Below are 45,712 nucleotides of genomic sequence, written 5' to 3' on the forward strand. Positions count from 1 at the left end.
GCGGGGGAGGGATCGGGTTTGCCATCGGCGTCTACTGCACCGCCGAGGTTACGTGCACGGAATCGGGGATCGAGATTGATTACACCCGCGAACCGATCCTCCGGCACTTCGTGGAAGCCTTCCGGCAGGTCGTCGGCTACACGGGCGGTTTCAAGATCTCTGCGCGCGACCACCGGTATGAGCACGTCGGGCTCGGTTCGACGAGCACCATCCTGACGGCGGTCGCACACGCCCTCAACACCGCCGTGGGCTCGCCCCTGACCTCTGATGACCTCCGCCTCCTCCTTGGCTGCAACTTCGTCGAGGAGACCGTGGCCGGGAGCGTCGCGTTCGGGTTCGAGACCGGCGTCGGTCCCGCCGCGAGCACCCACGGCGGGATGGCGGTGATGGGGGACGATCTCGCGCTCGTCTACCGGCACGCGTTTGGGGTGGGCAAGCAGGTCTACATCGCCATCCCGGCATCCGATATCTCGTCGGCGGGGGAGAAGGAGTTCGACCTCCTGATGAACAAGGCCCGGACCCTGGACTACCGCGACCGGGCCCTGAAGTCCTATCTCGTCCTGATGGACCTCATCCCGGCGCTTGAGCGGGGCGACCTCCGGAAGGCCGGCGACGTCATCTGGGAGATCGAGTTCCGGGGCTCGAAGCGGGCCGAGGTGGAGCACCACGGGTTTGAGATCTACCGCTACATGGCGGCGCTCCGGGACGCCGGCCTCGAGTTCGTCGGGATGAGCTCGGTCGGGCCGTCGATCGCGGTCGTCACGGACCGGCCCGAGGAGGAGGTGGCGAAGATCCTTGAGAAGGCGGGGCTCAAGATTGCGATTGCGACGGTGGTGGACAACGAGGGGCTGAAGATCCGGGTGGAAGAGAGGGGGTGAAGGGCCGGATAGCGGGCCTCAAAAACCTCATGTTATTTTTCCAGTAACAAAGGTATGTCATCGCGGCATTCGACTATTCGTTTATCTTCCCCCGCGCCTCGCACTGGAAAGAGCGACACCAATCCCGACAATGAAAGTAACCGCCCCGGCTGCTGCCCAGGACGGTGATCCGCCCACGACAGGCTCACAATCCGCGACACAGAGTATCGGCCGCATCTGGATAATTGCCATACCCTGGAGGAACCAGAGCAGGCCAAGCGATGCAATAAAGGCGCCGATGAGCACGCCCACAATTCGTATCGGTTTCATCCCCGATCCGGCTACCGGGGCTTATGTTATATTAAAACCACCGCCTGTACCGCCCCGTGTCCCTTCACCCGGGTAATCCGTATGAGTAGTAGCCGTGTAGCGATTGTTGACCGCAGATGCTTAAAATGAGCGGAAAAATGAAAAGACCGCTTCAGATCTCCCTTCTCAAGCGGCGATCCCTGCGCTGATGCCGAACGCATCGGAGATCTCGTCGAGAACCGCCTTTTCCGACTCACTGACCGCAACGCCATGCTCCTTTGCTGCTTCGGCAACCTTCCGGCCTATCCCCAGCGACCACTGCTTATAAGCCGTTGCCTCGTCAGGAGATACCCTGGACAGGGCTTCCGAAGCGGATTTTGCCGCCCTGACGGTCATATTCCTGTAGCCCGTCTGGTCGCGCTTCATCAGGTCTTGCTGCTCTTTGATCAACTCCTTTCCCTTCGATTGCATCTCGGCCGATACGAGGCCGACCAGAGCACTGCCGCTATCGGCCGCCAGGTGCGTGGGTTCCTGTATCATGGCTTTCATTTCGCCCCACGCACCCAGGACCGATGGTGCTGCGACAATAACCGCCATTGAGATCGCATACGGTAAACTGACGAGGTTCTTCCATTCGTCATCTGTAAATTGCTCCCTCAGTTCCATAGCCATTACCGGAAGCCAGTACTCTGCAAGTATTATAAGAAGATTCCTATAAAAACCGCAATGCCGGGAAAAGGCGGTTTGTCGAGCGGTATGCCCATCCGTCTACCAGGAGGGAGTTTCTAGAAAGGACTTCGATACGGTAAGGGTGGAGAATGCCTCTTATCCTCTACTGTCCCGGACCTATGGGGGTGGTGCTTCTGCGGAACCGCCACCTGCCTCATACACCTGAAACCTACCCCGGATCTGATCCTTTCGTCTTACCTTCTCTCAGAGCCGATGGAGCACGGTCAGATACGATTCTTCCGGTAATCGTACTCCCCGCTCGCGATCCGCTCCATCACGGTCTCGCCTATGACGCCGAGCCGCTCCTCAGAGAAATATCCCGAAGATACGCTCGCCCCCCCGATCGCCGAGAGCAGGTACACCTTCCCCCGGGCAACGCCGAAGATCCGGGCTACCGGGCCTCTCTCGACCCGGACCATCTGGACCTTGTCGTAGTTCATCACGACGGTCTCGCGGTCGACGGCGCCGTTGACGAAGGTGAAGAGATCTCTGCCGGCGTCAAACTTCGTGATCTGGTAAGATACGAGCGTTGCGTAGGAGATCGCGAGGACAGCGAGGGCTGTGGCGAGGGGGAGCACCCAGGGGAGGACGACGCCGGCCGCCCCGGCCAGGGTTGAAGCCGCGTGGTAGACGTAGAGCGACGGCCAGGCCATCGCCAGAACAAGCGCAAACGACGCAATCGCGGCCCGGACCAGGAGCACGCTCCGTGCGCCCGCGGGTTGCCGCTCCGGGTTCCGGTCGTACACGAACTCCGGCACCAGTTCTTCAAGAAGCCTCTGCTGCGCCGCATCGTCTTTCAGGAGACAGAGGACGGGGCGGAGGCTCTCCCCGCTCCCGGACGCGAGCCCCACCACCTCCGCCTCGATGCACGACCGGCCAAGGAGCCGGGCGGCGAGCGTCCGCTTTACCCGGACGGCGTTGATCCTCGATGCGGCAAACGATGTCCTGTACGTCCGGATGAGGCCGTGCTCCAGGTATATTGTCTCGCCCCGGCGGTAGACCCGGTAGTTGTAGTAATGGGCTATCAGCGAGACCGATGGCGCCACCTGGACGACGACGAAGATCAGGAGGGAGACAAGTGCTCCTCCGCCCACTCCCGCGGATGTATACAGCTGGAAGACGGAGCAGGCCAGGAACGCAAAACCGAATACCGTCTGGTAGGTCGAGACGCTGAAGAGGCCGTGGACGATCACGTCCGCCGGGGAGAACGCGACCGTGGGCTCGGCCGGCTCTTCCTCGTCGGAGACGGTCTCGCTGCCGTAGAGCCGCTCCGCCATCCCCGCCCGTATCTCCTCCGCCAGCTCCTCCCCAAACGTCAGGACGGCCTCCGGCACCGTGGCGCCGCTCCCCGAGTTGATGTTGATCTGCAGCCTCGCCGTCCGAAAGACCCGGTTCAGGACGCCGCGGTTGATGTTGACCGACGCCATCTTCGCGTAGGGGAGCGTTTTCTTCGTCTTGAAGAGGGTGTTCCTCTCCACCACCACGTCCGCCTCGTTGAACCGGACGGTCGTCCGGCTCCACTGCCGGTAGTTGAAGAGCACCAGCCCGACGAAGAGGACCGCGAGCAGCGCCGGTAGAACGCCCCCGATCGGGGCCTGCATGACGAGGATGCCCAGCACCACGATTCCCGAGAGCGACCGCTCCACGACGATGCTCGGGTGGCACCGGATCGGCTCGCCATGGCGGGCGGGCGCGCCTGTATCGTCGGTCATGCGCCTGCAGGCCCCGGCACCCTCTCCCGGAGCATCTTCCCGATCAGGTCGTTGAGCCGGTCGGCCACCTTCTCCGCCTCGTCGACCTCCAGGTACCGGATGCTCACCTCGCCTCCCGCCGTGGTTATGGTGACGTCGGCAAGATCGAGGAGGTTGTTTATCGGGCCACGCGCGATCTCCACCTGGTGCACCCGCTCGATCGGCACCAGGATGTGCCGGATCACGAGGACCCCGTAGCGCACGTCGATCCGGTCATCGGTGATCCGGTAGCGGTAGCGGGCGTAGAAGACCGGCGGGGCCACCGCTATGTAGACCAGGGCTATCGCGAGGACGAGCACGAGACCGTACCCGACGGCATCGTGGTAGGGGCCCAGGAACCCCGCCGCGTAGGTCCTCACAGCGAAGTATGCCGCGAGCAGGAGAAGATACCACACGGCGTAGTCGATGTACATCGAGAGCATGCACTTTCGATCAAGCCGCCGATACCCGTCCGTGCCCGCTCCGGGAGAGAACATGGTTATCCGTTGCCGTTTCGTTCACGTTAACTTATTCTTCGGGACGGCCTTGCGTCTCCGCGCCGCCGGGCAATTTTTGCCGGAAAAAAGGTCTCGACCGACTTAGAAGTCGGTCATGACCCGGAACTACCCTGTAGATTTTCGGTCATTAGAACCTCGCTGACGGCAGCCCACTTGCGTGCCGGGTCGTCTTCATCGGCGTCGGGTGAACCCAGTAGCGCCCACACCTGCAACGCGACCACCAGCACGGAGAGTGCCACAGCCCCGCGCGTGCCGCCCGATGGTTTCGAGGGTCCGGGCTACTTGAGAGGACCTGGCACCGCTGTAGATCGATCTCTGTGAGAAATACGCTCTTAAAAAGTGATATTTTCACCAGAGCAAAGAGAGCGTACTCTGGGCAATAAGGTCATATTTAAATAAACTTGGACACGATTTTCATGGTATGAAACCAGTTGTCGTATTACTAGCGCTGCTAGTTGGCTTTCTGTTGGTCTGTGGGTGTACTCTAAATTTCGATACCGTCAGTACCCCTGAAACCCCCCAGCCGACGGTGCAACAGCCCACTGCAGTTTCACAACCATCATCGGTAAATGCGCCGAAATACCGAGCAGGGGATATCATCGATGATGCTCCAACAGACGACGGCCCTTGCTGGCTGGTTCTCGCATATGATCCAGAAATAGACATGTATGAGACGGCTGTTATTTTTATGCACGAAGACGGGTCGTGGGGATATCTGCTGGACGAAGATACCGATTGGGATGAAAGAGAGTTCATCGACACAGAGTACCCTACGTATATCGCTTACGTCGAACTGTCTGATGTAAGAATCGGCTCCTCCGCATGATCCAGGACGGATGATTACGAAAAATCTGTTATTTTTAAGCTAATCATATTTTTTCTGCCGCCTGCCGATGCGCCGGGGTTCAGAAAGACGATTGAGCGTCGTCCTGCCCCTCTCCAGGTTCGCGGCCTGTATCAACCCCGCGTCCGTGGTCCCACCCCCGGAGGTTGAACGTCGTCAGACCGTGATACCCCGCAGCTGGTGGATGGGCTGCCGGGAGTAGTCAGACGACTGGAGGGCGCTGATGGCCTGGAGCATATCGTGGTGGTGCACGCCTGCTCGTGCAGGGCCTGGACGCCCCGGTTGGTCAGGTGATACCTGTCTTTCATCCCGTCCGGGGAGCCGCCGTCCTGAGAGATGTATGTGAGGAGGAGATCTCCTTTCTGCCGGGATAGGTTGCCCTCTCTGGGATGCTGTCGAAGATATGACTCATGAGGGCAAAATGGTTCATACACGAAAAATTGGGTTGAGGATGTAGAGTTGTGATGACCGACTTAGAAGTCGGTCATGATCCGGAACTGGTCGATCTCTTCGGTGTTCAGTTCCTGGAGGAACTCTTCGGCCGCGTTCTGGATGTTCTTGCTCGCGGTGATCGCCCGGCCGACGACCAGGATGTCCGCGCCCGCCTTGAGCGCGTCCTTCACGACGGGCTGCCGGATGCCGCCCGCCGTTGCGACGAGCAGCCTCTTGCCGCCGGCCTTCTTGATCGCCGGGATGTCGCCCCAGGCATACGCGGTATCCTCGACGTCGATGCCCCGGTGGAGTTCCACGACGTCCGGCTTGACCTTCAGGTCCTTGATGACGGCGACGGGGTTCTCGACGTTGAGCATGTCGACGACCGTGTAGATGCCGGTCTTGCGGGTGTCCTCGATCGCCTTCTCGATCGTCGAGAGGGGTGCAAGCCCGGATATCACAACGGCATCGGCGCCGGCGTCGGCGGTCATCCGGGCCTCGAGGTTGCCCGTGTCGAGGGTTTTGAGGTCCGCCACGATGAACGCATTCGGCCGGATCTCACGGATCTCGGAGATGATCGAGAGCCCGAACTTCTTGATCAGGGGCGTGCCCGCCTCGATGATCAGGTGGTCGTTCTGGGGCAGCGACTCAAGGACCTTCCTCATGTGGTTCCTGTCGACGAGGTCCATGGCGACCTGGAGGTAGGGCGGGTTCCAGAGGCGCTGGACCTTGAACCCCATGACCGCGTGGGCGGCCCGGTCCTTCTCGTGCAGGAGCGTCTCGACGTCGGGGAACCGGTCGAGAGCCCGGCGGAGCGCGAGTTTCACCGCGCCGTAGTTGAACCGATAGATCTTGTTGTAGTCCTCCGCGGCGGTGTTGAGGTAGACGCTCGCCAGGATGACGGTGTCCTCGATGTCGATCCCCTCGAAGACGCCTTCCTCGACCGAGTCCGCGACGGCCTTCGCCACCGCCGCCTGGACGGGCCCGAACATCTGGTTCACCTGGTACCCCTTCTTCATGGTGACCTTCGGGATGATGAGCGTCGAGGGCTTCGTCGGCAGGTTCGGCCGGATGACCGCGAGGAGCGGGGTGTGGCCCTTGGAGAGCTGCGAGAGAGAGTTCGCGAACGCCTGCCCTACGGCGCCCTCTTTGTTTCCTATTAACAGATCGATGTGCGCGAGTTCCGCGCCATCTCCAACCAATGCTTCACCGATAAGATACATATGGATGCCCTCAGATTGTGCAGAAATATTGGTGAGGCAGCTATTAAAGACCTCCCGGTTGGCTGCCCCGGCGCCGCCCGGCAAGCAGGTATTTCTGCGATGAAGAGCGGAAATGAGAAACTTTGCGCCCCGGATAAGGCCGATCGGGTACAGATGCGTACGCACTGCCGGGCACACCGCCGGGATCATTCGGGCCCTCCCGCCGGGTAACGAAAGTATAATCCATTCCCGTTCTCTCACGCCCACCATCTCGGACCTCTTCATCCTCCAGACGCCGCTTCCTGAACTCATCCTCCGGGCGGCCGTGATCTACTTCTTCCTCCTGCTTGTGATGCGGTTCATCGGGCGGCACGAGTTCGGGCAACTGACCCCGTTCAATCTCGTCCTGCTCCTGATCATATCCGAGAGCATCTCCCAGGCAATTAACGCAGGCGACAACTCGCTCCTTGCGGGACTTGATCAGCGCGTCGACACTCCTCGGTTTAAACGTGCTCCTCACTATCGGGCAGTACAAGAACCCGCAGATCCGCAAGTTCATCTCTCCGGAGGCCCTGAAGGTGATCGAGGACGGTAAGATCATCGAGAAGAGTCTCCAGCGGGAACTGATGACCCGCGACGAACTCATCGAGTGGCTCGCACTCTCCGAGTGCTCGAGCTCCGGACGTCCCGTCCATCGCACTCAGTGCACGGGGTATCGGTGGCATCGAGGGGTGCGGGTCGCCTACATCGAGAGCGACGGCGACATATCGGCGCTGACCTACCGCGAGACCGACCGGCACCGGGCGGCCGCGGCCGAAGAAGCGGAGAAAGCGGAAGGATAAGCAGCGGAGGAACGAACCCGTGGAGCGGGCCACGATGCGGATACCCTGCGGTAGCCGGTGAGAATCATAAGAATGTGGGGTCGGTGAGATTTGAACTCACGATCGACGGGTCTCTCCGACATGCATCAGTGCTCCAACGGGTCATCATCCATCTGTCAGGAGACCCATTGTTCATCACGTGCAAAGACCGCTGGAGCCCGTCGCCATTCCGGACTAGGCCACGACCCCTTCAACCCTCTATATCGTTAACGTCATATGCTATAAGGGTTGCGCTGGAAAAGACCAGAAATCATATATCCGCACCAGCACCGATTAATATAGAATGGTCGAGGGCAGTTACGCGTGTGGCAACTCGCAAAAATCCCTGCTCGGCATCACCATCGGTGAAATGCTGAACCGAATCGCAGCGGCGCATCCGGATAGCGACGCACTCGTCTCCGTCCACCAGGACGTCCGGTGGACCTACGCGGAGTTTCTTGAGCGCGCCAACACCCTGGCACGCGCCCTCATGGCGCTCGACGTGGAGCGCGGGGACCGGGTCGCCATATGGGCGCTGAACTATGCGGAATGGGTGCTCACCCAGTTCGCCACCGCAAAGATCGGCGCCATCATGGTGAACATCAACCCGGCCTACCGGACCTATGAGTTCGAGTACGCCATGAAGCAGTCGGAGGTCCAGACGCTCCTCATCCAGGGGCGGTTCAAGACTTCCGACTACGTCGGGATGTTCTACGAGTCCTGTCCCGAGGCGTTCGAGGCGAAGCCCGGCCGGATAAACAGCGACAAGTTCCCGTTCTTGAAGAACGTCGTCTTCCTCGGCGATATCCCCTACAACGGTATGTACACCTGGGACGACCTCATGGCGAAGGCCGACCTCATCAGCCCCGACGAGCTCCGGGAGCGGGAGGCGTCGCTCGACTTCGACGACGCGGTCAACATCCAGTACACCAGCGGGACCACCGGGTTCCCGAAAGGCGTCGTCCTGACCCACCACAACGTCTTGAACAACGGCTACATCATCGGCGAGGGGATGAAGTTCACCCATAAGGACCGGCTCTGCATCCCGGTGCCGTTCTACCACTGCTTCGGCATGGTCCTCTCGAACATGGCCGCCGTCACCCACGGCACCGCGATGGTGCTCCCCGCGCCGGTCTTCAGCGCCGAATCGGTCCTCAAGACCGTGCAGGACGAGAAGTGCACGGCGCTCCATGGGGTGCCGACGATGTTCATCGCCGAGCTCGCCCACCCGGACTTCTCGAAGTACCGGCTTGACTCGCTCCGCACCGGGATCATGGCCGGGTCGCCCTGCCCGACCGAGGTGATGCGGGAGGTCAACAAGAAGATGAACATGTCCGAGATCGTGATCGTCTACGGGCAGACGGAGACCTCGCCCGGCGTCACGATGACCACGACCGACGACCCCCTGGAGCGGCGGGTCTCGACGGTGGGAAAACCCTTCCCCCACACCGAGATCAAGATCATCGACCCGCACACGAAGAAGATCGTCCCCCGCGGGGAGACCGGCGAGATCTGCGCCCGGGGTTACTGCGTGATGCGGTGCTACTACAACAACCCGAACGCCACCCGGGCGACGATCGACGAGAGCCACTGGAACCACACCGGTGACCTCGGGACGATGGACGAAGAGGATTACGTCAAGATCGTCGGCCGCCTGAAGGATATGGTGATCCGCGGCGGGGAGAACATCTACCCCCGCGAGATCGAGGAATTCCTCCATACCCACCCGAAGATCGCCGACGCCTACGTGATCGGTGTCCCGGACCGGAAGTACGGCGAGGAACTGATGGCCTGGATCAAGCTCGACAACGGCGCGGTCCTCACCGAAGACGAGGTGAAGGAGTACTGCCGCGGGAAGATCGCGCACTTCAAGATCCCCCGCTACGTCAAGTTCGTCAACGACTTCCCGATGACGGTCTCGGGCAAGATCATGAAGTTCCAGATGCGCGAAGAGTCGATCGCGGAGCTCGGTCTCGAGTGCGACTCGAATATCGAGACCGCATAACCCCTTTTTTTTCCGGCCCTGCAACCCTGCCTGACGTATCTGCAGGCATTTTATGCTGCCCTTTTTATAGCAGTGTCGTCATTTAATTCCCCTATGAAACAGGGATTCCTGTATCTCGTATGCATCCTCGTGGTAGCGCTGCCGATCGGCGCGAGCGGGGCGCCGGTCGGCGAGACCGGTGCGGGTGCCCCGGTGCAGGTGACGACGGACCAGAATGACCAGATCGCCGCCGCCATCGACGGCGATCGGATGGTATGGGTCGACGGGCGGCACGGCGGCGCCGATATCTACCTCTACGACGTCGCCGGCGGGACGGAGACCCGGATCACCAACGGAACGGCGGTCCCGTTCTGGCCGGAGGTCTCCGGGGACCGGATCGTCTGGCAGGATAACCGGTCAGGGACGGCGGAGGTCTGGCTCTTCGAGATCGCCGCCGGCACCGAGACCCGTATCGGCGCCGGGACGGTCCCGGCCATCGACGACGATACGGTCGTCTGGTTCGACGAGCAGGCCGGCATCTCCGCCATGAACCTGACGACCGGCACGACCGTCCGGGTCTCCGGGCCGGTGCAGGGGGACCCGCTGGTCGTCTCGCCCGACGTCTCGGGTGAGACGATCGTCTGGGCGGACGGGAGCGGCGGGAACTACACCGTCTCTGTCAGCCAGGGAGGCGGCGAACCCGTGCCGCTTGCGGACGGCAGCGCCAGGCAGGGCTTCCCTGCAATCTCCGGCAACCGGGTCGTCTGGTCGGAGACCCGGAACGGTTCGTCATCGCTCGTCGTCCGTGACCTTGCCACTGGCGAGGAGGAACGGATCTCCGGGGGATCGCCGGGGATGCCCGTCTACCCCGACATATCGGGAGACCGGGTCGTCTGGCAGAACGCTACGGGCCTGGATACCGATGATATCTACCGGTTCGACCTTGCCACCGGAAAGACCGTGCAGGTCACCAGCGACGACGCGTGGCAGTTCCTGCCGAGGGTATCGGGCAACCGGATCGCCTGGACGGACAACAGGTCGGGGAACCTGGACGTCTATCTCCTCACCCTCGGTGCGGCGGCCGCGGCCGGGAGCCCGTACGCCTTCGGCGCGGAGCAGAACGGGAGGAACGTCACGGTTCCGGTGGAGAGCGAGGTCCTCGTCAGCCTTGCGGAGAGCCCGTCCACCGGCTACTCCTGGAATGCCACAGTTTCGCCCGGGCTCACCATCGCCGACGACCGCTACGAACAGAACGCGAACCCGGAGGGGATGGTCGGCGTCGGGGGGATCCGGACCTGGACGCTCGTGCCGGAGCACGCGGGGGTCTTCACGTTCTCGGCCGTCTACCGGCGGCCCCGGGAGAACGTGACGGGGCTGGAAGACCGGTTCAACCTCACCATAACGGCGGTGATGGATTTGCTGGACGTGCCGTCCGGGTGAAAAAAAGGGGTTGCCTTGAGGTCCCCTCCCCCTCGTGGTACTTCCCACCACCGTCCACTGCACGGGGAATGGGCGGAAAAGGCCTGATCCTGGGTCTCATCCAGCCTACGGCTTTTGTGGTGGATAACCCCCAGGCACCGTCCCCGGCCCCGGGCGGGGTGGGGGTTGTCATGGATGAACGGTGGATCTGCGGCGATATGAAAAATAGGTTGAAAGAATGTGCTGGTCTCAGCCATAACTGAACCCCCCAGGATCAAACGTGCGTTGATACCATTTCACAAACCGATCCATTTGTTCGCCCTGCCAGTCAACCGTCTGCTGGTACCCTGTCAGATGCTGGTCATCTGAGTAATCAGACCCGCGGAGTATCGTGAGTACCGGCATTTCGCCCGCGTATAGAGGCTCTACAACGACGTACAACTCAACGGCCCCTGGCACCTGTACCACGGATCCCCAGCTGGTCACTCCCTGGGCGCTCAACTCCGGGTAATAGGAGAAAACAGAGCCCATCATGTAGTTCGAGTAGTCCCCGGGTCCCATCGTGTAGATGTTCACCGGCGTGGACGAACTTACGGCGACGTATACCTCGTCTCCGGGAAAGAGGAAGAGTGGCGGGGGGAGCATCCCCGGCACGATCATGTCGTTGTAGATCGGCGTGATATAGGCGTGCTGGTACATGAACGGAGAGGGTTGCTGCTGTACCGGTCCGATGGGCTGGTACGCCATCGCACCGGGGATGAGGATTGCGAGGAGGATTAACCCGAGCAGATAGACATTTCTCATCCGGATCATCTCCAGAAATTTCATTTCTCTGCGGCACCCTGCCATATGGTGCACCCCCAGGCATGGGGGGAGGTTATATATTTTTTCATACCGGGATATAGGCCCCATGAGAGCTCCAAAAAAATCCTGGAATGGGGTTTTTTCTCTTGGTGTTCATAAGCAGTTGTCCACCTTTCTCCAATTGCGCCTCTGTCTGTTGCACGAAGATGGGCGCTCCGCGATCTTCGTCGGGTGTGCCCATGGTGGCCCGGATCCCGGTCGGAAGGGGCAGCCGGTGCCGGCGAGAGCCTGGTTATGGTCGTTCCCGCGTGCCAGGGGGGCTGGAGGCCGGTCTGATCTCGCTATAGGGCGATGGGAGGCGGATGTATCTCTCCGGTCCTGCTCGGGCAACCTATATATAGTGAGCTTGTTATTGGGCTGCAGCGTGGGGGTATTGGGTCTGGTTGTGCGCTCTGCAGAGAGCCTTTCCCCTCAGTACCTGCTCTGCTTGCCAGTTTTACCGGGGCGGGGCGCAACGCTCCGCTGGCCGTACCACCGACCTCACCCTCTCTATGCCATAATGGAACACGGATTCATACGCCCTCATGCCAGAACCTCGCCGCAGCACGAGAGCCGGCGAGGTTTGTGTGTTATTGGGAGGTATCTGTATGAAATGGTTCATACGTATAATGGCAGTTGTTCTGGTCATCACCGTTGCGCTTATCGCCGGTGCGGCCTCAGCACAACTCTTTCCGCCGGGGCCGGGATCGACTCCGGCGCCGTCCGGGGCGACCGCGATCACGAGCGGGCCGGGGGATAACCTCTTCCCGGCGATATCCGGGAACAGCATCGTCTGGTACGACAACAGTTCAGCCTCAATCCAGCTCTACGATGTCGCATCAGGGAATGTATCGACCATATCCACTGCAGCGGCGACTCCTATCGGCCTGCCGCATGAACTGGCCATCGCCGGGAACAACGTCGTCTGGACGGGAGGAGACCCGCAGGCAGGAGGGGATATCGTGTTCCTCTACGATATCGCGTCAGGCAGGCTGCAGCCGGTGACGAACGGCTCAGGAGCCCCGAGAAATCCGGGTGTCTCGCAGGACTTCGTCATCTGGATAGACGGGGATGAACTGGGCGATGTCTACTTCTACGAGATTGCGAGCGGGGACATCATGCGGGCGACGGACGATCCGTACGAACAGACCCTGGCCGCCGCCGGTGGCGACACGTTCGTCTGGGTGGATAACGAGACCTCTAAAGGAAACCTCGCCATCGCGGTGACCTCCCTGAATGAGTCGGGGATAAGGCTCATCGGGTATAAACGTGGCGACAACAGTTATCCCGATGTGTCGAGTGACGGCAACCGCATCGCCTGGATCAACACCGACGGGAACCGGACCGCCGTCTACCTCTATGACGTCTCGACACGGAACGCAACGCGGGTGACCGGCGGATCCGCACAACCCGATGCGGTCGCGGTCGACGGGAACTATGTGGTCTACTCAGACTGGCGGAGCGGCAACCTCGACATCTACCTCTACGATATCAGCACCGGAATGGAGACGCCGGTCACCCAGGACCCATATGCCCAGTCTTTCCCGGATATTTCCGGCGGCAGGATTGTCTGGATGGGCCAGGATACCGGCCAGTGGGAGATCTATGAGATGGAGGTGACCGGTGCTTCAGGGTCGGTTACCCAGGTACCGATTACCCAGGTACCGATTACCCAGGTACCGATTACCCAGGTACCGATTACCCAGGTACCGGTTACCCAGGTACCGATTACCCAGGTACCGGTTACCCAGGTACCGATTACCCAGGTACCGATTACCCAGGTACCGATTACCCAGGTACCGATTACCCAGGTACCGATTACCCAGACACCTGTTGATGGTCTTACCATAACAGCCGCCGACATAGCCAATCTTCAGTGGCAGGAAGATCCGGCCATCCCGGGTTGGTCATCAGCCCGGGACCAGGCACGCGGGCTGACATTCTACCAGGACCCGGGTACCCCCGACATCATCCTGATCATGACTGACGGAGGCGAATGGTATGGCTACTCCTCAATGACCGGCCTGGTACCGCTCAACATGTAGGATGCGATCTGATGCGACTCAAATCGTTGCAGATGCGACCCCTGCGCCAGGCCGGGGAAGAGTGAGGCTCGATGCTGCCGGGCAGGCTGAAACCCTGCCTGGCAGAAATCCCTTTTTTTGTGGCAGCGGGTTACCGGGGGACCCCTGGTGGAGGGTCGATCTCAGGCGTCTTCTGCCCGCCCGACGAGCGACCGCGCCGCGGCGGCGGCCTCGCGGACGATCTCCTCTTCTCCCGGGACCTCCCGCTCGTGCATCAGGACTCTCCCCCCGCAGAGGACGGTCATGACCGCGCTGCCGTTGCAGGCGTAAACGAGGTTTGAGTCCGCATGGTAGAGCGGGGTGGTGCAGACCGCCCGGGCGTCGAGGAGGGCGATATCGGCCGGTGCGCCGACGGTCAGGGTGCCGGGGCCGGTGCCGAGCGCCCGGGCGCCCGCCGCGGTCGCCATTGTGACCGCCTCGCCCGCGGGGAGGAGGGTCGGCGAGTTCCAGGCGAACTTCTGGAGGAGGGCGGCGAACTTCATCTCCTCGAGCATGTCCAGGTTGTTGTTCGAGGAGCAGCCGTCGGTCCCGAGGGAGACGTTCGCCCCGGAAGATCTCAGCCAGTGGTAAGGCATCGCCCGGTTGACAGCGAGCTTCATGTTGCTTGCCGGGTTGTGGGAGGCGGAGACCCCGCGCTCGCCGAGGAGCCGGCACTCGGCCTCATCGAGCCAGCAGCAGTGGGCGGCGACCGTCCGGGGGGTGAGGCAGCCGTGCTCGTCGAGGAGGGCTGCCGGGCGTTTGCCGAACTGCGCGACGCAGTCGACGACCTCCTTCTCGGTCTCGGAGAGGTGGGTGTGGATGCCGATCCCCTGCTCTCTCGCGTACTCGGCGCACCAGGAGAGGCCTTCGGGGGAGACGGTGTAGATGGAGTGGGGGCCGACGGCGGCCTGGATCCGCGGGTTTCCCCGTGCCTTGATACCGGAAACGAGGGTTTCGGTCGCCTTGATCTCGGCCTCCCTCTTCTCGGGGATGGAAAGGTCGATGAACCCGTAGGCGAGCGTCGCCCGCATGCCCATCTCGTCGACCGCGTCTGCGGCCCGGTCCATGAAGAAGTACATGTCGTTGAACGCGACGGTGCCGCTCTTGATCATCTCAAGGCAGGCGAGTCTCGTCCCGGCGTAGACATCGTCGCCGGTCAGGTGTGCCTCAAGCGGCCAGATCTTCTGCGAGAGCCAGTCCTGCAGGATCATGTCGTCCGCGTAGCCGCGGAGAAGGCTCATCGCGGCGTGGGTGTGGGTGTTCACCAGGCCCGGGACGGCAAGCCGGTCGGTCCCGTCGATGACGATATCGGCGTCGATGGTCTTCCTCGCGTCCTTCCCGATCCCCGCGATCAGGCCTTTCTCGTCGATCGCGATATCTACAGCCGATCCGTCGATGGTGGCGCCGGCGATCAGGACCGATCCCCGGGCGGTAAAGATTTCGTTCATGCAAGAGTCTCCACAATCTTTTCTAGAATCTTCTCGGTCCGCCGGGCGAATGCCTGCGAGATCGCGAGAATGTGCTCATAGGTCAGGACCTCTTCCCCGAGACCGTTCGCGTAGTTGTCCACGGTGCAGACGGCGGCAAACCGCATCCCGAGCTCCAGGGCGAGCGTCGCCTCGCTTGCGACCGTCATCCCGACGATATCGGCAACCTTCGCAAGCGCCCGGACCTCGGCGACCGTCTCGATCCGCGGCCCGCGGGTCTGGGCGTAGACCCCGCCCATCCGGGCTTCGGGGATGAGACCGCCCAGGGTGCGGACCAGGTCCGCGTCCAGTTCGGGGCAGACGTGGCCGATGGTGCACTCGTGGATGGACGGGATATCGGTGACGCTCAGGTAGTCGGTCGGGATGACGATCGAGCCCGGCGCTATCTCCGGTTTCAGGGAGCCGGTCGAGCCGATGGCGACGATCTCGTCGACCCCGAGGGTGGCGAGCGCCGAGAGGCACGCGCGGTAGTTGATCCGGTGCGGGGGGAGGTTGTGCTGGTGGCGCATCAGGAGCGCGAAGGCTCCGGTATGGACTTCCGCCGGCCCGTAGGGCGTCGCGATGGTCTTCTTCTCAAGCGGGGGGAGGTCGGCGAAGAGGAGGCTCGTGCCCCCGATTATCCCGAGCACCAGGCGCACCCCCGGCCGGCCGTAGCGGCATACGCTCGTCGATGTGGCATTCTCTCTATCGGGTCGACGTTCTATCGGAAAATTCCATCTATCCGGTGCTGCAGGATCGGCCCGGAAGGATTTACTCCTCCCGCGGCGACCTGAATTGCCATGAGCAGGTTTCTGGTCGTCGGCGAGGACGCCATCCGGGACGGGCGGTGTACGGATGTCTATTTTGAGCGGGTTAGCGGCGTCATGGCAAAGGACGGCGTCAACCCGCACGTCACGATGGAGGTGACGGCTGCGGCGCTCCCCGGCCCGTGGGGCGTCTTCTGCGGCCTTAACGATGTCGTCGAGTTACTCGAAGACCTCCCGGTCGACGTGGACGCGATGCCGGAAGGTTCGGTCTTCTCCCGAAACGAGCCGGTCCTCCGGGTCTCGGGCCGCTACCGGGATTTTGCGGTCTACGAGACCGCGATCCTGGGGTTCCTCTGCCACGCATCGGGGGTGGCGTCGGCGGCCGCCCGGATCGTGATCGCCGCAGAGGGCCGGCCGGTCTTCTCCTTCGGCTCGCGCCGGCAGCACCCGGCGCTTGCGGCGATGATCGAGCGGGCGGCCTGGATCGGCGGGGTGGACGGGGCGAGCAACACCTGTGCGCCGGAGGGAATCCCGCTCGCGGGGACGATGCCGCACGCGTTCGTGATGTGCTACCCGCGCGAGGAGGATGCCTGGCGCGCGTTTGACCGCGAGGCGTCCCCGGAGGTGCCGCGGATCATGCTTGCCGACACCTTCTCCGACGAGGCGGACGAGGCGGTCCGGGCGGCTGCCTGCGGGGCGACGGCCGTGCGGCTCGACACACCACGGTCGCGCCGGGGCGACCTGCGGGCGATCATCGAGGAGGTGCGCTGGGAGCTCGACGTCCACGGCTACCCCGACGTGCAGATCTTCCTCTCGGGCGGTCTCACGCTCGAGGACGTCGTCGCCTACCGCGACGTTGCGGATGCCTTCGGCGTCGGGGGGGCGATCGCGAACGCCCCGGTGATCGACTTCGCGATGGACATCGTCGAGATGGAAGGACGGCCCTACGCGAAGCGCGGGAAGCGGAGCGGCGTAAAACAGGTCTATGAGGTGGCCGGCCGGCGGGTCACGCTGCCCCTCGCCGCCCCTGCGCCGGAGGGCGGGACACCGCTCCTCTCCCGGTGCATCGAGGGCGGCGCGGTCGTCGCGCGCCCGACGATGGAGGATGCGCGGGAGCGGGTGCTCTCGCGGCTTTCGGGCCTTGCTCGCGGGGGATAGGGGAGCGGCCCGCCCCAATCCTTATTATGTGATCACGATCAACATTGTAGGGTAACAGGGGCCGATAGATCAGGGGTAGATCGCTTCCTTGGCATGGAAGAGGCCGCGGGTTCAATTCCCGCTCGGTCCATGTTGTTCTTTTGAACGTGTTTGTGAGTTGCATCTTACCGTACCGCAAGGCGTTTCTATCGACCGTTCCAGCACTCCTCCTGCTCAAACGATCGCCTCCGCCCCCGGGGTCGCCTGCCGTCGCGGTCTATTCTCATTCTTCCTGCCCAGGTGCCGCTCGCGTATATGCTGGGATTGAGATGGTGCCGGGACAATAACGAATTCGTTATATAACAGATTTGTTATATACTTGATCTGTCAGGTGTCATACATGCTGCCCGTAGGAAGCCCCGCAACAGGCGACGACTTCGTCGACCGCGAGCGCGAGACCGCGTTCATTCTGAGCACCATCAAGAACGACCACGTCATGCTCGTCGCCCCCCGGCGGTTCGGCAAGACCTCGATCATGCGAAAGATCGAGAGAGACCTCGCGAGCAAGCACCAGTCGTGCGTCTTCCTTGAGGTCGAGAACGTCAACTCACCGGGGGAGTTCATCACCGATCTCGTCACGGCGCTCGTCGAGTGCGAGGGAGCGAGTGTCAAGGCCCGGATCTCCTCGGCGCTCGGTAAGGTGTTTGCCCTGGTACAGGAGAACATCGACGAGATCGAGACCCCGGCCTTCAGGGCAAAACTCCGTAGCCGGCTGCGAGCGGAGTTCTCGGACGACTGGCACGAGAAGGCAAAGAAGGTGGACGAGATCTTTGCAGGGCTCAGCGAGCCGGTCTGCATCATCCTCGACGAGTTTCCGGTCGCCATACAGAACATGGAGGAGGACGAGGCGAGGAAGTTCCTGCTGTGGTTCCGGCGGCTGCGGCAGGTCTCGCCCGGGGCGAGGTTCATCGTCGGGGGCTCGGTCAGCATCGACCACGTCGTCTATCATATCGGCGGGACTCCGGTCATCAACGACTTCCGGAGGGTCGCCATCGGCGGGTTCAGCGAAGATGTCGCACTCTCCGTCGTGGAACGCGTCTTTCAGGGAGAGGGGTGGGAGTATTCTTTGGAGATCGGGCGAGCGGTTCTCGACTGCGTGGGCGAGCCCTACATCCCCTACTTCCTCATGATCGTCCTCTCCGGCTTAAAGGAAGAGGTGGAGATCTCCGGAGGGGTGCCCTCCCCGGCGCTGGTCGAGAGAGTCTACAACAGGAGGATCCTCGGCAGCGAGGGTCGCCACTACTTTGAGCACTACTCGCGCCGTCTCCAGACGACCTACTCCGGGCAGGAGGCGAAGGCTGCCCGCGCCATCTTAAGCAGGGTGAGTCTCGCGGAGTCCCTGCCCGCGGGTATTGCCTACGAGATCTTTCGGCAGAGCACCGCATCAGAGAGCGAAGATGCTTTTTTAGCGCTGCTGGCACAACTGAACCACGACTTCTACGTCACTTCGGAGACCCCCGGCGAGTTGCGGTTCTACTCGAAGATGCTCCGGGACTGGTGGAGGATCTATTATGCCGGCACCTGGTAGGTGTTACCGCTACTTCCCCGCGGCTCTTGAGAAGGAAACGCTCCGGCACCTTCTCGTCGGCCGGCAGGAACTCCTGGAGAGCCTCTTCGACGAAGCGGACCGGGCATTCGCGAGCAGAACACCGCGGTTCTTCCTCCTGGTCGGGTCCCGGGGCGCCGGGAAGTCTCACCTGATGAGCCTGCTCTGCCGGAGGATACGCGACGAACTCTCCGGCCGGGTGATCCCGGTAAACCTCGCAGGGGAGGAGTACTCGATATTCAGGGCGTCCGACTTCTTTCTCCGGGTGCTCGCGGGGATGGGGGTCGAGACCGCCGACGTGGCCGCGCTCGGCGAGGATTCGCTGGTCCGCGAGGCCGCGGTCGAGAAGATCACCGCATCGGCCGGGGAGAGGCAGGTCGTGGTCTTCGTCGAGAACATCCACGAGGTCTTTTCCCAGATGGAGAGGCGCGAGGTCCGGGCGCTACGATCGGTCTTCCAGCGGACGGATAATCTTTCGGTCATTGCGTCGGCACCGTCGCTCTTCCCCGGGGTCCTCGACCATGAGGAACCATTTTACAACTTCTTCCGGGTCTTTCACCTCCGGGAGCTCGACTGCGCCGAATCAAAGGACCTCATGCAGAGGGTCGCGGAGGTCGACGGCGATACCGCCTTCATCGAGAACTTCAGGGACTACGAGCCCGGCATCGAGGCCCTCTGGCACCTCATCGGCGGCAACCCGGGGCTGGTGGTCCGGCTGTACGAGATCCTCTCGCAGTGCGGGGCCGGCAAGGTGGCGGAGGCCTTCTTCAGGCTGGCGGACGAGCAGACGCCCTACTACCGGGAGGTCTTCCGGAAGCTTCCGGGACAGCGGCGGCTCATCCTCGATACGATCCTCGCCGCAGAGACCCCGCTCACGCCCAAGGACGTCGCAGAGCGCGCCCGGCTGAACCTCGCGACGGTGAACGCGCAGCTCCGGAGGCTGGAAGCCGACGGCTACGTCGTCTCCCGCCCGATGAAGAAGAGGACAACCTATGAGGCCCGGGATCGGCTTTTTAGGCTGTGGCGGGCGATGCGGCAGCCGGCCGGCCGTGACCGGGTATTTGCCCTCATCGGATTTCTGGAGGCCTGGCATGAGCATCCAGCGGCCGTCGATACAACGCACCGGGGGGCGCCGGGCGTCATGGAAGGCGAAGCCCTGCTGGACCGGATCGCGGCCGGGAGGCGGGAGGAGGCACTGGCGGCGCTGCAGGAGGCGGAGGGACAAACTGACGACCCGGACCGGTCCGTGCGCCTCGCGCTCGATCTCGCGGGGGAGGAGTTGCTGGCCGGGAACCGGGCGGATGGCCTCTCGTTAATCAGACAGGCATATGCGCACGCGGGCCGCCTGGACCCGGCAACGGCACGGAGGATGACGGCGGGGTTCCTGAAGCGGCTCGCAAGGAAGAGGGAGGTCTCCGCGGTCGGGAGCGCCGTCCGCGAGATCATCGCGTCCGGGGGCGCCGGGTACGAGGGGTTCCTGAAGCCGGTCGCGGATGCCGTGGCGATCGTCGAGGCGAAGGATACGCGGCTGTATTACACGAGGCTGCAGCCGGAGGAGCGGGCGGTCGTTGCCGGGATTGTCCGGGCGATCACGGGGTCGGAGGAGCTGGGGGTGGGGGGTTAGGGTTGTGGTTTGGATGGGGGCGGGGTTTTCGTGCTGGCCTCCGATAGTGACGGCATCCCGGCATATCTGTGAGGGAAGGCCACCGGGATTGACGGTTTAACCCGGTTATACCCCGATGAAAGCAAGCATCTCTGCCGGGATATAGCCCAACGAATTTAAAAATGGAGGATACAAACCCTATCCAGTTCTTAGCAACGCTTTCAATTCATCCAGATTATCCAGAATCTCCCTCTCCAGAGCCTCAATCTTCTCAATAATAATTTCAGGAGCCTCGTACTCGACCTCTTCGTACTCTATCTCCTTGTAGCGGGAGATCGAGAGGTCGTAGTTGTTCTCCCGGATCTCCGCTGTCGGCACAAAGAAGCACTTCGCCTTCCGGTCGGTCGGATCTCTCTCCCTCCGTGCTCTGAACTGCTCGATGATATCCGGGATGTCACCCTTGCCGTCGATGAATGTCCGCTTATCATCGAGCGAATACCCGTCCGCCTCCATGTCGTAGAACCAGACCTTCCCGGTCTTCCCACCTTTCACGAAGATCAGGACGGCGGTCGAGACCCCCGCATACGGCTTGAAGATGCCGGAGGGCATGGAGACGACACCCTCCAGCTGGTTCTCCTCAAGGAGCATCCGGCGGAGTTCCTTATGCGCTCTGGAACTCCCAAAGAGCACGCCGTCGGGCACGATGACGCCGCACTTCCCGCCGATCGTCAGGAGGTGTATCATCCGCTCGACTAAGAGCAGCTCGGTCTTCGTGGTGCCGAGCGAGAGGCTGTCGTTGATGTCGCTCTTGTCGATGCTTCCCTTGAAGGGAGGATTGGCGAGGACGACGGTATAGCGCTCTTCCTCCTCATAGCCCTTGGAGAGGGTATCTTTGATCTCGATGTGGGGCGCTTTGATGCCGTGGAGCATCAGGTTCATGAGCGATATGCGGGTCATCGTCGGGTCGAAGTCGAACCCGTAGAACGTATCGCTCCAGAGCTTCTCCCAGTGCTTCTGGTCGGTGATGTTGTCACCGATGAGATTGTGATACTCACCCTCGCTATCGACCTCCAGGAGGTCGGGACTCGTGTACTTCCGGAGGATGTACTCGTAGGCGTTGATGAGGAAGCCGGCCGTGCCGCAGGCCGGGTCGCAGATACGGTCGGTGATATCGGGGTCGACCAGTTCCACGATCATCCTGATGATATGACGCGGGGTGCGGAACTGCCCGTTCTTCCCGGCGGTCGAGAGCTGGGAGAGGAGGTACTCGTAGATGTCGCCCTGGGTGTCGCGGTTCTGCGCCGTGATGTTCAGATCGTCGATGAGGGCGACCGCTTCCTGGAGGAGGGAGGGCTTCGGGATCATGAAGACGGCGTCCTGCATCTGCCGGGCGAAGAGTGTCTTCTCGCCGTTGTGGAGCGACTTGATAAAGGGAAAGACCAGATCCCGGACGTGTTCGAGCATCTGCTCGGCGGGGTAGTGTTTCCAGCTCGACCACCGGCACTCCTCGTGCCCCGCGAATACCGACGTATACGCCACTCCCCGCGCCCGTGCCCGGTTCTGCTCGACGGTATCCATATCCTCGAGGCGCTTCATGAAGATGAGGTAGGACATCTGCTCGATGGACTGGAGGGGGTTGGACATCCCGCCGCTCCAGAAGCGGTCCCAGAGGGTGTCGATCTTTGATTTGAGGTCGGGGGCGAGTTTCATGCGACTAATTCTCCGGTGAATGCGTTACTCATTAGAGATTCAAACAGCAGAGTGATTCTTTGTCTAGAGTAACTCTGTTTTTGCTTTAGCTCCTCAGCTCTATTTACAAACTCAGAAAATTCATGCTGTAATTCTAAAGGTGGAAGATAAACAGGGAAATTTTTTAGTTGCGTTGAATTTATGCTTGCGATGCCTGTAGTTTGTTTAGCTGATCTAAGAAAATACATTTTACCGTACATGCTTCCGGTAAGCATACTCAAGTATTCAGGGGTCAGAAGGTCTGAATTTACCCTTACCCGGAAGACATGATTCTGGTGGAGGCATAACGTTACTTCACCTTTCCAAACAGCACCCCTGCCTAGTTTATCCCGGTCTCCACCTTCTGTTAAGAGCACATCCCCGGGATGTAACGCATATTTGTCTACATCAGACTCCAACACCTCAATCTCCTTGATCTCAGTTAGATCTAAGTATCCATCCTGTACATTTGCCACACGGAGATAAGGGACCCAAATTGTCGCCTGATCATTAAATTTTCTACCTTTTGTGACGCCCGAAACGATCTTTGAAACTTCTTCCAGTCGTTTAACTTTCCAGCCAAATGGATTCTCTAACGGATTGCCAAACAACTTAATGAACACGTTTTCAATAAGGTTCCACATCAGCGCATCCGCCTCTGCCCGAAGGCGCTGCGTTGCCTCTACCTTCTCAAGAATGGCGACGATTTTGCGCTGGGTTTTGAGAGGGGGGAGGGGTATTTCAATCGACTGTAGTTGCTTTGAGGAAAGATGCTTCACGGTGACGTGTGGAGTTTTGTCTTCAATTTCTTTAAGGATTTTAACTAGTGCTTTGTATAAGAAATAGGGATGCAATTCTTCTGATCTTATAACTAATTTACAAATTCGTTGATTGAGTAAGGCTGATTCTCCTTCCCATCGAATAATATTAAATTCGCCATCCATGCCAATGAGTAAATCATCTTTATATGTGAGGTATTTTTCTTCATATTCTCCATCAAAGAAAGTATCGGTGTAACTCCTTTTTAGATCTCTGATTCTAACTAATGGAGTGCCGACACCTTTATCGTTAAATTGCGTTGAGTCAAACGGAAACCCATAGAAGAAATCGACGTAACTTGACAATTTGACTAATTCCCACTCACGAGGTAACTTCTTTTTCTCCACTTTCACTCACGCCTCCGCAAACAACTCCCGCTCCAGCCCCTGGCAGATGCCGATAAATGCCTTCAGATCACCTTCATCGAACATCGGCACCGGCGCGGTGCTCCCGAAGTTCGTGAACGGAGCCAGGAAGAGATCGTCCATAACTATGTGCTTCTTTCGCATAAAAACGGTCTGAATCGTCCGGATGAAGTGCAGTTGATCGGCAGAATAACTCTTGTTATTCTCGATCATGTAGGTCTGAAACGCTCCTTCGATCATCTTCTTCGGGTCCGGCGCCTCGTAGAGCCCGAAGAGCGACCGAATGAACGCCACGAGCGAGCCATACGGGTGACGCGGCGAGGTCTGCAACATCTCCTCGGTGACGTTCACCCCGGCCTCCGCCAGAGCCTCTTCGAGACCGTGCAGGTCGGCTTCGGTGATCGGCTCGTCCCGAAGGATCTTCTGAATGACCGGATTCTGGTCGGCCAGCTCCGTCACCCTTTTCTCGACTTTCTCCCGGAACGCCACCACGTACTCAGGCGCTTCCTCGTTAAACGTCCAGAGCGTGCGCTGCTCGATGATATCCCCCATGTCGATGACGATAGGTTCGTGCGACTCCTTTGAGAGGTACTGCATCAGCGGGGCAATATCTGCCACAAGCCCGGTAGCATCCTCAAACGAGAGACCCTTCCAGAACGCACGGGAGAGCACCTCGTCCAGCCGCTCCTCCTTCTCCTTCACGATGTTGAGCGTCCGGGGGAGGTGATCGACCATCTCCCCGATCTCCGGGGCCAGCCGCTCGATCTCCTTCTCGTTCCCCTCCAGGACCGCGAGCCCCAGCCGTTCCGCTTTGACCGTGAAGGACGCCTCCTTGAGGTTCACCCCGGTCTGGAAGCGCATGAGGGGCATGATCGTGCCCTTCAGGTACTCCAGCGGGTCGAGCCCGACGTTATCCCAGAGCTTCGGCGAGAGGGCTTTCGCGATCTCCCGCTCGTGCTCCCGGACGCTTACGGAGTCCATCGGGAGCGACCGGATATCCTCCTCCAGCCGCTGCCGGACGACCGTCGCCCGCTCCTCGTCGCCCTGCGCGAGGAGGCGCTCCAGCTGCTTCAGTCGGAGGAAGAAGACCCGGCTCGTGATGGCTTCGGTCGGCTCGTTCTTCACCCCTTCGGGGTTCATGTTCCAGTACTCGAAGTTGTTCCAGAAGTCGAAGACCTTGAAGTACTCCTTACGGCCATCCGGCAACCATTCCCGGTGTTTACACGCGGCATCCGACCGCGTCCCGCGCCCCAGCATCTGCCAGAACTTGATCTTCGAGAAGACCGGCTTTGCAAAGACCAGATTGCAGACCTCCGGCACATCGATGCCAGTATCGAGCATATCCACCGAGATTGCCACGCGGGGGAAGGACTCGTGTTCGAAGTCGTGGATGAGGGCGTCGGCGCGGGGGTCGTCCGAGACGATGATCCGTGCCAGCCGTCCTTTATACTCGGGATACAGGGCGTCGAACGCCTCGTGCAGCCGCCGGGCATGTTTCTTGGAGATCGCGAAGAAGATCGACTTTGCCGGAAGCGTCCCGGCCTGATCCATCTGGCACCCCTCCATGAACTCCCGCACGATCGCCTCAGACGTGCCTTTGATGGCGACCTTCTTCTCCAGCTCCGTCCCTTCGAAGTCGATCTCGTCTGGGTCGATGCCCTGCTCGATCAGCCGGTTGCGCTCGCTCTCCGTCAGGTCAGAGGGGCGGAGACCTTCGATCTGAAAGTGCGTCTGCGCTCCGAGAATACTTTTGCGGAAGTCGACCAGCACGCCATCCTTCACAGCCTCATCGTAGGAGTAGAGCGTGGTCGGCATGTGGTCGTCGCACTGGAAGAACCGGAAGGTGTCCCGGTCGACCAGCTCAGCGGGTGTCGCCGTCAGCCCGATCTGCATGGCGTCCAGGTACGTAAAGACGTCTCGCCACCTGTTGTAGATGCTCCGGTGCGCCTCGTCGGAGAAGATCAGGTCGAACTCCCCTGGAGAGATGAGGTACCGCCCATGCTCGTCCTTCTGTGTGTAGATCTCCTGGAATGTCTGGATCGTGGAGACGAAGAGGCGCTTCTCCTTGTTGTACCTGCCGTGCAGGATCTTGTCCTTCGCTTCGTGAGGGAAGAACTCCAGGAAACCCTTATTCCACGCCTGATCGCGGAGCGCTTTCCGGTCGGCGAGGAAGAGCACCTTCTGCGCCCGGTTCTCCTTGAGGAGGGTGTCGATGATCGCCATTGCCACGCGGGTCTTCCCCGTGCCGGTCGCCATGACGATCAGCCCTTTACGGTGGCCCTTGTGGATATGCTCAAGCACGCGCTTGACGTTCTCGATGCTCTTTGAGCGGTCGACGATGCGGGTATTGACCTCGATTGGTTTCGTGGGATCGATCTTCTGGATCTGGAAACGAAGCCGCTCAAGGTCTTTCTGTGCGTAGAAGCCCTTCACAAGCCGGAGCGGGTAGCGCTCCCGGTCCCAGAACCATATCTCGTAGCCGTTCGAGAGGAAGATGAAGACGTCCCTCCCGGTCTGTTGTTTGATATCATCGGCGTACTGCTCCGCCTGCTTCTGCCCGACGAGCGGGTCTTTCGAGGTGCGTTTGGCTTCGACGATGGCGAGCGGAGCGCCGAGGCTGTCGAGGAGAAGATAGTCGACGTACTTACTCTCCAAGTCGTTCTTCAGCGTCTCGGCTACGGTCTTGTAGGAGTGTGCGAGAAAGTCGGACTGTTTGGTGTCGACTTCGAGAATGACGGAGGCACGGTTCATGACGTCCCAGCCCTGCTCGGCAAGGTAGACGTCTATCTTCTCTTTCCGCGTCCGTAATTCGTTTAAGTCCATATTATTTCTCCACGCCGGGAAGAATAGGGGAATAACCGGCCCTATTCATTAGTTAATAAAAACAGGTGTGTAAATAAGGGTTGTGAAATCTTTGCGGCCGGTTGTGGCCGCAATTGACCTTTGTCAGAGAACAATTATGGTGGAGAAGAGAGTTTTGGCGATGCAATGCAGCGAGGAGAAAAAAAATTACTTCACGATCCACCGTTTTCCTCAGTACTTTGGGGAGCGGTCGATACCATGTCACATAACCGTTCTAGCTCATCAAGCGACTTCATGATGCCCACCTCCACTAAGTATCGATAGAGAAGATAACAATGGAATGCATACAGATCTTGGAGGACTTCTCTAAATTCCTCTAATCTGTATGACTTACTTCCAAAAAACAACATATTCTTTTCCCCATCGTAATAGTAGTCGGCATGAGCAACCTTATTCCGGATAAAAGCGTCCTGCAACACACTGCATCGTCGCTTCTTGAGGAAACTCTGACTGTGGAGGTATTTTATTAAATCAGCCCGGAATATCGTAGAGTCACTTCTGGCCAATCGGGTATACTTTTCGATGAAGGCTCTTGATATCGGGTCACTATCACATTTTATTTCAGCGATTTTTAAGCATATATCTGTTAAAAAACTGAGAGTCAGCTCGTAGCAGGTACCGTATGCCCTTAGTGTTTGATCGACATCATACGCAATGGAGATATTGGTCTTTCTGCCCTGCGTGAAATGTTCTGCAACATTATAAAAATGCCAAATTTGTGGCATGTGCCTCCAAAAGTCATACTTAACCCCTTTTTTGGCTGTTAACGCAAATAATTCAGATAACAATCTATCGATGAAATCCTTACAATCGGCATTTAGTCCCTCCCCCCTCTCTCTAAGAGAAGTCATTAGAGCATCTAATTGCATATAGAGAGCCAAAACTAATGCAGTAAACTCGTTTTGATCTTTTGGGAATATTTCCTCAAACTCTTCTGTTGCGATATCACGCAATCCCCGAGGTATCTCAATATTCGCGCTATGCTCGATCTCAGCAAAAATCTGCTGAATCCTTTCTTCAGCAATAGGCTTGGTCGTTTTAAATACATCAGGGTCTTCTTCCATCCTTATCTCCGCCTATCTGAATACTCACACCCTTCGCTACTCAAGATCTCCAAAATATTCTGGGTCGACTTTTTTAATTACATAACTCGCTGTTTCGGTCACGCCGACATTATAATCGATCATATACTGTGCTAACTGCTCACCGTCGATCAAGACAATTTTCTTCTCGATGATCTTCACGTACTCCTTTGCTTCCTGGCTAAACTGCGACGTTGTGATGAAGACACCCTTCTTTGCCCTCTGTCCTTCCAGACTTCCCGCAAACGCCTGTACGACTGGCCTCCCTACCGATCCTTCCCATCGCTTTGCTTGGATGTATATCACGTCGAGACCTAGTCTATCTTCTTTGATTCTGCCATCTACGCCTCCATCTCCACTACGACCGATGGCTTCACCAGCATCCTCATGGGAGCCTCCATACCCCATTCTGACAAGCAAATCGACGACAATATCCTCAAAAATTGACGGATCGCAAGCCTTCAAACGTTCTAATATTTCTTGAGCCAGTTTTTGTCTTAGTTCAATATTTGCCGCATGCAAGACTTCTTCAGGGGTTAAAGAAGGGGATTTATTGATCTTGTCTTGAGCGTTCTTATTCCCGCCATTCTGACTTGAAGCCCTCTTAAAGACCTCAAATTCAGGAAATTGCATCAAAAACTCGGTATTTATTGTGGGGGGCTTATTCCTGACAATACTGACCCCTCTCTGTGTAATCTTGTATCTCCCTCGTCCAGTAACCTCGACAAGCCCAGCCTTCGTAAGATACGTCCTTGCCCACCCAAACCGATTATCATATGTTCTCGATCTTCCACTTGGCTGCAGAACCCGTCTCTCGTCGTCCGTTAAATGAAAGATTTTGTCTGCCAGAATATCTCTGTCATCTGCCATCAGATGCTCTTTGCCATCCGCTGTGAGTTTGAGAAGAGGAAGCATAATTGATTCATAATCGGGTACAGACATGACCATCACTTAAAAGACCAGTTTAATCTTCACATATATAAAAGAGGATATTCTGTATCCCCCTTTAAGGAAGTAGAGGCATTAAAAGGAAAAGAGGGATTATCTCAAGGGAGCAGATCATCCTAGCCAGTGGCCCTTCACAACAGATCCTCAATCTCCTCTCGCTCTATCCCGGCTTGCTTGAGGATCTCCAGGAGCGTGCCAATTGGGAGGTCCCGCCCGTGTACCGGGACGACGACCCGGCGCTTCGTCTCCGGTTGATAGAAGATGTGGTGGCTCCCCTTCACACGGTCCAGCATGAACCCCTTCTTCTCCAGAATCCTGATAACTTTCTGCGCGGTGAGCGCCGGAAGTTTAGGCATGTGCCTCGACGGTGAGGGTGTATTCCAGGAGCCCTTCCTCGGTAGGAATCTCCTCACCCTTCTCCTGGAGATGCTCAATGTAGAGCTCGATAGCCTCCCGTGCCATCGCTATCGCTTCATCGACAGTCTCCCCGAAGGTGACGCAGCCGGGAAGGGTCGGTACGGTGACGGTGTACCCACCTTCCGGCTCCTTCCGGAGGAGGATACGGTAGTTCAGGTTTCTCATTGCATCGCACCCCACGGATCACGCACATGCAAGGCCTATGTATGACATATGCATGACAATGGTATTACATTACCCCATGATCTATAAAGAGTATCCATAAATACAATCCCTTTTTGAGAAGAACGCTGAAGAACCCTTCCCCTCACGTTCCACTCCCGGACCAGTTGGCTGTAGCACCCTTGAGACCATTCGGTGCTCATATTCCGGTTCTCTGGAGCATCGTGCCTCGAAGACCTGCAGTCTTCTCATGCTCCGCTTGCGCTCGCATGTCGCTCGCACCTCCCACACCTTCACCTGCGCCTCCCGCGAGCGGTAGACCGTCCTCGCCGGCCCCTTCGCCTCCTTAAGGCAGTTATAGTAGAGGTAGAACCCTCCACTGCCTCGTCTCACCGACGATGTCAGTCGCTGGCCGGAAACGCGGGCTCGGGCTCGCCCTTTTCCACCGGTGGGCGATGAAGTCGGCAGGGTTGACTGCAGGCGGAGAATGACAGCCGGTTTCAGCATGTTTATAGCGGCTGCTGTCATCAAACAGCGTTGGGGTTGGGTTATTTTCACCATTTGAACCGCAGTACATGACACTCTCGCCTTGAATGGCAGCAGGACGGGGGGCACAGGCATCCGCCCCGTCACCGAAAGCCTCGCTATCCATACACTCCGTTCTCCCAAAGTCCTCCAACCGGGCCGTAGGGGAGGGAAATCTCTCCCGATGAGTTAGACCGGCCCGCCAGAGAGATAGAGTTATCCAACCGGTCTCAATCCAGTGAATTTTTTAACCACAAACGATCAATCCCCACCTATGACCCACTGGATCGCCTCCTCCAACCGCGACAACGCGAAGATCCTCGATGCGAAGCACATCTGGGGAGTACCAAAGCGGAACAAAACCCTCATGCAGCGGGTGAAGCCCGGCGATACCATCCTCGTCTATGTCAGACAGGAGAAGGAGGGCGATACCATCCTCCCCTCCGCGATCACCGGCGCCTACGAGGTCATCGCTGAGCCCTACGAGGACCCCTCCCGCCTCTTCGTCACCCCGCCGCAGATGGGCGACGAGGTATTCCCATACCGGATGAAGGTCCGGCCAATCAGGGTCTTCGCCGAACCCCTGGAGTTCAAGCCGCTGATTGGGGATCTCAGATTCATCACGAACAAGACGATGTGGTCCGGCCACCTCCGCGTCGCCATGCGTGAGATCCCTGAGGAAGACTACCGGTTCATCCTCAGGCGGGCCGGGGCGGAGGCCTGAACCCATGCCCGGGTGAAGACCCCGGCTTGAAGGCCGGGGATGAATTGCACCCCCAGATCCGTTCACTTTCACCCCGCACGGCCATTCTTTATGCCCGGGAGAGCCCAATATGCCTGTAGAGCCGGTTGGGGCACACCCGGCTCTATGCTTGCGGAGATCAGGACCGCTACACCGCCAACCCTGGCTGTGCACGTCCGGTCAACGAACCAGGAATCCCCCGGGCTAGCCCGGGGAGAGTGTCAAGTAGTGTATTCAGATGTTCGGAGCTCGACTTTGAACAGATCGTCCCGGCTCCGAACATCTATCCCCCATCGGGTGGCGGCCGGGCCGTTGGGAGAAGGCGTTTCTGCCATCCTGATGGATATGGACGAGGAATGCATGAATTATGGATTGCCATAGAAGTTCTGGGGATCACAGAAGAGAAAGCCCGGCGTTCGGCAGGGTCTCCACAATATCGTACGGGTAAGGGCGGAACTATGAGCGGAGATGAGAAGAAACTGATACGGAACAGCACGGTTGAATTTTTGATATTTACCTCGGCAGCCGGTGAAGACTCAATCGAGGTCAGGTACGAGGACGAAACGATCTGGCTAAGCCAGAAGATGATGGCGACGCTCTTCGATGTGACTGTTCCAACAATAAACGTACACCTGAAAAACATCTACGAAAGCGGCGAGTTGACTCGTGATGCAACTATTAGAAAATATCTAACAGTTCAAATCGAGGGTGATCGTGAAGTCTCACGGACCCTTGACTACTACAACCTTGATGCCACAATCTCGGTTGGATACCGCGTCAATTCCCGAAGAGCCACCCAGTTCCGTCAGTGGGCGACTCAGGTGCTAACAGAATTTGCAATTAAAGGATATGTACTTGACAAAAAGCGGATGGAGAACGGTACGTTCCTCGGGGAAGATTACTTCGAGCGGCTGCTGGCAGAAATCCGGGAGATACGGCTGAGTGAGAGACGATTCTACCAGAAGATCACCGACATATATGCTACAAGCCTCGACTACAGCAGGAATGCACCAACAACACGTGAGTTTTTCGCAAACGTTCAGAACAAATTACATTTCGCGATACATGGAAATACTGCGGCTGAACTGATAATGGCGCGTGCCGACAGCAGAAAGAAGCATATGGGCCTTAGCACCTGGGAAAAAGCCCCTGACGGGAAGATACTCAAAACCGACGTATCGGTTGCGAAAAACTATCTGAACGCAACAGAACTTGAATCGCTCGGAAGAATCGTCAACGCCTGGCTTGACCTTGCCGAAGAGCGTGCCAAAAGAAAGATCCCGATGACTATGGAGGATTGGGCAAAACGCCTTGACCGGTTCCTTGAGTTCGATGACCGTAAGCTGCTCGAAGACCGTGGAAAGGTCACAAAAGAGATGGCAAAAGAGTTCGCAGAGAGTGAATTTGAGAAGTACCGGGTTGTTCAGGACAGATTTTTTGAGAGCGATTTCGACCGGATGCTAAAGGAGACCGCCCCGCCCGAGGAAGAGGATCGGGATAACAAAAACAGACTACTGGAGACCTGAAATAAATCATCTCCCGTGGTGGGCGGCACCAGACAGGAGGAATACTTGATGGGCTGTATCCGGAGTGCCTGCTCTCGGAAATTAATGTCCGCAATATTGCCGGCGATCTGCTTATACCCCGTTATCTGCCGGCGTTTCCGTACTTGATGGGTACTTGATCCCCGCCCCTGAGATCCCCTGCATTCCGGTTACGCCGGGGAGGCGACGATCAGGCGGATCGTCATATCGGAAGATCCGTTCGCGTTCTTCGAGACCTTCGACGACGCGGTCTTCTCACCCTCATCTCGCCCATCATCGACCCTGCACTCGCGTCGCCGCCCGAGGTCAGGAACATCGTCGGCATGGACGACTTCCAGACCGAGATCTCGCTCTCGCGGCTCGTCGTCGCGCTCAAGATGGAGCGGGTTGAGTACGAGCCCGAGCAGTTCCCGGGCCTGATCTACCGGGGCGGTGCGGGGACCGCCCTCGTCTTCTCATCGGGGAAGGTGATCCTCGCCGGGTTCAAAGACCCGGGCTCGATGGAGGCGTTCGCATCCGGGCTGAAGGCGAAGATCAAGAACGCTGCGTAGTTCCTGCGAAGAGGACATCCACCGCCCATATGCGCAGCCTCTCGCCGGAACTCACGGGATTCTGCCGGACGGCGCGGCACCACTCTTGCTCTACACCACTCGCGCTCTACGTAATGTATCCAAATGTTCGGAGTTCCGCGATCAAATGTTCGGAGTTCCCCGGCAAATGTTCGGAGCTCGCGACCAAATATTCGGACCTCGACTTCGAACAAATCGTCCCAGCTCCGAACATTTCATCCCTCATCGGGCGGCGTGCCCGGCCCGGTGCGGTCACCCGGAGCCTTCAGCGAGCAGGGCATGATACCCGGCCTGGACAAAATGGCGGTCTGCGGTCAGGGCATCGGAGATCTCCCGCTCCTTCATGACCGCAAGGGAGATGCAATCCGTGAGACTCCACGCTTTATCGAGCCTTTGCTCGTAAATATCCCATCCCCTCAACCACAGGGCGGGATCGACAAACACGATCTCCACCCGGGGTGACGATTCAAGGCGGCGGCGGAATGCGATAACGGACGGTTTGAATGCGGGGTTTGCGAGAGCGTTGAACGTCTCGGTGAGCACGGAAGAGGTGGTGACGAGAGAGGATCCGGATTCCATCCGGCGCGCCTAGAGCGTATCGGCGGTTTTGTGGAGGTGGTCACGCTTGTTCAGCAGCGCAATCCAGCATCCCGTATCAACAAAACAGCGATCATTGCCCATGAGTATCCCGCTTTGGCGTTCCATACAGGTAGTGATCGTGCTCTGCTGCGAGGTCGCTGATATGGGTGTCTACGGCAAGCGACGCTATATCGAAGGCCGGATCGGTGGTTGCTTCGGAGTTCTCCGGGGAGAGTTGTATGGTAATTGTATATTTCTTCCCTGCCTCAAGGTCGACAGGCCCGGAAGGTCGGAAGACCGTTCCATCAAAGAGAACTTTCAGCGTCTTTGTCATCCGGAAAACCACCCCTGAATTCGATGACCATCATGGTCTTTGTGAAATAATAATGATTGCGGGTGCGTCTGCACCGGATCGCCCCTGCCAGGCTCGACAGCGGCATAAGCGAGAAGGCCCCTCCGCAGGGATGAGCGGCGCCCACCTCCATCTTCGCGGATCCGAGAGGTGGGATATCGTCCTGGTAGTCGAGGGTGCCACGCGGGGCCGTCATACGTAGATAACCTCGTTTGAGATACGGCGACCAATATGGGGCTTGAGCGCGCTCTTTTCGACAAGATCAACCCATCTATCGAGAATCTCGGACAGGTACCGCTCAAGCCTGAGAAACCCGAAGATCCCCGGCACCTCGGAGAATTCGACCAGGATATCCACATCGCTTCCCTCGTGCTCCTCACCACGCCGGCACGAGCCGAAGATGCCGATGGACCCGACGTGATAGGCCTCCGCCAGGTACGCCTTGTTCCTCCGGAGAATGCCGATGATTCTCGCGCACTCCCCGCCGGGCTCGCAGGTGACGGTATCCATTCCTGATCGGGATATGCGCCTTCCCCTCTAGTATAGATATCCCCGGGTACGCCGGTTCATGGGGCGGGGTTCGGGCGTTCACCCCGGGACTTCGACGGTGAACCTGTATTGTGCAACATTGTAAATACAACAAACACTTACAATACTGTCATGGCTGCAACCAAGAGGATTCCCGTCTCGGAGGGGGTATGGGCGGAGATCTCCGAGCTGAAACGTCCCGGCCAGACCTTCGACGACCTCCTCTCACAGATGGCCGAGCAGGAGAAAAAGCGCCGGTTCATCGAGGATATGGACCGCATCGAAGCGGAGGGGGATTTCGTGGAGTTGGATTTTGACGTTCCGGATACTGATTAACCGCAAGGCCCTTGAGAGTATCCGGAGCCTCAACGAAAAGAGCCGGCGGATAGTCATGGAGAACCTGAAAACCCTTCAGGAGGACCCGTTCCCCGGCAGCGGAAGCGACAAGGAGCGCCTGCATGTGCACGGGCGCGAAGATACCTATAGACTTCATATCGGCCGGACGTTCACCGCCTTCTACCGCATTCATGAACCCGAAAAGGAAGTTCATGTCCTTGCCGTGATGACAATCGGGCAGGCGCACAAGCGGTATGGATGGTTCTGATGGTCTCTGAGCAGGTACCGTTTCATCTCCGGTCTCGCTCGTCCCGCAGGTTCCTGGCCCGGCACGAATCATCTTTTTTCCGGCAGTTTCCCAGATCCAATACAGCACCCGGGTGATCATATGGCACATTGTGGCAAATGTGCACAAGTATAAATATCACGCAGACCGAGAATACAGGTATGTCTTCCAGCTCGAGTGGCAATCAAACCAAGCGTATTCCCGTGAAAGAGCCCACCTGGAGGGACCTGCACAACCTCAAGGAAGCCGGGCAGAGTTACGATGAACTACTTAGCCAGATGATCCGGCGCGAGCAGGATTACCGCGACTGGCGGATGATCGCCGAGATTGATGAGACCGGCGAGTTCGTAGCCTTCGACCCGGACGATATCCTGCAGGACGACTGACGCGCCGGGGAGCAGGAGAGCGTGTTCACTATTGTCATCGAGCGGAGAGCACGGGAGTTCGTAAAGGGGCTCCCCCCAAAAACCCGGCGCATCATCGTCGAAAAGATCCTGGAACTCAAGGAAGACCCGTTTCCGGGAGGAAACAAGGCAAAACTCGAGTACCCCCACCCTCCTGCAGTCTATCGCCTGCATATCGGCAGGTCCTTCACAGTATTTTATGTCATCGAGGATAAGGAGAAGATCGTCAAGATCGAGAAGATCGTGACGATCGAGAAGGCCCATAAAGAGTATTCCCACAGGTAAAGAGGGCGAACCATGCAGATGCATAAGGAGATCCTCGCCGCCTTCCCCGGCCTCTCGGTTGCGGAGGGTGATATCGGACCGCTCTCGATTCAGGAGAGGACCCCGCCCCTGGAGGCCTTGAGAGACGAGATCGTCCGCTCGGTACGAGAACAGTATACGCTTGAGCAGGTCAAAGATGAACCTCTCTTCAGGGCGTACAGGGACTTCTTCTGGAGGGTGGGCGTCGATCCGACCAAAACGCGGCCCGCCTCGGAAGCGCTGGTGAGAAGGATCCTGGCCGGGAAGATGCTCCCGACGATCAACACCGCGGTGGATGCCTACAACCTGGCCTCGGTCCGGACAGGCATACCCATTGCTGCTTTCGATGCCGATACCCTGGGCGGTGATCTCTCTATGCGGTTTGCAGAGGAGGGTGAAGCGTTCCTCGGCATCGGGATGGCGAAACCCGCCCTGCTCCAGAAGAACCAGGTTATCCTGACCGATGAAGACGCGATCGTCGCTGTCTATCCCTACCGGGACTCCGATGCGACAAAGATCACCCTCACCACAACGATGGTACACATTGTGGCGTGCGGCGTGCCGGGGGTTGAACGAGAGAAGGTGTACTCGACATACGAACTGGCTGCCGCATACCTGCAGGAATACGCTTCAGGTATTCGGTGAATCTTCGACCACCATCCATTACCCGGCAACCAGGATAACTAAAGAAGCGGCCGGAGGTCGACGTGCAGAAGCCAAACCGGAATAGCGCGGGCGGTGCTCCCCCCTCACCACGCCCGGCCGCAGTGCGGGCAGCGGTCCCGGTGAACGGAGAGGATAGATCCGCAGTGCGGGCATCTCCAGCGGACCTCCTCCTGCTCGACGAACGCCGCGACTCCCCGCTCCCGGATATCGCGGAGGTTCTCCAGCATGCTCATCCGATATTTTGTCGTGTAGCGCCTGTCCAGGCGTTTCAGCCGCGTGCAGGGATATCCGGCGCAGTCGTAGCAGTAGTCTCCCGTGCGGTCCTCGCAGTTCCTGATCCTGCATTGAGCACAGGACCGGGGCAGTCTGCCGGCATCCTCCGTCCGGCAGCCGGGACAACGGTTCTTCTCCCGGAGATAGCCGATGCAGAGCCCGCAGTTCATTCCGCAGGGGGCGATCAAGCCGGGGGAGAGGGGGGTCATGATCTCCCGTATGATCGCGGCAGGGCAAGAAGGTTCTCGTTTTGGTCCGTCGCAGGGCGAAACGGACGCGACGCGAGCTGTGTGCATACTCTGCCGCACTCTGGGATCTTAATACTATCTAACAGTTACAAACTAACCGGTAGTTATAATATAACCATAGGATATACCCTCTGGTGAGACTACCTTCAGGCAACCGGGAGTCTCCCGGCCGGGGGAGGGATGGATCGGATGAAGACTCAACGGAGAGAATGGGAATCCCATGGGAACATGTATGGAAGGGAAAAACTCGGGACCACGGGAATCGGGGGCTATCATGGACCATAAAGCAAGATTTGCAGTCGGCTGCCTGCACAAGCAGTACCCGGAACCGGACCGGCTCCCGGAGGACGCATGCCTGGTCTTCGTCCGCGACGGCGGAGTCTGCGTCAGGAAAGGCAGCACGCCGACCATCTATCAAGAGGCGCCCCCGGACCTGCCGGAAGGGCTGAAGAGGGATGCCCGGTATCTCGGTCACCGGGGGCTCACTCCCTGCTATGCCGTCGAGGCTCCCGGCGACCTCTCCCTGCCAGAAGGCCTGGTATATTCCGGCGTGCGCGAACTTGCCGGCCTCATCCCGGACCAGGAACTTGCCGTTGCCGCGCTTGCCGGCCAGATCATCGATTACGGCAGGAATACCCGGTTCTGCGGGCGGTGCGGCACACCAACAGAGCCTGCACGGACCGAGCGGGCCCAGGTCTGTCCGTCCTGCCACCGGATCGTATATCCCCGGCTCTCCCCGGCGATCATCGCATTGGTGAGAAAGGACGACTCTATCCTCATGGTCCGCGGGATCAGGGCGCCACCCGGCAGGTACAGCCTCGTCGCCGGCTTTGTCGAGCCCGGCGAAACCATCGAGGATGCCGTTCGCCGCGAAGTCTGTGAAGAGACGGGGATCGCTATCAGAAATATCCGGTACTGTGCAAGCGAACCGTGGCCGTTCCCTGATTCGCTCATGCTCGGGTTCGTCGCCGACTACGAGAGCGGAGAGGCTGCCCCGGATGGCGTCGAGGTTGAGAGCGCTGCGTGGTTTGACCGGGAGCATCTCCCGGTTCTTCCGCCAGGACTCAGCCTGACCCGTGCGCTCATCGACGACTGGGTGGCGTCGCAAGGTCAGGAACAGGAATAAACCGAAATGAAGGCGGTGAAAGCGATGAAGAGACTGAAAGTCGTTGCATTCAATGGCAGCCCCCGGAAAGACGGCAACACGTCCATCCTGATCCGGCATATCCTTGACGAACTTGAGAACGAAGGCATCGGTACGGAGTTTGTCCAGGTCGGCGGGCAGATGATCCGGGGATGCACCGATTGCCGGAAGTGCTTTGAGAACCGGGACCTGCGGTGCGTTCTTGACGGCGACATCGTGAACGACTGCATCGAGAAGATGGTCGAGGCCGACGGGATCATCCTCGCCTCCCCGGTCTACTTCCTCGATGTCACGTCCGAGATGAAGGCCCTGATCGACCGGGCAGGCGTGGTGGCGAGGGCAAACGACGGGCCCTTCCGACGCAAGGTGGCGACCGCCGCGGCAGCGGTGCGGCGGTCCGGGGCAAACCATACCGTCGATACCCTGCTGCACTTCATGCTCTACAGCGGGATGATCGTCCCGGGAGTCCCGGTGATCGGTATCGGCCGGGATATCGGGGACGTCCGGAGGGACGAAGAGGGGATGGCAAGGGCAAAAGAGGTCGGGAAGAACATGGCCTGGCTGCTGAAGACGATTGCATCCGCAGGTCAGATGGAGGAGACCTTATGAAGATAGAATCGCTGAAACTGGTATATTTCTCACCAACGGGAAGATCGAAGACTGTTATCCAGGGTATTGCGCGCGGAATCAACCACGGCACGGTGGAACTCATCGACATCACCACGCCGGACGCGAGAAAGGATCCGCTGGAGACGTCGGAGAATGAACTCCTCATCGTTGCGGTCCCCGTGTACATGGGAAGGGTGCCGGCCCTCCTGACGGAGTGGCTGCAGGCGATCAGGGCCCATGATACGCCTGCGGTAAGTGTCGTCGTCTACGGAAACCGGGTGTATGACGATGCGCTCATCGAGCTGAACGATATCCTGGCCCAGCGCGGGTGCAGGCCGATCGCCGCTGGAGCATTCATCGGAGAGCATTCGTTCTCGAGCCCCGAGGCCCCGACGGCCAGCGGTCGCCCGGATGCAGCCGACCTGCACCGGGCAGAAGCGTTCGGGCAAAAAATACGGGAGAAACTCGACGCCGTTCCATTGGCCGACCGGATCCCTGGCGTAACGATACCCGGCTGCCGTCCCTACCGGGGGGACCCGACGCTCTGGACGGTAGACTTCATCGCGGTCAGCGATGCGTGCACCCGGTGCGGGACCTGTGCGGAGGAGTGCCCCACGGGCGCGATCGATCCGGACGAAGGCTACTCAACCGATCCTGCGAGGTGTATCACGTGCTGCGCCTGCATCAAACACTGTCCCGCGCACGCGAGAACGATGAGACCCGGCCCGGTCAGGGACGCTTCGGTGCGGTTGAGCACGTTGTATCGGGAACGCAAGGAGCCCGAGTACTTCCTGTAACGGGATATTCCTGCAGCAAATGGAGAGTTCTAAGAAAGGGGTCAGGTGAAGCGGAACGATGGGAATCACCGATAGAAGACGACGAGAGAAGGAGCAGCGAAGGGCCGAGATCATCGAGGCAGCCGAGCGTCTCTTCTTCTCCCGGAGTTACGAAGACGTCTCCATGGACGATATCGCCCGTGAGGTCGAACTGAACAAGGCCACGATCTATCTCTATTTCAAGAATAAGGAGGCCCTCTTCGCGACGATCGTGCTCCGCGGCATCCAGATCCTCAGGGAGAGATACGAGGAGTGCATTGAAAAAGAGGTTCCCGGAATTGCCAAAGTGATCCTGATGGGCCAGGCCTACTACTGGTTCTCGCAGGAACACCCGGATTATCTCCGGCTCATCCATGTCTACGGTTCCGAGCGTTTTTCAAAGGAGAACCCCTATGCCGCAGAGATAGGAGAGGGATACGGCATCTGCCGCCTGATGCTCCAGGGCGCGATAGCGGAGGGGATCGATGACGGGACAATCCGGGCCGATCTCGATCCATTCCTGACTTCGATGTATCTTATGATATCCTTCATGGGCATCCTCTCCCTGGAGAAGAGATGGAAACTGGCGATTGAGGGGGAAGGGTTCAGTTACGAGCAGTTCGCGAGCGAGTTCTTCCGGTTCATCACGCCGGCAATCGCTCCCGACGGGAGAACCCACAACGCGGATCTCAGGGATTTTGGACCATCGGGGTTCTTTCTGACCGAACCTCTGGCGCTCAAGAAGGAGAAGAGGAGACAAACTTAATTTTAGCGTCTCACCCGGCCGACCGGCACGCTTTCACTCAGGCGCCATCGGTATCTTCGTCACATTCGAGGATGAACGCTCCCTGATACCCGCACTGCCGGCAGTGATAGAGCGTTGCGTACAGGCCACGGGCGTCCCAGTAGATGTCGGTGCTCCGGCATACCGGGCAGCGGAGAACCTTCCGGGCTGTCTCGCTCATACAGTTCTCCTGGGAGCCTCCATGATTTGATGGTATCGCATCTCCCCCGGTCGGGTATGGCGCCGCACCTGATGGTGAGACCCGGTGCTTCGACTGTTGCCGGTGCACTGATCGTTTGAGCATGAGAACTCCGCCCGGATTCGGGCTGACCGGTTGCCGAAACATATATCCAGCCATTCTGATATTGACGACCATGAAGATCATCCTGACCACAGTGTTTGTAAACGATCAGGACCGGGCACTGAAGTTCTACACCGAGACGTTGGGCTTTCTGAAGAAGAGCGATGTTTCTGCTGGAGAGTACCGGTGGCTTACCGTCGTCTCTCCCGAAGATCCAGACGGGACCGAGCTTCTGCTTGAGCCAAACAACAACCCGGTAACACAGGCATACCAGAAAGGACTATTCGAACAGGATATCCCCGCCGCGTCCTTTGGCGTCGAGGACACACGTGCAGAATATGAACGACTGAAAGCACGGGGTGTGAAGTTCACGCTGGAGCCGACAGACGTTGTCGACCAGGTGACCATAGCGGTCTTCAACGACACCTGCGGCAATCTCATCCAGATCCAGACGATGCAAGGATAATCCATCATATTAGAAGCGACCGGTGGTCATGAAAGGGCGAACCCCTGCAGGAGCCGTCGGCCCTGTATATTGCCAGGAGACGAAACGATACGCTGGCGGCGCTCCAGGAGCACCCAGGAAGTATTCCAACAAACCATATGCCTCGACCTCCTGGCCGGCCGTTGGCCTACCCGTTTCCTGCAGAACTGGTTAAGTCGCATTCGGATCCACCATGACTATGGATTTCTTCGATACGGTCTACCGGGGCACCCCGCCCTGGGACATCGGCCGGCCCCAGAAGGCGTTCGTCGACCTCGCCGCGGCGGGGGAGGTCACGGGCTCCGTCCTGGACGTGGGGTGCGGCACGGGGGAGCACGCCCTCTTCTTCGCAGGGGAAGGGCACGAGGCGGTCGGGATCGACACCTCGCCTCTTGCGATCCGCAAGGCTGAAGAGAAGGCCGCGGCACGGGGACTCCAGGCGCAGTTCCTTGTCTGGAGCGCGCTGGACCTTGCCGGGCTCGAGAGGACGTTTGACACCGTCATCGACTCCGGCTTCTTCCATGTCCTCTCCGACGAAGACCGGCCGGTCTTCGTAAAGAGCCTCGCTGCCGTTCTTGCGCCCGGCGGGAAGTATCTCATGCTCTGTTTTGGCGACCAGAACCCCGGCGACTACCCGCTCCCGAGGAGGATCAGAGAGCGGGAGATACGGGAGACCTTCCTTGATGGGTGGCGGATCAACTTCATCAGGCTGGCGGTCTTCGAGAACGCCATCCAGCCCGAAGGACACCACGCCTGGCTGGCGTCGATATCGAGAGCCGGGCGAGGGTGACGGCGAAATCCCCCATAACGCCACAGATCGCCGGGAAGATTTACGAGCGTTTAAGTACCCTCTTCTGCAATAAAAAGCTGAAAGAGGAGTATCTGAGATGACCGTCAAGAACATCCTGATCGTCGCGATTGTTGCGCTGATCGTCGTTGCCGCAGGGATCATGATTGCATTTGCCCCCGGCGAGACCGAACCGACCCCCGGCACGATCGTGCCGGCGCAGAAGGTGCTCACGCCGGACGAGGCGAAGGCTCTCGCGGCGGAGATCGCAGGGCAGATCGACGGCGACGCGCTTGCCGCGCTCAAGCCTGGAGACGAGAATACGTCGGCCTACACCGCCATCCACGACCGGCTCAACGCGTTCCGGTCTGAACACCCCGATATCGTCTACATCATGACGATGAGGAGGACGGGGGACGCCATCGAGCAGGTCGTTGATGCCGACTACGGCAGCCCGGGCGGATACGCTATCGGTGACGGGCACTACGTCCCGAACCCTGAGGCCCCCTACCTCACCGGCTTTGATAAACCCTTTGCTGAGATCTACTCCGCTGTCTATGGGTATGCTCCGGTGAGGAACGCCGCCGGCGCCGGCGTCGGGGTGGTCTGCCTCAAGCCGGATGGTCCGGTCGGGCAGGAGCGGCTCGAAGCCCTCGCGGTGGAGATTGCAGGAGAGATCGACGGCGACGCCATGGCGGCGCTCAAGCCCGGCGACGAGAGTACTCCGGCGTATATCGCCATCCGCGACCGGCTCGTTGCCTTCCGGACTGCAAACCCTGAGCTCACCTATGTGTATACGATGCGCAAAGCCGGAAACGTCACCGAGCACGTCGTAGATGCGGATTACGGCAACGAGGACGGGGTCGCTATCGGCGAAGGCTATACCCTGACGGACGACGACAACGTCTTCCTTGCCGGCTTCGAGGAGCCCACAGCCGAGATCTACAGCCTTATCTGCGGATATGCCCCGATAACAAACGCCGCCGGCGCAAGCGTCGGGATGGCAGCCATCGAAGCATGGAACCCGGTCACCGAGGAGCGGGTGAAAGCCCTCGCGGTGGAGGCTGCAGGAGAGATCGACGGCACTGCGATGGCGGCGCTCAAACCCGGCGACGAGACGACCCCGGCCTACACCGCCATCCAGGACCGGCTCAGCGCCTTCCGTGACGCGAACCCCGGGGTCATCTACGTCTATACCATGCGTAAGACCGAGAACGCCACCGAGTACGTCGTCGACGCAGACTACGGCAACGGCTATGCGCCCGAGATAGGCTACACCTACGTGCCCACGGAGGAGGACGCCGCGTTCCTCGCCGGATTTGAGGGACCCTCAGCCGAGCCCGGGTTCTACGTCGACGAATGGGGCAACAAGCCCGCCACCGTCCTCTCCGGGTACGCCCCGGTCAGGGACGCGGCCGGCGCCGTCGTCGGGCTCGTCGGCGTCGATGTGGGGTTCGTTCACCAATCGTAAAAGATAAAGATTACCGGGACGGGATGAGCGCACTCCCCGCCCCCGCCCCGGCCGCACAACCTTTTTTTCTGCTCGCCTGTTCCGGAAAGAATAACTCTTCCGGCGGCGAGGACGTAGCATGGACCGCACAACTTCCAGGGCGGACCGGTGCGGCACAGGTTCGCCGGTGCCGAAGGGGGACAGGATGGCCCTCCTCAAGGAGATCGCCGCGTTCACCCGCGAGCACGGGGATATCCTCGCCCGGTACCACCTCAATACCATGGACGACCTCAACCGTATCGAGCAGGAGTGCTGGAGGCTGCACGACGAGGCGTGCAGCAGGGGCGCCTGCGGGAGTGCCGGCGAACTCGTGGAGCTGGAGTACCTCATCGGCCGGGCAAAGGAGATGAGAGCGCGGATGGGGGATGACGAGCGATCCCCGGGCTGATCGGAGGTATCAGGGTTTCATCAGCGCACCTGAACGCCGCCTATAGAAAGTGCCGGGACTGACTCCGATCGTGACCCCGGGCTAACTGATCTTCATCAGGATGGATACCAGGACGAAGAGGAGCAGGCCGTTGATCACGATGATTCCCGCAATGACCATGCCCGGAACCAGGCCCGGCAGGAGCATGCTGATACCGAACGCGATCGAGACGACGTTCAAGACCGTCTGGGTACCGAGAAGCCGTTTGAGGATGGGTGGAAGGGAGGCCGGGTCGGCGTCGGGGTTCCCGGCACCCTGCAGCATCGGGAGGAACCGCTTCGTAAGGAGTATCGCTCCCCCGGCGATGTTTAAGAGCGCAAGAAGCAACTGGATCACGCCGGTCAGGATGCCCGGGACGATGCAGGAGAAGATCCCGAGAGCGGCGAAGACGATCCCGATGACGATCAGCAGCCACGAGCGTCTGTACGAGCCAATCGGGGTCTCTCCCAGGGCCAGCATCTGGATGGCCATGATGACGAGCAGCAGGCCGAGCTGACCGTCCGGGGAGAACGGGATCAATCCCAGGTTCACCGGGATGAGGAGCAGCCCGAGGAGGACCAGGAGAACGCCGACCGGGATGACCAGGGCAATCGAGAGGGGGAGAGAGGCCTCCCCGAACAGGCCGGTGCTGCCGGTTGCAGTGGAACCATTCGCGGTCATTCTGACCCCCCCGGAGGATACATCCGGCCGACCACCTGGATGGACCAGGAGAGGTAGAAGAAGCCGATGCCGTAGATGATGAGGAGGACCGCGGTCACGTAGTCGGTCGTGATACCGGGAAAGAGCGTGACAAGGCCGAGAGCGATCGAGACCACGTAGACAATGATGCAGGCGACCGTCAGGTGCCGGAGGACACCCGGGACCTTCAGCCACAACCGGGCCTTATCTTCGGAGAAGAACAACTGCGCGAGGAGCGCGACTCCCCCAAGAGTGAGGAGCAATCCGACCAGAATACGAACCGGATCTGCGAGCAGTCCGGGGATGAAGCAGGCGACCATCCCGACGGCCGCCGTGGATACCCCGAGCACGATGACCGCCCATGAACGCCGGAGATCGCCGAACGGGGTCTTCCCCATCGTGATGATCTGGAACGAGACGATCACGAGAAAGAGCCCATAGGTGCTGTCCGGGGCATAGGGGAGTTCGCCCGTATGAATCCTGAAGAGAAGCAGGCCGAAGAGGAGCATGAAGACCCCGAAGACGATCAGGATGGCGGCCTCGAGGGAGAGGTCGGACGCTGCTCCGAGAACTGGATTGCTCTTCTCTTCCGGCTGGCTGGCAGATTCCATAATTACATCTCCCCGGTTCTATCCGGCGACAGATGGATACATATTGACAATTGAGTAAATGCTCTGATGTATATCCAGGGTTTATTTATAGGTATGCATCCGCTCCGGTTGAGCCCCGGTCGCGTTGCAGGCGGGGCCCGTTCTCGATCTGCGATTTCTATGCCATATTGTTGCGCAGCATCGATGGTTTTCTATAAATCCGGAAGATTACCTGTTGTTTCACGTATGGCGATACCAAATTGAACCCATTCTAAATCAGATGCAGGAGAGGCAGTATTCATAAAGTATATCTCTTATGAGATGGCATTGAGCGGATTGGAGAACCTTATGTTTCGACCGCAGGACGACTGTACGTATCTGATGCCGGTCCACTTCGGAGGCGGCAAATTCGACCCGGAGACCCTGATCACGCAGAGAGCGACTGGTCTCGTCGTCAGTTACGAGACCGAAAGAGACCTTCTTGAGCGATACATTCCGGAAGGGTTTGAACTCCTGGCCCCTGAAGTGCAGGTTGCGTTCAACAAGTTCACCGAGATCAACTGGATGCACGGCGGTCAGTACAACCTGATCAACGTGGCGGCGCCGGTCCGGTTCCACGGCAAGAAGGACGAACTCGACGGAGCCTACGCGCTGGTGGTCTGGGAGAACAAGACCGCCCCCATCCTCGGGGGGCGGGAACAGACCGGGATCCCGAAGATATACGCTGATATCGAGGACCTGCATATCGTCCGGCCGCACTATGCCACGACCGTCAGCTACGAGGGGAACACCTTTCTCAACATGAACTTCGAGGCCATGGGATCGATCACCGGACAGGATCTCGATGCCCTGAAGGCGCAGCTCCTCTCCATGAACACCCTCGGGTGGCGGTACATCCCGAAGGTCGGGGCTCCGGGAGCGGACCTCTCCCAGTTCGTCCTCTACCCCCAGGGTATGGAGGTGGAGACGGCAGAGCTCGGAAAGGGCAGCCTGAGATGGACCGAGATGACCCCGATGCAGAATCCGGCCCAGTACTACATCGTCAACAGCCTCGCGTCCCTGCCCATAAAACGGGTGACACAGGCGGTAATGGTCACGGGGAGGGCCATCCTTCGCGCGATGGGAGCAAGGGTCATTGAATGAGAGCGAGATGAGGAACATGGTTGATTCGGATTACTATACGGGCAAAGTCTGCATCGTCACCGGCGCAAACTCCGGGATCGGGTATGCGATCAGCGAAGAGCTCCTGAAGCGGGGAGCAATCGTCTACATGGCCGGCCGGAGCAGGGAGAAAGTCGCCGCGGCCGTCGGTCAGCTCTCCGCATACGGTGACCGGGCACGCCCGCTCATCATGGACGTGACGAAACAGGAAGATGTGCAGAAGGGTATCGAGGGTACGGCGGCAGAGGCGGGAAGACTGGATCTCCTCTTCAACAACGCAGGTGTCGGGGGAACCATCCCGTTCGAGATGGCCAC

48 protein-coding genes and 2 tRNA genes are annotated in these 45,712 nt (G+C 59.3%); 28 read left to right on the forward strand and 22 right to left on the reverse strand.

The features are described from left to right. Positions 1 to 878, forward strand: an 878-nt coding sequence (locus V6K60_RS06555; protein WP_332449713.1) for a GHMP family kinase ATP-binding protein, incomplete at its 5' end; no start/stop codon positions are given. A gap of 474 nt (positions 879 to 1,352) precedes the next feature. On the opposite strand, the gene V6K60_RS06560 is transcribed toward V6K60_RS06555, so the two are convergent. The 3 genes from V6K60_RS06560 to V6K60_RS06570 all read right to left on the reverse strand — a co-directional run bounded on the left by V6K60_RS06560 (position 1,353) and on the right by V6K60_RS06570 (position 4,122). Then, positions 1,353 to 1,838 carry a hypothetical protein gene (locus tag V6K60_RS06560; RefSeq protein WP_332449714.1) on the reverse strand — a complete coding sequence of 162 codons (486 nt, stop codon included), beginning with the start codon at positions 1,836 to 1,838 and terminating at the stop codon, positions 1,353 to 1,355. Positions 1,839 to 2,119: 281 nt separating this feature from the next. Then, positions 2,120 to 3,607 carry a PH domain-containing protein gene (locus tag V6K60_RS06565; protein WP_332449715.1) on the reverse strand — a complete coding sequence of 496 codons (1,488 nt, stop codon included), beginning with the start codon at positions 3,605 to 3,607 and terminating at the stop codon, positions 2,120 to 2,122. After that, the gene (locus V6K60_RS06570; RefSeq protein ID WP_332449716.1) at positions 3,604 to 4,122 is read right to left on the reverse strand and encodes a PH domain-containing protein; all 519 of its coding nucleotides are present in this window, start codon (positions 4,120 to 4,122) and stop codon (positions 3,604 to 3,606) included. The genes V6K60_RS06565 and V6K60_RS06570 overlap by 4 nt, the downstream gene beginning before the upstream one ends. 442 nt (positions 4,123 to 4,564) lie before the next feature. Here V6K60_RS06570 and V6K60_RS06575 point away from each other — a divergent pair, with 442 nt between their 5' ends. Next, a complete protein-coding gene (locus V6K60_RS06575) occupies positions 4,565 to 4,969 on the forward strand; it encodes a hypothetical protein (protein ID WP_332449717.1) in 405 nt (134 codons plus the stop codon). 491 nt (positions 4,970 to 5,460) lie between these two features. Here V6K60_RS06575 and V6K60_RS06580 read toward each other — a convergent pair whose 3' ends face one another. Next, positions 5,461 to 6,642: a bifunctional 5,6,7,8-tetrahydromethanopterin hydro-lyase/3-hexulose-6-phosphate synthase gene (locus V6K60_RS06580; protein WP_332449718.1), complete on the reverse strand. Its 1,182-nt coding sequence runs from the start codon at positions 6,640 to 6,642 to the stop codon at positions 5,461 to 5,463. Between the two features lie 488 nt (positions 6,643 to 7,130). On the opposite strand from V6K60_RS06580, the gene V6K60_RS06585 reads away from it, so the two are divergent. Further along, the gene (locus V6K60_RS06585; RefSeq protein WP_332449719.1) at positions 7,131 to 7,463 is read left to right on the forward strand and encodes a hypothetical protein; all 333 of its coding nucleotides are present in this window, start codon (positions 7,131 to 7,133) and stop codon (positions 7,461 to 7,463) included. Positions 7,464 to 7,538: 75 nt separating this feature from the next. Here the strand turns inward: V6K60_RS06585 and V6K60_RS06590 are convergent. Then, positions 7,539 to 7,691: transfer RNA gene (locus tag V6K60_RS06590), tRNA-Trp, on the reverse strand. Between the two features lie 94 nt (positions 7,692 to 7,785). On the opposite strand from V6K60_RS06590, the gene V6K60_RS06595 reads away from it, so the two are divergent. Further along, the gene (locus V6K60_RS06595; RefSeq protein WP_332449720.1) at positions 7,786 to 9,486 is read left to right on the forward strand and encodes an AMP-binding protein; all 1,701 of its coding nucleotides are present in this window, start codon (positions 7,786 to 7,788) and stop codon (positions 9,484 to 9,486) included. 93 nt (positions 9,487 to 9,579) lie between these two features. Then, entirely contained in the window at positions 9,580 to 10,905 is a 1,326-nt protein-coding gene (locus V6K60_RS06600; RefSeq protein ID WP_332449721.1) for a protease inhibitor I42 family protein, read from the forward strand. A 228-nt stretch (positions 10,906 to 11,133) separates the two neighbouring features. Here V6K60_RS06600 and V6K60_RS06605 read toward each other — a convergent pair whose 3' ends face one another. Next, positions 11,134 to 11,712 carry a hypothetical protein gene (locus V6K60_RS06605; protein ID WP_332449722.1) on the reverse strand — a complete coding sequence of 193 codons (579 nt, stop codon included), beginning with the start codon at positions 11,710 to 11,712 and terminating at the stop codon, positions 11,134 to 11,136. Between the two features lie 644 nt (positions 11,713 to 12,356). On the opposite strand from V6K60_RS06605, the gene V6K60_RS06610 reads away from it, so the two are divergent. After that, on the forward strand, positions 12,357 to 13,772 hold the full coding sequence (locus V6K60_RS06610; protein ID WP_332449723.1) for a TolB family protein: 1,416 nt from the start codon (positions 12,357 to 12,359) through the stop codon (positions 13,770 to 13,772). A 161-nt stretch (positions 13,773 to 13,933) separates the two neighbouring features. On the opposite strand, the gene V6K60_RS06615 is transcribed toward V6K60_RS06610, so the two are convergent. Together V6K60_RS06615 and V6K60_RS06620 are read right to left on the reverse strand one after the other, a co-directional pair. Beyond that, complete coding sequence (locus V6K60_RS06615) at positions 13,934 to 15,238, reverse strand: amidohydrolase family protein (protein WP_332449724.1); 1,305 nt, start codon at positions 15,236 to 15,238, stop codon at positions 13,934 to 13,936. After that, a complete protein-coding gene (locus V6K60_RS06620) occupies positions 15,235 to 15,906 on the reverse strand; it encodes an MTAP family purine nucleoside phosphorylase (RefSeq protein ID WP_332449725.1) in 672 nt (223 codons plus the stop codon). The genes V6K60_RS06615 and V6K60_RS06620 overlap by 4 nt, the downstream gene beginning before the upstream one ends. Before the next feature lie 150 nt (positions 15,907 to 16,056). Between V6K60_RS06620 and V6K60_RS06625 the strand changes: the two genes are divergently transcribed. The 4 genes from V6K60_RS06625 to V6K60_RS06640 all read left to right on the forward strand — a co-directional run bounded on the left by V6K60_RS06625 (position 16,057) and on the right by V6K60_RS06640 (position 20,390). After that, positions 16,057 to 17,181, forward strand: coding sequence for a nicotinate phosphoribosyltransferase (locus V6K60_RS06625; RefSeq protein WP_332449726.1), 1,125 nt, complete (start codon positions 16,057 to 16,059; stop codon positions 17,179 to 17,181). A 58-nt stretch (positions 17,182 to 17,239) separates the two neighbouring features. Beyond that, a tRNA-Ala gene (locus V6K60_RS06630) sits at positions 17,240 to 17,311 on the forward strand. 249 nt (positions 17,312 to 17,560) lie between these two features. Further along, positions 17,561 to 18,748 (forward strand): hypothetical protein, encoded by a 1,188-nt coding sequence (locus tag V6K60_RS06635; RefSeq protein WP_332449727.1) that lies wholly within the window; start codon positions 17,561 to 17,563, stop codon positions 18,746 to 18,748. Continuing rightward, positions 18,732 to 20,390 (forward strand): AAA family ATPase, encoded by a 1,659-nt coding sequence (locus tag V6K60_RS06640; RefSeq protein WP_332449728.1) that lies wholly within the window; start codon positions 18,732 to 18,734, stop codon positions 20,388 to 20,390. The genes V6K60_RS06635 and V6K60_RS06640 overlap by 17 nt, the downstream gene beginning before the upstream one ends. A gap of 177 nt (positions 20,391 to 20,567) precedes the next feature. Here the strand turns inward: V6K60_RS06640 and V6K60_RS06645 are convergent, their stop codons facing one another. From V6K60_RS06645 to V6K60_RS06675, 7 genes are all read right to left on the reverse strand, one after another. Next, positions 20,568 to 22,079 carry a type I restriction-modification system subunit M gene (locus tag V6K60_RS06645; protein ID WP_332449729.1) on the reverse strand — a complete coding sequence of 504 codons (1,512 nt, stop codon included), beginning with the start codon at positions 22,077 to 22,079 and terminating at the stop codon, positions 20,568 to 20,570. Beyond that, positions 22,076 to 23,269, reverse strand: coding sequence for a restriction endonuclease subunit S (locus tag V6K60_RS06650; RefSeq protein ID WP_332449730.1), 1,194 nt, complete (start codon positions 23,267 to 23,269; stop codon positions 22,076 to 22,078). The genes V6K60_RS06645 and V6K60_RS06650 overlap by 4 nt, the downstream gene beginning before the upstream one ends. Further along, positions 23,270 to 26,104, reverse strand: coding sequence for a type I restriction endonuclease subunit R (locus V6K60_RS06655; RefSeq protein ID WP_332449731.1), 2,835 nt, complete (start codon positions 26,102 to 26,104; stop codon positions 23,270 to 23,272). It abuts the gene before it with no gap. 191 nt (positions 26,105 to 26,295) lie between these two features. Continuing rightward, complete coding sequence (locus V6K60_RS06660; protein WP_332449732.1) at positions 26,296 to 27,207, reverse strand: hypothetical protein; 912 nt, start codon at positions 27,205 to 27,207, stop codon at positions 26,296 to 26,298. A gap of 36 nt (positions 27,208 to 27,243) precedes the next feature. Then, on the reverse strand, positions 27,244 to 28,173 hold the full coding sequence (locus V6K60_RS06665) for a restriction endonuclease (protein ID WP_332449759.1): 930 nt from the start codon (positions 28,171 to 28,173) through the stop codon (positions 27,244 to 27,246). 131 nt (positions 28,174 to 28,304) lie between these two features. Continuing rightward, positions 28,305 to 28,529 (reverse strand): type II toxin-antitoxin system HicA family toxin, encoded by a 225-nt coding sequence (locus V6K60_RS06670; RefSeq protein WP_332449733.1) that lies wholly within the window; start codon positions 28,527 to 28,529, stop codon positions 28,305 to 28,307. After that, the gene (locus V6K60_RS06675) at positions 28,522 to 28,755 is read right to left on the reverse strand and encodes a type II toxin-antitoxin system HicB family antitoxin (protein ID WP_332449734.1); all 234 of its coding nucleotides are present in this window, start codon (positions 28,753 to 28,755) and stop codon (positions 28,522 to 28,524) included. The genes V6K60_RS06670 and V6K60_RS06675 overlap by 8 nt, the downstream gene beginning before the upstream one ends. A 796-nt stretch (positions 28,756 to 29,551) precedes the next feature. On the opposite strand from V6K60_RS06675, the gene V6K60_RS06680 reads away from it, so the two are divergent. From V6K60_RS06680 to V6K60_RS06690, 3 genes are all read left to right on the forward strand, one after another. Continuing rightward, entirely contained in the window at positions 29,552 to 30,001 is a 450-nt protein-coding gene (locus V6K60_RS06680; RefSeq protein WP_332449735.1) for an EVE domain-containing protein, read from the forward strand. Between the two features lie 236 nt (positions 30,002 to 30,237). Then, complete coding sequence (locus V6K60_RS06685; RefSeq protein WP_332449736.1) at positions 30,238 to 31,545, forward strand: virulence RhuM family protein; 1,308 nt, start codon at positions 30,238 to 30,240, stop codon at positions 31,543 to 31,545. A gap of 293 nt (positions 31,546 to 31,838) precedes the next feature. Continuing rightward, positions 31,839 to 32,114 (forward strand): hypothetical protein, encoded by a 276-nt coding sequence (locus tag V6K60_RS06690; protein WP_332449760.1) that lies wholly within the window; start codon positions 31,839 to 31,841, stop codon positions 32,112 to 32,114. A gap of 270 nt (positions 32,115 to 32,384) precedes the next feature. Here the strand turns inward: V6K60_RS06690 and V6K60_RS06695 are convergent, their stop codons facing one another. From V6K60_RS06695 to V6K60_RS06705, 3 genes are all read right to left on the reverse strand, one after another. Beyond that, positions 32,385 to 32,711 (reverse strand): type II toxin-antitoxin system VapC family toxin, encoded by a 327-nt coding sequence (locus V6K60_RS06695; protein WP_332449737.1) that lies wholly within the window; start codon positions 32,709 to 32,711, stop codon positions 32,385 to 32,387. A gap of 91 nt (positions 32,712 to 32,802) precedes the next feature. Then, a complete protein-coding gene (locus tag V6K60_RS06700; protein WP_332449738.1) occupies positions 32,803 to 33,045 on the reverse strand; it encodes an antitoxin family protein in 243 nt (80 codons plus the stop codon). Positions 33,046 to 33,255: 210 nt separating this feature from the next. Continuing rightward, positions 33,256 to 33,573 carry a nucleotidyltransferase family protein gene (locus tag V6K60_RS06705; RefSeq protein ID WP_332449739.1) on the reverse strand — a complete coding sequence of 106 codons (318 nt, stop codon included), beginning with the start codon at positions 33,571 to 33,573 and terminating at the stop codon, positions 33,256 to 33,258. 150 nt (positions 33,574 to 33,723) lie between these two features. Between V6K60_RS06705 and V6K60_RS06710 the strand changes: the two genes are divergently transcribed. The 5 genes from V6K60_RS06710 (at position 33,724) to V6K60_RS06730 (ending at position 35,565) form a co-directional block, all read left to right on the forward strand. Then, positions 33,724 to 33,927, forward strand: coding sequence for a hypothetical protein (locus V6K60_RS06710; RefSeq protein WP_332449740.1), 204 nt, complete (start codon positions 33,724 to 33,726; stop codon positions 33,925 to 33,927). A gap of 55 nt (positions 33,928 to 33,982) precedes the next feature. Then, positions 33,983 to 34,195, forward strand: a complete 213-nt coding sequence (locus tag V6K60_RS06715) for a hypothetical protein (protein ID WP_332449741.1) — start codon at positions 33,983 to 33,985, stop codon at positions 34,193 to 34,195. A gap of 221 nt (positions 34,196 to 34,416) precedes the next feature. After that, positions 34,417 to 34,599 carry a hypothetical protein gene (locus V6K60_RS06720; RefSeq protein ID WP_332449742.1) on the forward strand — a complete coding sequence of 61 codons (183 nt, stop codon included), beginning with the start codon at positions 34,417 to 34,419 and terminating at the stop codon, positions 34,597 to 34,599. A 21-nt stretch (positions 34,600 to 34,620) separates the two neighbouring features. Then, a complete protein-coding gene (locus V6K60_RS06725) occupies positions 34,621 to 34,902 on the forward strand; it encodes a type II toxin-antitoxin system RelE family toxin (RefSeq protein ID WP_332449743.1) in 282 nt (93 codons plus the stop codon). Positions 34,903 to 34,914: 12 nt separating this feature from the next. Beyond that, the gene (locus V6K60_RS06730; protein WP_332449744.1) at positions 34,915 to 35,565 is read left to right on the forward strand and encodes a B3/B4 domain-containing protein; all 651 of its coding nucleotides are present in this window, start codon (positions 34,915 to 34,917) and stop codon (positions 35,563 to 35,565) included. Positions 35,566 to 35,669: 104 nt separating this feature from the next. On the opposite strand, the gene V6K60_RS06735 is transcribed toward V6K60_RS06730, so the two are convergent. After that, positions 35,670 to 36,068 (reverse strand): DUF3795 domain-containing protein, encoded by a 399-nt coding sequence (locus V6K60_RS06735; RefSeq protein WP_332449745.1) that lies wholly within the window; start codon positions 36,066 to 36,068, stop codon positions 35,670 to 35,672. 313 nt (positions 36,069 to 36,381) lie between these two features. On the opposite strand from V6K60_RS06735, the gene nudC reads away from it, so the two are divergent. The 4 genes from nudC to V6K60_RS06755 are packed head-to-tail and all read left to right on the forward strand — an operon-like array spanning position 36,382 to position 39,441. Continuing rightward, positions 36,382 to 37,233 (forward strand): NAD(+) diphosphatase, encoded by an 852-nt coding sequence (gene nudC / locus V6K60_RS06740; RefSeq protein WP_332449746.1) that lies wholly within the window; start codon positions 36,382 to 36,384, stop codon positions 37,231 to 37,233. A gap of 24 nt (positions 37,234 to 37,257) precedes the next feature. After that, positions 37,258 to 37,860, forward strand: coding sequence for a flavodoxin family protein (locus V6K60_RS06745; RefSeq protein WP_332449747.1), 603 nt, complete (start codon positions 37,258 to 37,260; stop codon positions 37,858 to 37,860). Then, positions 37,857 to 38,657, forward strand: coding sequence for an EFR1 family ferrodoxin (locus tag V6K60_RS06750; protein WP_332449748.1), 801 nt, complete (start codon positions 37,857 to 37,859; stop codon positions 38,655 to 38,657). Before V6K60_RS06745 ends, V6K60_RS06750 begins: the two co-directional genes overlap by 4 nt. A gap of 58 nt (positions 38,658 to 38,715) precedes the next feature. Next, positions 38,716 to 39,441 carry a TetR/AcrR family transcriptional regulator gene (locus tag V6K60_RS06755; RefSeq protein WP_332449749.1) on the forward strand — a complete coding sequence of 242 codons (726 nt, stop codon included), beginning with the start codon at positions 38,716 to 38,718 and terminating at the stop codon, positions 39,439 to 39,441. A 37-nt stretch (positions 39,442 to 39,478) separates the two neighbouring features. On the opposite strand, the gene V6K60_RS06760 is transcribed toward V6K60_RS06755, so the two are convergent. Continuing rightward, positions 39,479 to 39,640, reverse strand: coding sequence for a hypothetical protein (locus tag V6K60_RS06760; protein ID WP_332449750.1), 162 nt, complete (start codon positions 39,638 to 39,640; stop codon positions 39,479 to 39,481). 193 nt (positions 39,641 to 39,833) lie between these two features. Between V6K60_RS06760 and V6K60_RS06765 the strand changes: the two genes are divergently transcribed. The 4 genes from V6K60_RS06765 (at position 39,834) to V6K60_RS06780 (ending at position 42,929) form a co-directional block, all read left to right on the forward strand. After that, positions 39,834 to 40,226 carry a VOC family protein gene (locus tag V6K60_RS06765; protein ID WP_332449751.1) on the forward strand — a complete coding sequence of 131 codons (393 nt, stop codon included), beginning with the start codon at positions 39,834 to 39,836 and terminating at the stop codon, positions 40,224 to 40,226. Positions 40,227 to 40,443: 217 nt separating this feature from the next. Beyond that, positions 40,444 to 41,034 (forward strand): class I SAM-dependent methyltransferase, encoded by a 591-nt coding sequence (locus V6K60_RS06770; RefSeq protein WP_332449752.1) that lies wholly within the window; start codon positions 40,444 to 40,446, stop codon positions 41,032 to 41,034. A gap of 97 nt (positions 41,035 to 41,131) precedes the next feature. Next, a complete protein-coding gene (locus V6K60_RS06775; protein WP_332449753.1) occupies positions 41,132 to 42,502 on the forward strand; it encodes a hypothetical protein in 1,371 nt (456 codons plus the stop codon). A gap of 118 nt (positions 42,503 to 42,620) precedes the next feature. Beyond that, positions 42,621 to 42,929 carry a hypothetical protein gene (locus V6K60_RS06780; protein ID WP_332449754.1) on the forward strand — a complete coding sequence of 103 codons (309 nt, stop codon included), beginning with the start codon at positions 42,621 to 42,623 and terminating at the stop codon, positions 42,927 to 42,929. A gap of 81 nt (positions 42,930 to 43,010) precedes the next feature. Here the strand turns inward: V6K60_RS06780 and V6K60_RS06785 are convergent, their stop codons facing one another. Both V6K60_RS06785 and V6K60_RS06790 read right to left on the reverse strand, forming a co-directional pair. Further along, complete coding sequence (locus V6K60_RS06785) at positions 43,011 to 43,628, reverse strand: hypothetical protein (protein ID WP_332449755.1); 618 nt, start codon at positions 43,626 to 43,628, stop codon at positions 43,011 to 43,013. Continuing rightward, positions 43,625 to 44,257 (reverse strand): hypothetical protein, encoded by a 633-nt coding sequence (locus V6K60_RS06790; protein ID WP_332449756.1) that lies wholly within the window; start codon positions 44,255 to 44,257, stop codon positions 43,625 to 43,627. Before V6K60_RS06790 ends, V6K60_RS06785 begins: the two co-directional genes overlap by 4 nt. 327 nt (positions 44,258 to 44,584) lie before the next feature. Between V6K60_RS06790 and V6K60_RS06795 the strand changes: the two genes are divergently transcribed. Together V6K60_RS06795 and V6K60_RS06800 are read left to right on the forward strand one after the other, a co-directional pair. Next, complete coding sequence (locus V6K60_RS06795; RefSeq protein ID WP_332449757.1) at positions 44,585 to 45,379, forward strand: acetoacetate decarboxylase family protein; 795 nt, start codon at positions 44,585 to 44,587, stop codon at positions 45,377 to 45,379. Between the two features lie 16 nt (positions 45,380 to 45,395). Next, a partial coding sequence (locus V6K60_RS06800; protein ID WP_332449758.1) for an SDR family oxidoreductase occupies positions 45,396 to 45,712 on the forward strand: 317 nt, incomplete at its 3' end.

This window comes from Methanoculleus sp., from assembly GCF_036677455.1.
Lineage (GTDB): Archaea > Halobacteriota > Methanomicrobia > Methanomicrobiales > Methanoculleaceae > Methanoculleus.

Bases quoted from the DNA above. Each gene is read 5' to 3' on its own strand.
- V6K60_RS06560 (WP_332449714.1), bottom strand. From the start codon at position 1,838: ATGGCTATGGAACTGAGGGAGCAATTTACAGATGACGAATGGAAGAAC.
- V6K60_RS06565 (WP_332449715.1), bottom strand. From the start codon at position 3,607: ATGACCGACGATACAGGCGCGCCCGCCCGCCATGGCGAGCCGATCCGG.
- V6K60_RS06570 (WP_332449716.1), bottom strand. From the start codon at position 4,122: ATGTTCTCTCCCGGAGCGGGCACGGACGGGTATCGGCGGCTTGATCGA.
- V6K60_RS06575 (WP_332449717.1), top strand. From the start codon at position 4,565: ATGAAACCAGTTGTCGTATTACTAGCGCTGCTAGTTGGCTTTCTGTTG.
- V6K60_RS06580 (WP_332449718.1), bottom strand. From the start codon at position 6,642: ATGTATCTTATCGGTGAAGCATTGGTTGGAGATGGCGCGGAACTCGCG.
- V6K60_RS06595 (WP_332449720.1), top strand. From the start codon at position 7,786: ATGGTCGAGGGCAGTTACGCGTGTGGCAACTCGCAAAAATCCCTGCTC.
- V6K60_RS06600 (WP_332449721.1), top strand. From the start codon at position 9,580: ATGAAACAGGGATTCCTGTATCTCGTATGCATCCTCGTGGTAGCGCTG.
- V6K60_RS06605 (WP_332449722.1), bottom strand. From the start codon at position 11,712: ATGAAATTTCTGGAGATGATCCGGATGAGAAATGTCTATCTGCTCGGG.
- V6K60_RS06610 (WP_332449723.1), top strand. From the start codon at position 12,357: ATGGCAGTTGTTCTGGTCATCACCGTTGCGCTTATCGCCGGTGCGGCC.
- V6K60_RS06615 (WP_332449724.1), bottom strand. From the start codon at position 15,238: ATGAACGAAATCTTTACCGCCCGGGGATCGGTCCTGATCGCCGGCGCC.
- V6K60_RS06625 (WP_332449726.1), top strand. From the start codon at position 16,057: ATGAGCAGGTTTCTGGTCGTCGGCGAGGACGCCATCCGGGACGGGCGG.
- V6K60_RS06635 (WP_332449727.1), top strand. From the start codon at position 17,561: ATGCTGCCCGTAGGAAGCCCCGCAACAGGCGACGACTTCGTCGACCGC.
- V6K60_RS06640 (WP_332449728.1), top strand. From the start codon at position 18,732: ATGCCGGCACCTGGTAGGTGTTACCGCTACTTCCCCGCGGCTCTTGAG.
- V6K60_RS06645 (WP_332449729.1), bottom strand. From the start codon at position 22,079: ATGAAACTCGCCCCCGACCTCAAATCAAAGATCGACACCCTCTGGGAC.
- V6K60_RS06655 (WP_332449731.1), bottom strand. From the start codon at position 26,104: ATGGACTTAAACGAATTACGGACGCGGAAAGAGAAGATAGACGTCTAC.
- V6K60_RS06660 (WP_332449732.1), bottom strand. From the start codon at position 27,207: ATGGAAGAAGACCCTGATGTATTTAAAACGACCAAGCCTATTGCTGAA.
- V6K60_RS06665 (WP_332449759.1), bottom strand. From the start codon at position 28,173: ATGGTCATGTCTGTACCCGATTATGAATCAATTATGCTTCCTCTTCTC.
- V6K60_RS06670 (WP_332449733.1), bottom strand. From the start codon at position 28,529: ATGCCTAAACTTCCGGCGCTCACCGCGCAGAAAGTTATCAGGATTCTG.
- V6K60_RS06675 (WP_332449734.1), bottom strand. From the start codon at position 28,755: ATGAGAAACCTGAACTACCGTATCCTCCTCCGGAAGGAGCCGGAAGGT.
- V6K60_RS06680 (WP_332449735.1), top strand. From the start codon at position 29,552: ATGACCCACTGGATCGCCTCCTCCAACCGCGACAACGCGAAGATCCTC.
- V6K60_RS06695 (WP_332449737.1), bottom strand. From the start codon at position 32,711: ATGGAATCCGGATCCTCTCTCGTCACCACCTCTTCCGTGCTCACCGAG.
- V6K60_RS06700 (WP_332449738.1), bottom strand. From the start codon at position 33,045: ATGACAAAGACGCTGAAAGTTCTCTTTGATGGAACGGTCTTCCGACCT.
- V6K60_RS06705 (WP_332449739.1), bottom strand. From the start codon at position 33,573: ATGGATACCGTCACCTGCGAGCCCGGCGGGGAGTGCGCGAGAATCATC.
- V6K60_RS06710 (WP_332449740.1), top strand. From the start codon at position 33,724: ATGGCTGCAACCAAGAGGATTCCCGTCTCGGAGGGGGTATGGGCGGAG.
- V6K60_RS06715 (WP_332449741.1), top strand. From the start codon at position 33,983: ATGGAGAACCTGAAAACCCTTCAGGAGGACCCGTTCCCCGGCAGCGGA.
- V6K60_RS06730 (WP_332449744.1), top strand. From the start codon at position 34,915: ATGCAGATGCATAAGGAGATCCTCGCCGCCTTCCCCGGCCTCTCGGTT.
- V6K60_RS06735 (WP_332449745.1), bottom strand. From the start codon at position 36,068: ATGACCCCCCTCTCCCCCGGCTTGATCGCCCCCTGCGGAATGAACTGC.
- nudC (WP_332449746.1), top strand. From the start codon at position 36,382: ATGGACCATAAAGCAAGATTTGCAGTCGGCTGCCTGCACAAGCAGTAC.
- V6K60_RS06745 (WP_332449747.1), top strand. From the start codon at position 37,258: ATGAAGAGACTGAAAGTCGTTGCATTCAATGGCAGCCCCCGGAAAGAC.
- V6K60_RS06750 (WP_332449748.1), top strand. From the start codon at position 37,857: ATGAAGATAGAATCGCTGAAACTGGTATATTTCTCACCAACGGGAAGA.
- V6K60_RS06755 (WP_332449749.1), top strand. From the start codon at position 38,716: ATGGGAATCACCGATAGAAGACGACGAGAGAAGGAGCAGCGAAGGGCC.
- V6K60_RS06760 (WP_332449750.1), bottom strand. From the start codon at position 39,640: ATGAGCGAGACAGCCCGGAAGGTTCTCCGCTGCCCGGTATGCCGGAGC.
- V6K60_RS06765 (WP_332449751.1), top strand. From the start codon at position 39,834: ATGAAGATCATCCTGACCACAGTGTTTGTAAACGATCAGGACCGGGCA.
- V6K60_RS06770 (WP_332449752.1), top strand. From the start codon at position 40,444: ATGGATTTCTTCGATACGGTCTACCGGGGCACCCCGCCCTGGGACATC.
- V6K60_RS06775 (WP_332449753.1), top strand. From the start codon at position 41,132: ATGACCGTCAAGAACATCCTGATCGTCGCGATTGTTGCGCTGATCGTC.
- V6K60_RS06780 (WP_332449754.1), top strand. From the start codon at position 42,621: ATGGACCGCACAACTTCCAGGGCGGACCGGTGCGGCACAGGTTCGCCG.
- V6K60_RS06785 (WP_332449755.1), bottom strand. From the start codon at position 43,628: ATGACCGCGAATGGTTCCACTGCAACCGGCAGCACCGGCCTGTTCGGG.
- V6K60_RS06790 (WP_332449756.1), bottom strand. From the start codon at position 44,257: ATGGAATCTGCCAGCCAGCCGGAAGAGAAGAGCAATCCAGTTCTCGGA.
- V6K60_RS06795 (WP_332449757.1), top strand. From the start codon at position 44,585: ATGTTTCGACCGCAGGACGACTGTACGTATCTGATGCCGGTCCACTTC.